Origin of the sequence: Shewanella frigidimarina (assembly GCF_003797125.1) — a bacterium.
Lineage (GTDB): Bacteria > Pseudomonadota > Gammaproteobacteria > Enterobacterales > Shewanellaceae > Shewanella > Shewanella frigidimarina.
This window is the reverse complement of the sequence record NZ_RKKE01000005.1, coordinates 57672-115342: the sequence shown is the minus strand read 5'-3', so window position 1 is coordinate 115342 and position 57671 is coordinate 57672. Positions and strand designations below refer to the sequence as shown.

48 protein-coding genes and 1 riboswitch (2 of these 49 cut by a window edge) are annotated in these 57671 nt (G+C 42.0%); of the genes, 25 read left to right on the top strand and 23 right to left on the bottom strand.

Annotation, left to right across the window (positions count from 1 at the left end):
• The 5 genes from EGC86_RS15455 to EGC86_RS15435 form a co-directional block, all read right to left on the bottom strand.
• Positions 1-556: the 5' portion of a DUF47 domain-containing protein gene (locus EGC86_RS15455; protein WP_011639293.1), read on the bottom strand. The gene continues 113 nt to the left of window position 1, outside the view; 556 of the gene's 669 nt are visible here — the first part of the coding sequence; it begins with the start codon at positions 554-556; the stop codon falls past the left edge of the window.
• Positions 557-637: 81 nt separating this feature from the next.
• Positions 638-1465, bottom strand: a complete 828-nt coding sequence (locus tag EGC86_RS15450) for a hypothetical protein (RefSeq protein WP_102036906.1) — start codon at positions 1463-1465, stop codon at positions 638-640.
• A 12-nt stretch (positions 1466-1477) separates the two neighbouring features.
• Positions 1478-2824: an OprO/OprP family phosphate-selective porin gene (locus EGC86_RS15445; protein ID WP_123778136.1), complete on the bottom strand. Its 1347-nt coding sequence runs from the start codon at positions 2822-2824 to the stop codon at positions 1478-1480.
• Between the two features lie 761 nt (positions 2825-3585).
• Positions 3586-4056 (bottom strand): CYTH domain-containing protein, encoded by a 471-nt coding sequence (locus EGC86_RS15440; RefSeq protein WP_011639290.1) that lies wholly within the window; start codon positions 4054-4056, stop codon positions 3586-3588.
• A 57-nt stretch (positions 4057-4113) separates the two neighbouring features.
• Entirely contained in the window at positions 4114-4749 is a 636-nt protein-coding gene (locus EGC86_RS15435; protein WP_123778135.1) for a hypothetical protein, read from the bottom strand.
• A gap of 326 nt (positions 4750-5075) precedes the next feature.
• Here EGC86_RS15435 and EGC86_RS15430 point away from each other — a divergent pair, with 326 nt between their 5' ends.
• Complete coding sequence (locus tag EGC86_RS15430) at positions 5076-6677, top strand: SLC13 family permease (protein ID WP_102036425.1); 1602 nt, start codon at positions 5076-5078, stop codon at positions 6675-6677.
• Positions 6678-6714: 37 nt separating this feature from the next.
• Complete coding sequence (locus EGC86_RS15425) at positions 6715-7749, top strand: helix-turn-helix domain-containing protein (RefSeq protein WP_123778134.1); 1035 nt, start codon at positions 6715-6717, stop codon at positions 7747-7749.
• Between the two features lie 219 nt (positions 7750-7968).
• Here EGC86_RS15425 and gorA read toward each other — a convergent pair whose 3' ends face one another.
• The 3 genes from gorA to EGC86_RS15410 form a co-directional block, all read right to left on the bottom strand.
• Entirely contained in the window at positions 7969-9324 is a 1356-nt protein-coding gene (gene gorA, locus EGC86_RS15420; RefSeq protein ID WP_123778133.1) for a glutathione-disulfide reductase, read from the bottom strand.
• A 77-nt stretch (positions 9325-9401) separates the two neighbouring features.
• The gene (locus tag EGC86_RS15415; protein ID WP_123778132.1) at positions 9402-9932 is read right to left on the bottom strand and encodes a hypothetical protein; all 531 of its coding nucleotides are present in this window, start codon (positions 9930-9932) and stop codon (positions 9402-9404) included.
• Positions 9933-10010: 78 nt separating this feature from the next.
• Positions 10011-10694, bottom strand: coding sequence for a hypothetical protein (locus EGC86_RS15410; RefSeq protein WP_245423170.1), 684 nt, complete (start codon positions 10692-10694; stop codon positions 10011-10013).
• A 448-nt stretch (positions 10695-11142) separates the two neighbouring features.
• Between EGC86_RS15410 and prlC the strand changes: the two genes are divergently transcribed.
• Positions 11143-13182: an oligopeptidase A gene (prlC, locus tag EGC86_RS15405; protein WP_123778131.1), complete on the top strand. Its 2040-nt coding sequence runs from the start codon at positions 11143-11145 to the stop codon at positions 13180-13182.
• Between the two features lie 137 nt (positions 13183-13319).
• Here the strand turns inward: prlC and EGC86_RS15400 are convergent, their stop codons facing one another.
• Both EGC86_RS15400 and EGC86_RS15395 read right to left on the bottom strand, forming a co-directional pair.
• Positions 13320-13697: a carboxymuconolactone decarboxylase family protein gene (locus EGC86_RS15400; RefSeq protein WP_059746944.1), complete on the bottom strand. Its 378-nt coding sequence runs from the start codon at positions 13695-13697 to the stop codon at positions 13320-13322.
• Positions 13698-13755: 58 nt separating this feature from the next.
• Complete coding sequence (locus tag EGC86_RS15395; RefSeq protein WP_123778130.1) at positions 13756-14112, bottom strand: MerR family transcriptional regulator; 357 nt, start codon at positions 14110-14112, stop codon at positions 13756-13758.
• Between the two features lie 341 nt (positions 14113-14453).
• On the opposite strand from EGC86_RS15395, the gene EGC86_RS15390 reads away from it, so the two are divergent.
• The 3 genes from EGC86_RS15390 to EGC86_RS15380 are packed head-to-tail and all read left to right on the top strand — an operon-like array spanning position 14454 to position 16117.
• The gene (locus tag EGC86_RS15390; RefSeq protein ID WP_245423169.1) at positions 14454-15029 is read left to right on the top strand and encodes a DUF2975 domain-containing protein; all 576 of its coding nucleotides are present in this window, start codon (positions 14454-14456) and stop codon (positions 15027-15029) included.
• Positions 15029-15238 carry a helix-turn-helix domain-containing protein gene (locus tag EGC86_RS15385; protein ID WP_011639279.1) on the top strand — a complete coding sequence of 70 codons (210 nt, stop codon included), beginning with the start codon at positions 15029-15031 and terminating at the stop codon, positions 15236-15238. The genes EGC86_RS15390 and EGC86_RS15385 overlap by 1 nt, the downstream gene beginning before the upstream one ends.
• Before the next feature lie 15 nt (positions 15239-15253).
• Complete coding sequence (locus EGC86_RS15380; RefSeq protein ID WP_123778128.1) at positions 15254-16117, top strand: alpha/beta hydrolase; 864 nt, start codon at positions 15254-15256, stop codon at positions 16115-16117.
• Between the two features lie 63 nt (positions 16118-16180).
• Here the strand turns inward: EGC86_RS15380 and EGC86_RS15375 are convergent, their stop codons facing one another.
• The 3 genes from EGC86_RS15375 to ribB all read right to left on the bottom strand — a co-directional run bounded on the left by EGC86_RS15375 (position 16181) and on the right by ribB (position 17994).
• Entirely contained in the window at positions 16181-16567 is a 387-nt protein-coding gene (locus tag EGC86_RS15375; RefSeq protein WP_123778127.1) for a VOC family protein, read from the bottom strand.
• A gap of 143 nt (positions 16568-16710) precedes the next feature.
• On the bottom strand, positions 16711-17139 hold the full coding sequence (locus EGC86_RS15370; RefSeq protein WP_123778126.1) for a GNAT family N-acetyltransferase: 429 nt from the start codon (positions 17137-17139) through the stop codon (positions 16711-16713).
• 198 nt (positions 17140-17337) lie between these two features.
• Positions 17338-17994, bottom strand: a complete 657-nt coding sequence (ribB, locus tag EGC86_RS15365) for a 3,4-dihydroxy-2-butanone-4-phosphate synthase (RefSeq protein ID WP_011639277.1) — start codon at positions 17992-17994, stop codon at positions 17338-17340.
• 94 nt (positions 17995-18088) lie between these two features.
• Positions 18089-18258: riboswitch (FMN riboswitch) on the bottom strand.
• A 276-nt stretch (positions 18259-18534) separates the two neighbouring features.
• Here ribB and EGC86_RS15360 point away from each other — a divergent pair.
• Positions 18535-19065, top strand: coding sequence for a thioesterase family protein (locus EGC86_RS15360; RefSeq protein ID WP_123778125.1), 531 nt, complete (start codon positions 18535-18537; stop codon positions 19063-19065).
• Positions 19066-19162: 97 nt separating this feature from the next.
• Positions 19163-19849, top strand: coding sequence for a DNA-3-methyladenine glycosylase I (locus tag EGC86_RS15355; RefSeq protein WP_123778124.1), 687 nt, complete (start codon positions 19163-19165; stop codon positions 19847-19849).
• Positions 19850-19866: 17 nt separating this feature from the next.
• Here the strand turns inward: EGC86_RS15355 and EGC86_RS15350 are convergent, their stop codons facing one another.
• Positions 19867-20484 carry a TetR/AcrR family transcriptional regulator gene (locus EGC86_RS15350; protein ID WP_123778123.1) on the bottom strand — a complete coding sequence of 206 codons (618 nt, stop codon included), beginning with the start codon at positions 20482-20484 and terminating at the stop codon, positions 19867-19869.
• Between the two features lie 96 nt (positions 20485-20580).
• Between EGC86_RS15350 and EGC86_RS15345 the strand changes: the two genes are divergently transcribed.
• The 6 genes from EGC86_RS15345 to EGC86_RS15320 all read left to right on the top strand — a co-directional run bounded on the left by EGC86_RS15345 (position 20581) and on the right by EGC86_RS15320 (position 29737).
• Positions 20581-21690: an MBL fold metallo-hydrolase gene (locus EGC86_RS15345; RefSeq protein ID WP_123778122.1), complete on the top strand. Its 1110-nt coding sequence runs from the start codon at positions 20581-20583 to the stop codon at positions 21688-21690.
• Between the two features lie 328 nt (positions 21691-22018).
• A complete protein-coding gene (locus EGC86_RS15340) occupies positions 22019-23167 on the top strand; it encodes an efflux RND transporter periplasmic adaptor subunit (RefSeq protein ID WP_011639272.1) in 1149 nt (382 codons plus the stop codon).
• Positions 23168-23176: 9 nt separating this feature from the next.
• Positions 23177-26332 carry an efflux RND transporter permease subunit gene (locus EGC86_RS15335; RefSeq protein WP_123778121.1) on the top strand — a complete coding sequence of 1052 codons (3156 nt, stop codon included), beginning with the start codon at positions 23177-23179 and terminating at the stop codon, positions 26330-26332.
• A 418-nt stretch (positions 26333-26750) separates the two neighbouring features.
• Positions 26751-27290, top strand: a complete 540-nt coding sequence (locus EGC86_RS15330) for a hypothetical protein (RefSeq protein WP_011639270.1) — start codon at positions 26751-26753, stop codon at positions 27288-27290.
• A gap of 313 nt (positions 27291-27603) precedes the next feature.
• Entirely contained in the window at positions 27604-28284 is a 681-nt protein-coding gene (locus tag EGC86_RS21090; RefSeq protein WP_374702264.1) for a lytic transglycosylase domain-containing protein, read from the top strand.
• Positions 28285-28375: 91 nt separating this feature from the next.
• Positions 28376-29737 (top strand): M28 family peptidase, encoded by a 1362-nt coding sequence (locus tag EGC86_RS15320; RefSeq protein ID WP_425376047.1) that lies wholly within the window; start codon positions 28376-28378, stop codon positions 29735-29737.
• A gap of 354 nt (positions 29738-30091) precedes the next feature.
• On the opposite strand, the gene EGC86_RS15315 is transcribed toward EGC86_RS15320, so the two are convergent.
• Positions 30092-30937, bottom strand: a complete 846-nt coding sequence (locus EGC86_RS15315; RefSeq protein ID WP_123778119.1) for a 23S rRNA (adenine(2030)-N(6))-methyltransferase RlmJ — start codon at positions 30935-30937, stop codon at positions 30092-30094.
• A gap of 130 nt (positions 30938-31067) precedes the next feature.
• On the opposite strand from EGC86_RS15315, the gene EGC86_RS15310 reads away from it, so the two are divergent.
• The 3 genes from EGC86_RS15310 to EGC86_RS15300 all read left to right on the top strand — a co-directional run bounded on the left by EGC86_RS15310 (position 31068) and on the right by EGC86_RS15300 (position 33476).
• Positions 31068-31844 (top strand): class I SAM-dependent methyltransferase, encoded by a 777-nt coding sequence (locus tag EGC86_RS15310; protein ID WP_165872438.1) that lies wholly within the window; start codon positions 31068-31070, stop codon positions 31842-31844.
• An 11-nt stretch (positions 31845-31855) separates the two neighbouring features.
• On the top strand, positions 31856-32764 hold the full coding sequence (gene yddG / locus EGC86_RS15305) for an aromatic amino acid DMT transporter YddG (protein WP_123778118.1): 909 nt from the start codon (positions 31856-31858) through the stop codon (positions 32762-32764).
• Between the two features lie 163 nt (positions 32765-32927).
• A complete protein-coding gene (locus EGC86_RS15300; protein WP_123778117.1) occupies positions 32928-33476 on the top strand; it encodes an HPP family protein in 549 nt (182 codons plus the stop codon).
• A gap of 182 nt (positions 33477-33658) precedes the next feature.
• On the opposite strand, the gene EGC86_RS15295 is transcribed toward EGC86_RS15300, so the two are convergent.
• Positions 33659-34867 carry an MFS transporter gene (locus EGC86_RS15295; protein WP_011639263.1) on the bottom strand — a complete coding sequence of 403 codons (1209 nt, stop codon included), beginning with the start codon at positions 34865-34867 and terminating at the stop codon, positions 33659-33661.
• Positions 34868-34970: 103 nt separating this feature from the next.
• Here EGC86_RS15295 and EGC86_RS15290 point away from each other — a divergent pair, with 103 nt between their 5' ends.
• Both EGC86_RS15290 and EGC86_RS15285 read left to right on the top strand, forming a co-directional pair.
• Positions 34971-35759, top strand: coding sequence for an AraC family transcriptional regulator (locus tag EGC86_RS15290; protein ID WP_102035829.1), 789 nt, complete (start codon positions 34971-34973; stop codon positions 35757-35759).
• Between the two features lie 327 nt (positions 35760-36086).
• Positions 36087-37490: a methyl-accepting chemotaxis protein gene (locus EGC86_RS15285; RefSeq protein WP_011639261.1), complete on the top strand. Its 1404-nt coding sequence runs from the start codon at positions 36087-36089 to the stop codon at positions 37488-37490.
• 224 nt (positions 37491-37714) lie between these two features.
• On the opposite strand, the gene EGC86_RS15280 is transcribed toward EGC86_RS15285, so the two are convergent.
• The 3 genes from EGC86_RS15280 to EGC86_RS15270 form a co-directional block, all read right to left on the bottom strand.
• Entirely contained in the window at positions 37715-39850 is a 2136-nt protein-coding gene (locus EGC86_RS15280) for a TonB-dependent receptor family protein (protein ID WP_123778116.1), read from the bottom strand.
• Between the two features lie 782 nt (positions 39851-40632).
• Positions 40633-41538, bottom strand: a complete 906-nt coding sequence (locus EGC86_RS15275; protein WP_165872432.1) for a lipase chaperone family protein — start codon at positions 41536-41538, stop codon at positions 40633-40635.
• Between the two features lie 98 nt (positions 41539-41636).
• Positions 41637-42608: an esterase/lipase family protein gene (locus EGC86_RS15270; RefSeq protein ID WP_011639258.1), complete on the bottom strand. Its 972-nt coding sequence runs from the start codon at positions 42606-42608 to the stop codon at positions 41637-41639.
• A 552-nt stretch (positions 42609-43160) separates the two neighbouring features.
• On the opposite strand from EGC86_RS15270, the gene EGC86_RS15265 reads away from it, so the two are divergent.
• Together EGC86_RS15265 and mdoH are read left to right on the top strand one after the other, a co-directional pair.
• The gene (locus EGC86_RS15265) at positions 43161-44840 is read left to right on the top strand and encodes a glucan biosynthesis protein G (protein WP_123778114.1); all 1680 of its coding nucleotides are present in this window, start codon (positions 43161-43163) and stop codon (positions 44838-44840) included.
• An 11-nt stretch (positions 44841-44851) separates the two neighbouring features.
• Positions 44852-47035, top strand: coding sequence for a glucans biosynthesis glucosyltransferase MdoH (mdoH, locus tag EGC86_RS15260; protein WP_165872437.1), 2184 nt, complete (start codon positions 44852-44854; stop codon positions 47033-47035).
• Positions 47036-47118: 83 nt separating this feature from the next.
• Here the strand turns inward: mdoH and EGC86_RS15255 are convergent, their stop codons facing one another.
• A complete protein-coding gene (locus EGC86_RS15255; RefSeq protein WP_165872431.1) occupies positions 47119-47937 on the bottom strand; it encodes a hypothetical protein in 819 nt (272 codons plus the stop codon).
• Between the two features lie 456 nt (positions 47938-48393).
• Between EGC86_RS15255 and EGC86_RS15250 the strand changes: the two genes are divergently transcribed.
• A complete protein-coding gene (locus EGC86_RS15250) occupies positions 48394-49824 on the top strand; it encodes an MFS transporter (protein ID WP_165872430.1) in 1431 nt (476 codons plus the stop codon).
• 79 nt (positions 49825-49903) lie between these two features.
• Here EGC86_RS15250 and EGC86_RS15245 read toward each other — a convergent pair whose 3' ends face one another.
• Positions 49904-50641 (bottom strand): sulfotransferase family protein, encoded by a 738-nt coding sequence (locus EGC86_RS15245; protein ID WP_123778111.1) that lies wholly within the window; start codon positions 50639-50641, stop codon positions 49904-49906.
• 233 nt (positions 50642-50874) lie between these two features.
• On the opposite strand from EGC86_RS15245, the gene EGC86_RS15240 reads away from it, so the two are divergent.
• The 3 genes from EGC86_RS15240 to EGC86_RS15230 all read left to right on the top strand — a co-directional run bounded on the left by EGC86_RS15240 (position 50875) and on the right by EGC86_RS15230 (position 55478).
• Positions 50875-51981 (top strand): Fic family protein, encoded by a 1107-nt coding sequence (locus tag EGC86_RS15240; RefSeq protein ID WP_123778110.1) that lies wholly within the window; start codon positions 50875-50877, stop codon positions 51979-51981.
• 115 nt (positions 51982-52096) lie between these two features.
• Positions 52097-55252 carry a DUF3427 domain-containing protein gene (locus EGC86_RS15235; protein ID WP_123778224.1) on the top strand — a complete coding sequence of 1052 codons (3156 nt, stop codon included), beginning with the start codon at positions 52097-52099 and terminating at the stop codon, positions 55250-55252.
• Between the two features lie 37 nt (positions 55253-55289).
• A complete protein-coding gene (locus tag EGC86_RS15230; RefSeq protein ID WP_123778109.1) occupies positions 55290-55478 on the top strand; it encodes a hypothetical protein in 189 nt (62 codons plus the stop codon).
• Positions 55479-55564: 86 nt separating this feature from the next.
• Here the strand turns inward: EGC86_RS15230 and EGC86_RS15225 are convergent, their stop codons facing one another.
• Both EGC86_RS15225 and EGC86_RS15220 read right to left on the bottom strand, forming a co-directional pair.
• On the bottom strand, positions 55565-56881 hold the full coding sequence (locus EGC86_RS15225; RefSeq protein WP_123778108.1) for an anaerobic C4-dicarboxylate transporter: 1317 nt from the start codon (positions 56879-56881) through the stop codon (positions 55565-55567).
• A gap of 212 nt (positions 56882-57093) precedes the next feature.
• Positions 57094-57671, bottom strand: partial view of a winged helix-turn-helix domain-containing protein gene (locus EGC86_RS15220; RefSeq protein ID WP_123778107.1) — the 3' portion only. The gene runs 631 nt beyond the window's last position; only the last 578 of its 1209 coding nucleotides appear in the window; the start codon falls outside the window, past its right edge; the stop codon is at positions 57094-57096.

Sequence of the window (57671 nt, the reverse complement as noted above, 5' to 3'; positions counted from 1 at the left end):
GGTCTAAGTCAGTGTCAAATAGGTTTATTTTTGTTTTGGTACAGAGCCGGTCGGCTTCGCTTTCAAAAGCGATAACCTTTGTGTGGTATTCCTGTACCCGTTGTAAATCGGTAAAAAAACTGCGAGCACATAACACGGTGTGATCGATAGTTTCACCTACCGCCTTCAATAACCTGAACAAATCTTCTTCAATTTCTGGCGGAATAATCGGTTGCTCAATTTTTAGGTGTAACCCTATGATGTCTTGCTTATTGATAAGCCGATCGGCAAGGTTTATTAATGAAGCCACATCAGAGCGTAAGTCTGGGATCAGGGTTTTAAGATAGAGAATCTGCTCGATTTCTCTTTTCAATAAATCAGCTTGATGCTCAATTGACTGCAGTTCATTTAGCGTATGCTCAAATTCAGGGCTTCTAGGGCCATATGCGAAGTAACTTTTCCACATTTGCACTGATTTATGATGTGACAATGTGACTTGGTCAAAAAATAAATAGACCTTAGTTTCAGTCGAGCGACTTTGCGAGAGAAGTGTGGTGATTCGAGAAAAACCAAACATTGGCATCTCCTTAACAGTATGGGAAGGAAGCCGAAACGTAGGTCAAATGAACGGATTCGTTATTTGACCTACAGAGGAACGCTATTGATTAAATGCTTCTGTAATGGTGAAAGTAGAGTTAGTTTTAGACCCCTGATGGCTAGAATCAAACCCAACAGCTTTAACTTGTTGATTAATGTATTGATATGCTTCATCCAGTCGCGCTTTATCACCATCGCTACCTTTAAATGAAAACTCAGCGAAAGTTATCCGAGGTTTACGGTAGTAAGGGGTCCAAATTTGGAACTCCATTTCAACATCGTTAAAACGCTTATCTTTAACAAATCCGTCCCAACCATGAGTTCGCATCACCACGGTTTGAATCAAATCTTGCTTATGTTGATTGTATATATCACTGACAATGTCCCACATCGCTTGATTGCGTTTTATGATGTCAAATACCGTAGCGATATTAACGTGCTGTATGTCTATGTCATTGGGAGAATAGGGCAGATCGTAACTGACGCTATAAGCTGCATTACCCTCGGTATAGTCGACTTCAGCCTTTTTGTAACCACTCAGTTCGCCGAACGCTTGAGGGTTATCGGCACGTAATTTTATGGTGATTTTGCTTTTACGTGGTGTAGTCACATTTTCTCTAACTCGAATATTAATGTGTTTAGCATTAAAATCACGATTAGGCGTATCAATAAATGTGACCAGTTTTATGCTTAATTCCTCTTCGAGAGTGATAAAACTAAATGCATTTGTAAAATCAGGCGTCAGTTGATCTGCAGCATAAGGTAATGTGCTAGCCACTCCAGTATTGACGTGGTATTCCAAAGACGTAAATTGGTTCGGTGAAAGTGCATAAGCACCGCTATGGAGGCATAAACTAACTAAGCCGATAACAAGTAAATGAGTCTTCATTTTCACTATCTCCTAAAAAGCAAACTGCACACGAGCTTGGATGATATTTCCATCTTGGTCGTATCGCGTTACACCATCAATGTCGACATAAGCTTCTTTATAATCTGCTTTGGTATGGACATAGTTAAGTTGAGTTTTTAGGTTATTTTCTAAATACCAATTTACACCCAGGATGTAATCTGTTTTTTTGCCGCCGATAATATCTGAGTCAGTATCATCAAAGTTTGCGTGGTCATACCTAACTGCAAGTTCCCAAGCTCCATAACCTCCAGCAGAAATGGCACTTGCAGGGCTGACTGCTTTAAAGGTGCCTTTTTTGTTACTGTATTGCCAGCTTTCACCAGTTAAGGTGTATACGGCTTGAGCATAATAGCTATCGACAGTAATTGTTGGCTCATCGACTTGGTCAGCTTTTGCGATCATGTACTCGGCTTGCAATAGTAGATTATTACGTTGATAAGCCGCTTCAATACCATAATGTTGGGTTGAGTCTGCATCAAATTTACCCGTGTCGATAATTCGACCTGCTGGCTTGCTGCTTGGGCGAGCACGGTAACGTGTTTCTAATACTTCATCATTGTTTAAGGTGTAAAGCGCACTAGCGCCTAAATGTAATAGATGGACATTATTATTAATGGGGGCTGCGGTGAATCTTGCATTGAAAATATCTTGTTGGAAATTTTTGTCGTCATCGTCGAATCCGGCATTCATGCCATAGCCAATTTTGAAATTATAATTGTTGGCAATATAACCCCACTCAATACCGATGCCACGCTCTGGAGAGAATGTATCCGTTGATGCTCGCTCTAAAAACGCCAAGTTTTTTGAGCTTCCGGTCGCTTCTAATCCAAAGCCAAATTTTTGAAAACCAATGGTTAACTCATTATTGTCCCAGCCTCTATAGCTCACATTGGCATCTTTTATTTCAACGTCCGATTCACCGTCAAAATCAAATTCGAGGGAATATTTCCATACATTTGAAAAATAACCTTCAATACCAAACCGGATACGACGTAAGCTAGCATCGTTAAATTTATCTTCATAAGTGAATTTGTTACCCGTGTACAGTTCATCAGCACTGACATAATCAGCTTGAAAACGACCGGTAAATTCAAGGGTTGAACTGCCATCTTTAGATATCAATTCTGGGGTTGGACTGCTTTTTGAAAACTTAATCCGATCGACTTTATTTGCTGCATCTTTTGCTTCAATTAGTTCTCTTTCAAGGGCATCTAATCGCCGCTCTAGTTCGATAATTTTGTCAGAATCAGCTGCAATTGCACTTGAGGGAAAACATAAAAATGCAACTGAAATTGCCAGCGCAACACTGGAGATAGAGAATACTGTTTTGGTAGTCATAATAGTCATCCTTTGAATATTTATTATTATTTAACGAAGTGTTAAATCCACTCAATCTAGTTGTTTAAGAATATGACTATTATTGTGATCAAAATATGATCATCATCAACTAATCTTGACTAAATCTTACAATTTGTTTCTTTTTTGTTTGTTTGTCGTTTCTGGTTGGTGAACAAGAATTTTTGTAGAAAAAAATAGAAATGCAACTTAATGGTATTATCAGTAAAAGATAAGCAGGCAGGAACAATGTATTCCAATTTAATTAACTGATTTAATTGTTTTTAATGTCTATTTTAGCTTGTCGAGTAGATTATCGAGCAGATTGTGCTTAAATGTGGTTGTGGTCATATTGTAATCGAATAATTGACACGTTATGTATATCGATAAATTGATTTTTAGTGCATTTTTAAAACAATATTGACAAGGGTTTGATGGGTTAAGTAATGCTTTTGTTTTACTTTGTGTCTGTTTATATAAGAACTTAATTTTTTAAAGATGGATTTTAAATAAATGAATGTTGCATTAAAACGGCGAGGTATTATGATTTATCCCATTCATTTTTATGATGAGATAAATTAAAGATGTCATTAACAATCTGTTTTATAGGCTATTGAATCAATGGGGTATTTTATTTTGTTGTTGATGTGACTAGCTAATGCCGTCGTTTGATGTTGTTATCATGGTGAGCAAATAGATTGAGGGAAATGAAGCATGCTTTACCTGCGCAGGCTTCAAATTATCCGTTCAAATTATCCGTTCAATTACCAAGAGGTAAAAGGCTGCTTCATTAGCATTGAGTTGTAATAGCGTCTGTCACCCGTGACTTCTTTACCTAACCAGCTGGGCTTGTGTACTTTTTGTGCTTCATCAGTAAGCTCTACCTCTGCAACCACCAAACCTTGATTTTGCTGGTAAAACTCATCAACTTCGAAAGTGTGATTCTCAAACTCGACTAAGTAGCGTGTTTTATCAATAACACCAGGCTCACAAATTTTGAGTAGATCCTGTGCTTCAGCGACTGAGATTTCACTTTCCCATTCATAGCGGGAAGCCCCAGACTCATTACCAATGCCTTTAATGGTTAAAAAACCTTTATCACCTTTCACTCTAACTCGGACAGTCCGTTCAGGCACACTCGATAAATAGCCCTGAATAATACGGACCGAACCAACGGCCTGCGATTTAAATAAATCGCTTTTGACTAAATATTTACGTTCGATTTCTTGAGCCATGATGCAAATCCTTAATATTTATCCAACCAACTTGAGTTACCGTCGGACTCATTAATGTTAGTTAGCGAGAGGTAAGTTTTTCATCCCAATAACGCGTTTTATCGCTTGTAAGTAATTGATATTTTCAACTCCTGTCAGCTTTAAATCACTTATGGTTTTTTGTATATCTTCTATTTGAGTTGATTCGCTGTTGATACTGACAATTCGAGCGCCATTAACGAGCACGTTCGCTAACTCACAAATTGTATCATTAACCATATAGGCGTAGCGCTGTTTATGAATGTTGACTGCCTGTAAGTCTGGGTGGTTTTCGATAACAGCGAGGAAGTCTTCTAAACAATAGCTGTCTTGGGTTAATGCGGGTAAATCAACCATAAACGCGGGGAATATTTCTTCAATCAGTCGTGTTTTACTCAATGGAAATACCGCTTTAAGTTTTGGGTCCCATTGTTCTAAGCCGTTGACCGTTTGCACATAGGATTTTATATCCATCTTACCGTCGCGAATTTTGGTATTGTTCAAATCATTGGTGCTGGAGATGATATAAATTTCGTCACTTTCTCGGCACCAAAGCTTTTCTGGTACGGGTACCGATAAGCGCACCATACGATAGGATGCTTCGGTAAAGTGTTGCCCGAAAGTTCGAAATTCAAAACGAGGTTTAGATATTTCACCGATGGTTAATTCAGACATGAGTCAGTCCTTTTATGCTGTCGTAGTGTTCGGATGAAGCTCAACCGTCACAATACTCCCAAGAGATGATAAAGAAACAGATCCAGATCAATGTTGTTATTGATAAGTTTCAATCTAATCTTACATGAGTCGTATTGTGTGATAATTATTTTTGTCATTAACTTATGATTTTAATAGAAATATTTAAATCATAATTTAAGTCGTTCGTTCTATGTGAATATTTAATTAAAACTAGTTTGTACTTTCGTTGATCTAGATCGAATTTCATTGCTACTTTTACGGGTAATGTTTATTCAGCAGTCGCATTGCATCGAAAGGTAAACAAAATGACCAAGGAAACTCCTTCAGCGACAGACCCACTGGATATGAATCAATATCGAATGGAAAAGCTGCCAATTCGAAATAAAAGTACCGTTGAACAATGGTTAGCTCGTATAGGGATTTGGATTGCACTTGCCGTGTTTGTATTTTTACTCACCGCCGACCCTATGCCGTTTTTAGTTAACATTGATAGCACTATGCTAAGCAAAACTGCGGCAGAACATTTTGACCAAGCCGGAGAAGTGTTGTTTAGCTGGCATGGTCAGGCAATGTTTGCGATTTTCTGTGCGGCTATTATTCTCTGGATAACAGAGCCTATACCGAATTATTTAACGTCATTGATGGTGATTATTGCGTTAGTGCTAACGGGAGTATTACCCGAAAAGGTAGCATATGCGCAATTAGGTCATCCGATAATGTGGCTCAATATTTTATCGTTTATCTTGGCTTCTATGTTGGCGACTACAGGCGTAGCTAAGCGTTTTGCGTTATGGTTTATCTGTCGTTTTGGGACAAGTGCAACCCCCATTTTTTACAGCTTTATGCTAATCAATTTGGTTTTGTCGGCCTTTATTTCTGCAACCACAGCAAAAGCCGCCATTCTCATGCCGATTTTTATGGTGATAGCCGCGGTGTATGGTGCTCGAGGTGGTGACAATAAAAATAATTTTGGCCGCAACTTAGTGCTGCAAAACCTACTGCAAATTAACTTATGTGCTGGCGCTTTTGTAACAGGCTCAGGGGCGAATTTATTGGCTGCGAGTCTAATCGCTGGTGCTATTGGTGGTAGTTTCTATTTTGCCGACTGGATGATTATTTCGATGCCCGTGGTAATTTGCATGATCATTATTGGTTGGTTTGTTGCGACAAAGATTTTTTTCCCATTATCCCCCGAAGAACGCTTACCGCAAATTGAGGGAGGAATGGACCGTTTACAGCAAGAGCTCAATAAAATGGGCCGAATATCATTTGTCGAAATTAAATCTATTGTGATTTTTGTGACTATTTTGATATTTTGGGCAACCGACAAATATCACGGTGTCAGTGCTACCGCGGTTGCATTTATTGGCGCCATTGTGGCTTTGCTTCCTCGGGTTGGTGTGGTGAACTGGAACCAGGTAGATGTGCCATGGCACTTATTACTTTTTTCTGCGGGGGCGTATACCTTGGGGGCTGGATTCAAACAAACTGATTTACCTAATCTGGCAGTAAATTTTAGCCTAGAGTATTTTGGTTTAGATGAAAATACACCCTTCAGCGTTTTCTATATAATGTTAACTGGTGCAATGTTGTTTAGCTCGGTGATATTTCAATCAAAAACGATGCGAACGATGTTGTTTATCCCCATCGCGATTGGGGTAGCCCAGCGTTTTGATTTTCCTATTATGAGTTTGGCATTACCTGTAGCACTCCAAATAGAGCATGTTTATGTTTTACCTTTTAATAGTAAGCCCGCTTTACTGCTGTATTCCACCGACCATTATAGTTTAAGTGACACGTTTAAATTTGGATTTACCATGCTCGTTATTGCTTGGGTGGTATGCATCGTATTGGGTGAAACGTGGTTTAGATGGTTAGGTTATACCCCAAATGGGGTGTTTTGGTAGCCTTCAAATCGTAAGACAATAGTATTGAGTACTAAATATGAGCGCAAAGAAAAATGAAATTCGAAGTAAATTGGCGCTACTGCAATTAGCAACGGAACTTGGCAGCATAAGCAAAGCATGCGGCATCATGGGTTACAGCCGTGACAGTTATTATCGCTTCAAAAAACAATATGAAACGGCTGGTGAACGTGGTTTAAAGAACTTATCTCGAAGAAAACCAGCATTAAAAAATAGAGTTTCCCAAGCTGTAGAAGACCAAGTTATTGAGATAGCACTTGATTACCCTAATTATGGTCAAGCAAAAGTCGCAGAGTTGTTGACAGCCCGAGGCTGCGCTATTTCTGCCAGTGGCGTTCGCACTATTTGGGTTAGGCATAACTTAGAAACCAAGAAAAATCGATTATTGGCTTTACATAGCAAGCTAAAACAAGACAATAATTTAGCGCCTTCAGATCAAGTGCGTATTGAAAAACTGTATCAACTCGATTCAAATGATCCCATCTTTGAGTGTCTTTACCCAGGTGATATTTGTGTGCAAGACACCTTTGATTTAGGGGTTATAAGCCCATTAGGCCAGTTATATCAACATACGTTTGTTGATGGTTATAGTCAGTTTGCGATAGCGGTGATTATGCCAGAACGTGATTCTGCTTCAGCCGCTGAGTTTCTTGAACAAACTGTTCTACCTTGGTATGCCACCGCCCAAGGGCTCAATATCAATACTATTTTAACCGACCGAGGCAGTGAGTTTTTTGGCAAAAAAAGCCAGCAGTTTAGCGATGTTTTATCTGCTCATAATATTAATCACATTCAAATGAGAGCGTACAATGGCCCTGTTGTAAATGGCCTTGCCGCTCGTTTTCAAGACCTGGCATCTCATGAGTTTTATGAGCCATTCTTGAAAGAAAACAAAGCCGGTTCGTTGTTAGATCTCAATCAACAATTGGCGAATTGGTTGTATGACTATAACCATAATCATGCCATATCTGGGCGTTATACATTAGGTAAAACCGCTGCAGAGGTACTGAAACTCACTAAGCACTTATCAGAAGCATCAAGCCAATATAATTAACATTGCAGATGGCAGTTTACAAACCTAAAGTAGAACGGTCGTCTAGAGTTGTTTGCTATAACCATAAAAGTGGTACACGGTTAGTTGTGGGGGGATTATCGGTATTACCGCCTTCAAAATGTGTTGATGGGTTTTGCTCAATGCTACGCCAGTAAATAACAGGCATAAAAAAACCGTAAACGCCTATTAAGTGCTTACGGTTTGATAAGTATTAAATACTTATCTCATGGTAACAAATTCTTCTGCACCCGTTGGGTGTATTGCTACTACGGCGTCAAAGTCTGCTTTGGTTGCGCCCATTTTCATTGCTACGCCAAAACCTTGCAGTATTTCATCCATGCCAAAACCAATGCCGTGAATACCGACAACCACTTCATTATCACCAGCACAAACAAGCTTCATTTTGCAGGCTTGGCGATGTGCTGTAACAGCTGAGTACATTGAGGTAAACGTTGAGGCGTAAACCTTAATATTGTCTTGGCCATACTTTTCAGCGGCTTCTGGCTCAGTTAGACCCATGGTGCCGATAGGTGGATGGCTAAATACCACTGTTGGAATTAAGCTGTAATCCATTTTAGCGTCTGGCATGTTGCCAAATAAACGCTCTGACAACAAACGACCCGCTTTAACGGCAACAGGGGTTAATTCAACACCGCCCGCCATAATGTCGCCAACACAATAAATACCTTTCGCGGTGGTATTTTGTTGCTCATCAGTAATGACATAGCCTTTAGCATCTAATTGCACATCGGTGTTTTCTAAGCCGATATTGCCTGTTGATGGTGAACGACCAATGGCCCAAATGAGGCAATCAATCGTTAAGCTTTGGTCATTTTCTAATAGTAACGTCAAACTACCATCGGCATTTTTGGTGACCGATTTAGGTACGCTGTGAGTGTGAAGCGTTGGGCCGTCGGTGGCCATAGCGTCAACTAATGCGTCGGTTAAAATAGGGTCAAAGTTACGCAGTGGCGCATGTTTACGTACTAATAAATGCGTTTCGCTGCCCAGTGCGTGTAATACACCCGCCACTTCAACAGCAATATAACCGGCACCCACAACCGCTACGCGCTTAGGTTGCGCACGTAATGCGAAGAAACCGTCAGAGTCGATACCGTGTTCAGCGCCAGGAATATTAGGAATTGTTGGTGCGCCGCCAGTGGCAACCACAATATGGTCGGCAGTGTAGTGCTCGCCATCAACTTCAATGGTGTTGTTATTGATAAAGCGACCATAGCCATTTAATAAAGTGACTTTATTGCTCGCAAAGCCACGGCCATAAGCATCATGAATACGGCCAATGTAGGCTTCACGATTGTCGACTAGCGTATTCCAATCGAATTTATTGACGGTAACATCAAAGCCATAGTCTTTGGCGTAGAGGTTCAGTGCTTCAGCGACATGAGCGCCATACCACATGACTTTTTTAGGAACACAGCCGACGTTAACGCAAGTGCCGCCAACGTGCTTTGCTTCAATAATTAATACTTTTGCGCCACGCATTGCTGCACGGTTTGCTGAGGCGATACCGCCACTGCCTGCGCCAAGCGCGATATAGTCAAAATGTTGAGCCATGATTATCTCCACTGCGGTTAATGCATCCATTGTAGGGGGGATTGTGTTTGCAATCTAGTCGTTCCCCCAATGCATTGTTAGCGTTTATGTTGGCATTCACCACGGTCAACGTTATTAGGACCGCTGGTTGCGCACTTAAGGCAGGCCCATTCTCTTTCTCTAATATCGATTTCATCTTGATAATGACTAAATTGACTGTTTTGGGTATGGCGTTGCTTCTTTTGTAACTGCTTTATGCGGCTATGCAACCAGCGACAGCTTGGATCGTTAGCGATTGTCGCACTCTTTAAGGTGGTGCGCTTTACAGTTGATGAGCGCGTGTTGTTTTTTTTGATGGGTGATTTTTTGTGTCTCGGTTTAAGGTAAATATCATCGGCTCGATATTCTAAAGCTGAGCTTTGCTCTGTGGGGATAACAATCACATTACCTTGATGATCGGTTGCGTACTGCGACGGGAGTGAGTTGGCATTGTCATTGGTTAACTGGGTGGGTTTATCGGGCTGTTTAATTATCAGTTTGGTGAGCTCGCTGGCAAGTAATGAGGTACTGAATAGCATCATCACCGAGGCGAATAAGACAAATAGTATATTGATAAGTCGAGTTAACATAAGCTTCCTTGCTTGAGTCTAGGGGGCGTCCTGTAGCCCCTTTAGTCTAGCCTTGGATTGCTAAAATGCTAGCAAAGCTTAAAAACTCAGTTTGAAATGCACCCCTGCATAGGTTTGATCTAAACTGCCCTGAATATCATCGGCACTGGCTTGTTGCTTAATATCTCCTTGAGCGATGCTGTGGCTAATGTGTGCAGATAATGCCATTGAATCATTCAACTTTTGTTCGGCTTCTAGTCCAAATTGGAAATGGTTAGCGCCGTTGTGTTCTTCACTGCTGTATTGATAATCAAATCCCTGAACAATGTAAGGTGTCAAAGTGAAGTGTTGATTGATTTCCCATGGGCTATGTATGCTCAGTTCAATGAAATAGCCGCCAGCTTCGGTTGCATAAGTGTAGTTAACAGCGGGTACAAACCAAGTTAATCCATTAACCGTTAACGCGCCGAAAAATTCATTATCGGAACAGCGCTCATCGCCATAAAATTCTAAGCGCTGGTAGCCTACTGTGGCATCAATATTATTAGCGAGATGTAAGGTGTATTCTAGCCCTAGGTTCCATTCCACATAATTCACTTGGTCTGCTCGCCCTACAATGGCATAAACAGCTAGGTCGTTTTGTTCAATATTTGCCACTGCCCATGCAATACCGCCATGCTCTAAATTATTACGACCTTGAGTGACATAATTATTTTCCCAAGCAACATCAACCCCTGCAGTCGGCTGGTATTCTGCCGTGGCGAACGCTGACGAGGATGTCATCAAGCACATCATCGTAGCCATTGCACAACAAAAGGCGCGGGCATAATGGTTGCGGTTTGATAGGCAAAAATCGAAGTTCATGTTTATTGAGCTCATATCGAAAAATGGGAAAGTGCTTTTAATCAAGCGAATGGTAGCCCTTTTAGTGGGAAAATAAATGATAATCAGTCTCGTTTGGGATCTGCCTGTCAATATTAGTTGTGTAAATTAAGTGTAAAATTAAATTGGGATCTTAGTCACTCTATTTGTTGATCAAATCAGTTAGGTGACTGAGCTTGTTATACGTTGAATCAACGATAATATGGTCAAACTTAGTGATGATAAGGCCTGTGTATCGCCTCGAAACTAAGGTTATATTTATCGGGATAAATTGTTTCTACGCTTGAAAATGGTAACAATTAGCCCAATATAGGCTAAATACTCACGCGACATATTTCGAGGAATCTTTATGAGCAATCCATTGCTAAGTAGCGCAGAATTACCAGAATTTTCAAAAATTAAACCTGAACACATTCAGCCTGCAGTTGAGCAAGCCATTGCCAAATGTCGTGAGACTATTGAAGTATTATTAGCAAAAAATAGCCAATACACTTGGGACAATCTCATTGAGCCTCTTGAAGACGTTGATGATGAGTTAAGTAAAATGTGGTCGCCTGTGTCGCACATGAACTCGGTGATCAGTAGTGATGAATTACGTGATGCTCACGATGCTTGTTTGCCGTTTTTGTCAGATTACGGCACCTATGTTGGCCAGCATCAAGGTTTGTACGAGGCGTATAAATCGATCCACGAATCGGCAGACTTTTCCCAGTTAACTCAAGCGCAAAAAATGGTGATAGAGCAGAGCTTACGTGACTTTGAATTGTCGGGGATCGGCTTGGATGACAGTCAAAAAGCCCGCTATGGCGAAATGGTTAAACGCTTATCTGAACTCACCAGCAACTTTTCTAATCAACTGTTAGATGCTACCGAAGCGTGGACTAAGCTTATTACCGACGAAGCAGACTTAGCGGGTTTACCTGAGTCAGCCATCGCCGCAGCTAAAGCTATGGCAGACGCCAAAGAGCAAAAAGGTTGGTTATTCACCTTAGATTTTCCGTCTTATTTGCCTGTGATGACCTATAGCGAAAACCGTGAGTTACGCGAAGAGTGTTACCGTGCATTTGTGACTCGCGCATCTGACCAGGGTCCTAATGCTGGTGAGTTTGATAACACCAATAACATGAATGAAATTGTGGCATTGCGTCATGAGTTAGCCAATTTACTCGGTTTTGCTAGCTACGCAGATAAATCGTTAGCCACCAAAATGGCAGAAAACCCAGCACAAGTATTGGGTTTTTTAAATGAATTAGGCGAACGGTCTAAAGACCAAGCGTCAACTGAATTAGCCGAACTACGTGCCTTTGCCAAAGATCATTACAACGTGACCGAAATGGCCTCGTGGGATTTGAGTTTTTACGCTGAAAAACTGCAGCAACACAAGTACGAAGTGTCGCAAGAAATATTGCGTCCGTATTTCCCAGAAGACAAAGTCTTGTCAGGCTTGTTCTATACCGTTAATCGCTTATTTGGTTTAACCATTAGCGAACAAAAAGGCGTAGACACTTGGCATAAAGATGTACGTTTTTTCCATATTCATGACGCCGATAAAGTACACCGTGGCAGCTTCTATCTCGATTTGTATGCTCGTAGCGGTAAACGTGGCGGCGCATGGATGGACGATTGTCGCGGTCGCCGGGTTACCTCTACAAGTTTGCAAAAGCCGGTGGCCTATTTAACCTGTAACTTTAATGGTCCTGTCGACGGCAAACCGGCGTTGTTTACCCATGACGAAGTCACCACAATGTTCCATGAGTTTGGCCACGGCATTCATCACATGTTAACCAAAGTGGATGTGGGCGGAGTGTCTGGTATTAATGGTGTACCTTGGGATGCGGTAGAGCTACCAAGTCAGTTTATGGAAAACTGGTGCTGGCAAGAAGAAGCATTAGCGGAAATTTCTGGCCACTATGAAACGGGCGAACCATTACCAAAAGTATTGTTAGATAAAATGCTAGCGGCGAAAAATTTCCAGTCGGGCATGATGATGGTGCGCCAACTTGAGTTTTCACTGTTCGATTTTAGAATGCACCACGAGTTTGACCCAGCTAAAGGCGTCGATATTCAAGGCATTTTAGACCAAGTGCGTAGCCAAATAGCAGTATTAACCCCGCCAAGCTTTAACCGTTTTCAACACGGTTTTGCCCACATTTTTGCGGGTGGTTATGCTGCAGGTTATTACAGCTATAAATGGGCTGAAGTATTATCGGCAGATGCGTTCTCGCGTTTTGAAGCTGAAGGTATTTTTAATGCTGAAACAGGTAAAAGCTTCTTAAATAACATTCTTGAAATGGGTGGCAGTGAAGAGCCAATGGAGCTATTTAAACGCTTTATGGGCCGTGAACCCAATACAGATGCTTTATTACGTCACAGTGGTATTGCGGTGTAGATTTAACCCTATTTCCCAATGACTTCAGCATAAAAAAGCATAAACCTCGTTTTATGCTTTTTTGTTATTTTTAGGGTTCATATACTCAGATAATTTTGAGAGATATTTGTTGCCTGTTAAGCCTTATTTGTCACAGGTCATGCCTTGCGTTCTTGAAGGACTTCTTTAAACGCGAACATGCCATTTAACGCTGCAGGAAAACCGGCATAAACAGACATTTGTAACAGCACTTCTTTTACTTCTTCTTCACTGCAACCAACATTTAAAGCGGCATTTAAATGAACTTTAAGCTGAGGCCTACAATTGCCCAAAGCGGTGAGTGCCGCAACAGTGGCTATTTCTCGCGACTTTACCTCTAAGGCGGGTCGGGTATAGATATCGCCAAACGGATATTCAATGGTAAATCGGGCTAAGTCAGGGCAGATATCTTGTAGGCTTTCGATAACATTATGACCTGCTTCTCCGTCAATTTTTGACAATTGTTCCAGACCTAAAGTGAATCTTGAGTTTGGCATTGATGTACTCCTATCGATAAGTAGAAGTCACACCTTACAAGTTAGAGTTAACTCTAAGTCAACTGACTTTATTGGCTTTATACAAACTAATTTTGTTTTCTAACGCCAGTAAATGATTTTTCTGAAGTTCAATGTGAGCCTGTAACTGGTCTTTGTGACACTCAAGTAGTTGTTGGCGGTCTAACACTGTACCTGGCCCTAATGATCGCAATTGGGCATATTGCTGAATTTTGGTTAAAGTCATCCCAGTGTCTTTAAGGCGTTTGACAAAATTAATCCATTCTAAGTCTTTGGCTGTGTAGACTCGATGGCCACTGCTATTTCGTTGAATATTGTTGAGTAAACCGACTTTTTCATAATAACGCAGCGTATATGAAGATAATCCGGCTAATGTCGAAAATGCTTTCATATTCATCACTTTACTCCAGAGTCAATGGTTTTTGTTTCTATTAAACCTTTATAATACAATCAGTTATTAATAATACTCTCATGTGTTATAGATGTAAAACAAAGCTATCGAGTAAAAGTTGTTGAGCATTATCAACAAAATTATGTCATCTATCTCGAGTTGATAGCACAGGCACTTTAATCATTTATTACGATAGCCATTTATTGTGATTCAAACGGATGATTTGGGATTGTCACCAATAGGTATATTAGATTTAATATCTTAATAGTATCGTTTATCGATAACTTATTGCTGTTAAAGGGCTTGCGTGTTAACTTTATTCTAACATTAACCAGCTTAGAATGATCATGGATAGAATTGTCTCGTTAAGTAAATGGATTAAATTGCTGATTGTATTTTTAGCTTTATTACAAGTCACTAGTTATAGCGGCACTATGGTGTTCGGAGAATTCCAAGCGGGTGAATATGTGTTAACCATTGATTGGTGGGGTTGGTTTAGTAGTTATCTAGCTGTCGACTTTGGTACACCTTGGCAAGCTCTCGCTCAAAGCCTTTATGATGCGGGATTTCATCCTGGAATCATTCTGGGCAGTGTTGAAATTCTACCTTACCTGTTTATTTACTCTTTTCTCTACCAACTTTTTGGTCTGTATCAGCAAGGTCATGTGTTTACTCCAAGTAACTTCCGCTGCTTGAGTCGTATTGCCTTGGTATTTTTAGTCTGGATTTTACTCAGCCTTTTTTACCCCATGATCATCGCATTTACATTGCACTTTAGCGGTACATCTAGTGCGGTACCTGTTTATTTTAGTCTTGGCAGCCAAGAGTTAAAGTATGCACTTTTCGGGATGATTTTTTACTGTGTAGCATGGGTCATGAAGCATGCAACGGAGCTTCAAGAAGAGGTGGAGTTGACAATTTAATGGCCATAATTATTGAGCTGGATGTGATGCTGGCAAGGCGGAAAATGAAGTCCACTGAATTGGCAGAATTGATAGGCATAACCCCTCAAAATTTGTCAGTGCTTAGAAGTGGCCGTGCAAAAGCTATTCGATTTTCGACACTAGACGCTATTTGCCAGCATTTACAATGCTCGCCAGGTGACATTTTAGTCCACAAGGACGATGAGTAAATTAAGGAAAATAATATGCAAAATTGGCTTAAACAAATAACCACAGGTGCAATGATAGGAACCACAGTGCTGGTTACTTCAGCATGTACTATGCGCCTAAGTGAAAGCACTTTTATTGCCAGCGATGAAGTCCCCGCAGCGTTTACTGCAGAGTTTACTCAACAATTACAGCAGGCGATGCCTAATCATTTGATTACCCCACTTAGCTTAGAGGCAAGTGATCACGTTAAGTTAAATGGTTTTTATATTGATAACCCCAATAGCCTTACAACCTTGGTCTTTTATCAAGGCAACGGCATGAAAATCGAACCACATGGCCTGTCGGTCCTTACCACATTATCGACGCTTAATACCGACATTTTAGTGATGGATCGTCGTGGATTAGGGGCAAGTGAAGGCCAACCAAGCATTAACAATATTATTGCAGATGCACAGCAACAACTGGATTATTTGCATCAGCAATATCAGCCTGAAAAAGTGATATTGCACGGTTACTCACTAGGCAGTTTTATTGCCGCTGATTTAGCAAAAAATAATAAAATAGATGCACTGATTTTACACGGTTCAGCAACTAATGCCGACGACTGGGTTGATGAAAAAACACCTTGGTATATGGCACCGTTTATGATTTTGGAAATGCCAGAAGATTTTCGTAAAACAGATAATAAGCAAGTGGTCGCGCAATATTATCAAGGGCCATTATTAGTCATTGCGGCAGAAGAAGATGAAGAGGTCCCGCCTGAACTGTCTGAAAAACTGTTTGTAGCTAGCCAGTCAGCCAATAAGCAGTTAATTATGGTGCCCAACGTTGGCCATCAAGGCATGTTGGACGATGTCAATACCATGAGTCAGTATCAAACGTTTATTACTGCATTGTGATTTAGTTTGTCTCCAAGTTAATTTCACATGGATGTGAACAGATTCGTTAAGCCACAATAGTTGCTATTGACCTAAAGGCGGCTGCCATAATTCGACTTTGTTTCCTTCTGGATCAATAACCCACGCAAACTTGCCGTATTCAGATTCATCTATTTTATCGAGCACATTACAGCCTTCTGCTTTGAGGGCGGCGACGACAGCGTGAAGGTCTTCAACACGGTAGTTGATCATAAATGGGGCTTGGCTTGGAGCAAATTGGTCGCTTTTATCTGAACTTACCGCCCAGATAGTGGTTCCACCAGTTGGCTTGTCATTTGAGTCGGTCCAAGAAAAAGCAGTGCCGCCCCATTCTTGAACGTCAATGCCGAGATGACGCTTATACCAAGCCTGCAATGCAGGTGCCTCTTTTGCTTTAAAAAATATGCCGCCGATACCTGTGACTCGATTCATGTGAACCTCCATATATCATGTTTAAAACCATGTTCTGCTATAGGGCTAGCGTCCTAATATTGGTTGCTGAGTAATATGTTAACGTTACAAATATGCTTTTTTTAAAGTGTTATAACCAATTTTTTATGTGGGTTGGAATGAGTCTATGAGCTGCTAATTTGCATAAAATATTCGTGCTGATCTTCACCGGTAATTTCAAACCCTAACCTTTTGTATAGTTGCAACCCAGGGTTCTGTTTTAATACCGTTAACTCAATTAATTTTGGCTTCGAGTCTGTGATAATTTGTTGTAATATTTTTTGACCAAATCCTTGCCTTTGAAACAATGGATGGATTTGGATCTGCATGATTTCGACTGTAGCTTCACTGACTCGATATTTTAACGTCCCGATTAACTCGTTGGCATACATGACCAGATAAGAGCATTCATAAGCATCGTTTAATCTATATTCATGTTGCGCATCAGACAAGAACTGCCCAGACTTTTCTAAATGCTCAACCATGGTTAATTTACGTAAATCGAGTAGGTAGGTTTTGTCTTTTTCGGTGGCGGGAATAAATTCACATCTCATTTATACCTCGTTGCGCATCGGTTATGACGTTTGACTGGTAATTGACATTACTATAAGCCAAATAGAACTTAATCTATATTTAAGATATTTTTTTATAACTTATTAGATGTAAAAAAAGAGGCGCCATTTAATAATGCGCCTCTTATTTTTATCTGATAGTGCGTCACTCTTGTGACAGCCTATTAATAACTTTATTAATTACGCCAGCTTTAAATCATACTGGTTACGGTACATCACCATGTCTTCGATGGTGAGTACAGGCATGTTGTGCTTAAGGCCGAAGGCGATAATTTCTGGTGTTTTGGCCATGCTGCCATCTTCGTTAGCCAGTTCGCATAATACGCCAGCTGGCATTAAGCCTGCCATTTGCATTAAGTCGACAGTCCCTTCGGTATGACCTCGGCGAGACATTACTCCTCCAGCGCGAGCACGCAATGGGAATACGTGTCCTGGATGGGCCAAATCTGATGCTTTGGCATCGCGGTTTGCGGCTGTTTTAATGGTGGTCACGCGATCTTGTGCGGAAACGCCAGTGGTAACACCATGCTTTGCTTCAATAGAGATGGTAAACGCAGTTTGGTTGGCGCTGTTGTTATTAATAACCATTGGCGGCAATTGTAACTTGTTGGCGTGTTCGTCGGTTAAGCATAAACACACAATGCCGCTGCATTCGCGGATCATTAATGCCATTTGGGCTGTGGTTAAGTGCTCGACAGAATAAATAATGTCGCCTTCATTTTCACGATCTTCATCATCGAGTAGTAATACGCCTCGGCCTTCTCTAAGCGCTGCTAATGCGTTTTCTACACGGGTGATTGGTTCGCCAAATTCGGCAAGTAGTGATAACTGATTCATGGTTGTACTCCTAAAATGACCAGAATCAGGGCTTGTAAAGAGGGATATAAATCCAAAACAAATTGCATCAACAAGCCGAGGCTAATTGATGTATCTCTATTCTCTCTCATCCGGACTGTAACCGTCGGCTCTGGACTGTTAGGCATTACTCATGAGTAAAACCTAAGTCACCAGATCTGCTGACCTCGACGAATCGAGCGCTCGCGGGCTCACTTTTTCAAGTTTACCGCCGGTGGGGAATTGCGCCCCGCCCTGAGAATTATAAACAATGTTGTTTGCGCTGATTTGGCTGTAATCGACTCAACGACTACGGCGTTATTGGCAGTAAGTTACGTGAAACTCAGTTAACTCACTGCCAATTTAATCAAAACGCCTCGCTATGTTAATCAGTTAAGCCGCAGATGAAAAGGGGGATAAGTCTCAAAAAGAGTAACAAATAAAGTGTAATGCCAATTTTGTGCTACCAAATGATGTTAAAGCCGCTTGCTCGCTGGTATGACCTTTGTTAGCCTGTCGCGCTTACATTAGGAGTAACCGTGCATGAATCTGTATTTTCGTATTATTTTGTTGTTTTTATGGCGAATAGGTCATTGTAAAAGTATTGGTTTTTTAGGCACTAGCCGAATTGATTACCGTGCTTTACCGTTAGATTGCGATATCAATATGCATTTAACTAACTCGCGTTATCCTGCTTTTATGGATTTAGCGCGCACCTATTTGATTGCCGAAATGGGTTTGATGAAACAGTTTCTAAAAAATAAATGGTTACCGATAGTGAATGCGGCAGAGTTTACTTATATCCGCGATATTAAGCCGTTTGAGAAGTTTACCATTGAAATAAAAATCGTTGGTTGGGATGAAAAATACTTTTATATTGAGCATCGTATGCTTACCGCTCGTGGTTTACATTGCATCGCGCATGTCCGTGGTGTGTTTGTATGTCGAGGTAAACAAGTGCCTATTGAAACCTTAATTGCTGCTGCCGGTTACACAGGTGACACACCTGAAATACCTGCTGAAGTGGTTAAATGGAAACAATTTTTACAACTAAAAAAAGAACGTAATACATAACGTTAGTTGTTTTTGGTATCGATGGTAATTTTTAAAGATCAATAAGCCTTAATCTGCCGTATTGGCAGGTTATTGGTTGGGTTAAAGGAGCTACGCGGTGGCATTAGAAAAGTTCAGTGATATTTGGGCGCGAGCTTGTGAGCGTAAAGGCGGATCAGCGGCAGTTAAGTCATTGCTGCCTGACAGTCTCGATGCCGATGAAATCAGCGAATATACTGATGCGCAGTTATTGTCTGTTATGAGTAAACGCGTGTTTCAAAGCGGCTTTGTGTGGCGAGTGGTTGACAATAAATGGCCTGCTTATGAAAAAGCCTTTTTTGACTTTGAGCCAATGAAAGTGCTGATGCTGTCACCCGATCAAATTCAACAACGGGCAACCGACCCAGCACTTATTCGGCATCAAAAGAAAACCCAAGCAATTGTTGATAATGCTTATATGATCCAGCAGATTAATGCTGAACACGGCAGTTTTGCGGAATTTATTGCGAATTGGCCAAGTGATGATATTACTGGTTTGTGGCAAGTGCTTAAAAAGCGCGGCACTCGTTTAGGTGGCAATACCGGGCCTTATTTTTTACGTGCGATAGGTAAAGACACGTTTTTGCTAAGCCAAGATGTGCAGTCATATTTAACTGCTTATAACGTCGTTGATGCTGGCTTTACATCGCAAACCGCTTTACGCCAAACCCAAGCTGCTTTTAATCATTGGCAACAAGAGTCTGGCATGAGTTTAGCGCATATCAGCCGTGTTATTTCGTTCGGGGTGGGCGATAACCGCGTGTAGCGTGGGAAATAATTTACTTATGCCTGATAACGGCATAAAAACATGGTTACTATGCTGGCGGCAATATCATCTTTTTGTTGATCGTTTAATGGCTCTTCGACTTGAAATATTAATGGCCAAAAACATTGGCCTTTAATCAAGCTTTGTACTTCTGCCTGGGCCTGTTCAACATTCGTCACTGTTAAGCGTCCGTCCAGTGTTGCTGCTTTTATCCAGCGTAAAATAGCCGTTTCTTCTTTAATAACCTTTTGCAATTCTTCCTGCATTTCAGTGGTATAAAACAGATGGCCAATCACCATTCGTGAAACTTCAATGTGCTCTTCTGATTGAATGTAATCCATATCAAAACGCACCAACTGCTGCAGCTGTTCTGCCAAAGGTTGATGTGAGCTATATACCACAGAGGGTTGAGATAATGCTTGTTGCCATAAATCAGTCATCAAGGTCATCACCAAGGCTTCTTTGGTGGCAAAGTGGTTATACACTGTTCGCTTAGACACTCCAGCTACTTCGGCTAATTTATCCATACTGGTTGCCGCAACCCCTAATTCTTTATAGGTTGTTCTGGCTGCTTCAATAATCGCGGCACGTTTAATCTGGCTGCGTGTTTGCTTTTCTGTATTCATTGGTTTCATCTAAGCGATCTTATTATAATATTTTACACTGAGTAGTTTACTTTTCAACAAAGGATTATTAAACTACACCGTGTAGTTTACTTTTGGAAGCAATAGATGAAAATATTAATGAGTCTTTTAGTCGTGCTTGGTGCACTGATTGTCATTATTTTGATCAGTAAATATTGGTTTGCATCGCGTGGACATAAAGCACAAATATTCAGCAATACCGAAAAAGTCTATCAAGCCGGTATTAGCAGCTTATGGCCAATTGCCAAAGCTTATGGGTCGGCAAAGCGTCAAGCACCCATTCCCCAAGGTGTGATTCCATTAGAAGTATTGACCCCAGAGATATTGGCTCAATCAACGGAAGACACCGTTTATCGTTTAGGCCATTCAACGTTATTGATGCGTCTTGATGGCGAATATTTATTGATTGATCCGGTATTTAGCGAGCGAGCATCACCGGTGCAATGGGCTGGGCCAAAACGTTTTCATCAATCGCCAATCAGTATTGCTGATTTACCGGCAATAAAAGCGGTGATTATTAGCCATGATCATTACGATCACCTTGATAGAGCAGCCATAGAGCAATTGGCTGCCAAGGTGCAACATTTTGTGACCCCACTTAAAGTGGGTGAGTACTTAACCACTTGGGGCGTAGATGCCATTCAAGTGACTGAACTGGAATGGTGGCAGTCTGTTGAATTAAATGGCTTGAGCATTACCGCTACGCCAGCACAACATTTTTCTGGCCGGGGCTTGCTTGATCGTAACCAAACCTTATGGGCTAGTTGGGTGATTCAAGGCTTACAACATAAGGTGTTTTTTAGCGGAGACAGTGGCTATTTTAATGGCTTTAAAGAAATTGGTGAGCGTTATGGACCATTTGATCTCAGCATGATTGAAACTGGGGCCTATAATGAATTGTGGAGTGATATCCATATGTTGCCAGAGCAAAGCCTACAGGCACATATTGATGTTCAAGCAAAGGCAATGATGCCAATACACAATGGCACCTTCGATTTAGCATTGCATGATTGGTTTGAGCCTTTTGAACGTATCAACCAGTTAGCGAAACAGCAAAATGTCACCTTGCTTACGCCAAAGTTTGGTCAAGCGGTGATGTTAGCCAATCCACAAGCTAGCGAGTTATGGTGGCGTGCCATTATGCTTGAACCACAAAATACAGATGAATTAAATCAAGTTGTCATCAACAGCAATTAAGTTAATGTATTAACAGTGAACATAGACATGGATAGTTTAAGCATTAATTGACTTTACCAACATGTTACCAAATAGTGTATTTAATGCCTTAAAAGGTAATCTTTGTTTGATTACCCGTGTAACGATTACAGTTTGATAACATATTCAATATATATAACTGAAACTTATTATTTATTTACAATTTATTCGCATTAGGTTTGTTGTTTGAATTTTATACCTATGCGATAAAGTACACAGAAAATTTAACAGGTTAATTTTTAGCTATTTTTAAATGAAATTCCTCAAGACCGAGGTGTCATATTGAAAATAAATTGGAGTAGGAGCACTCATGCACAAAGCATTGAAAGTCGCCGCAGTTATTTCTGCTGCATTATGGATTACCGCTTGTGGTCAAGGGGATGAAAATGCCCAGTCACAGCAACCGCGACCACCTACACCCGTTGGCGTGATGACCGTTGAAGCAATTTCGCAAGCAATTAAGGTTGAATTACCTGGTCGCAGTCGTGCCTTTTTAGAAGCCGAAGTACGTCCACAAGTGTCAGGTATTATCACTAAGCGTGCCTTTACCGAAGGCACCGAAGTTAAACAAGGTCAATCTCTATATCAAATTGATGCAGCCACTTATAAAGCGGCATTAGTGAGTGCAGAAGCCGATCTTGCTAGCGCAAATGCTGGTTTAGCCTCAGCAAAAGCCAAGGCGGCGCGTTATGCCAAATTAGTCAAAACCAATGCAGTTAGTAAGCAAGATTTTGACGAGACGGAAGCGTTATTTAAAGAAGCGCAAGCTTCAGTAACGGTAGCGAAAGCCGCCATTAATACTGCGACCATCAACACCGAATATACTGAAGTTAAAGCACCGATTTCTGGTCGTATTGGTAAGTCATCTGTTACTGCTGGCGCGTTAGTTACCGCTAATCAAAGTAATACCTTAGCGACAATTCAACAGCTCGATCCAATTAATATCGACATCGTTCAGTCAAGTGCACAATTATTGCGTTTAAAAGCCAATTTACGTTCAGGCCAGTTACTGAAAAGTGACAATGCTAAAGTGACCTTATTGCTTGAAGACGGCAGCACATATGATCAGCAAGGTACATTACAATTTGCTGAAGTTAATGTAGATGAAACTACCGGTTCCGTGACGTTACGTGCCGAGTTCCCTAATCCTGACGGTATATTATTACCTGGTATGTATGTGCGTGCGCTATTAAATGCTGGCCAAGACCCACAGGCTATTTTAGTGCCTCAACGTGCTATTACCCGTAATAGCAAAGGCCAAGCGGTTGCAATGATAGTAAACCAAGACAGTAATGTTGAAATGCGCGTGGTACAAACCGCTGAAGTGATTGGTCATCAATGGCGCATTGTCGATGGTTTGTCTGTTGGCGATAAATTAATTGTCGAAGGATTACAAAAAATCCGCCCTGGTGCACCAGTATCTGCACAGGTGTTAACGGCTGATCAACCACAAAAGTAGGGAATAATTATGGCTCGCTTTTTTATTGATCGCCCTATTTTTGCGTGGGTGATTGCATTATTAATTATGCTTGCTGGTGTGTTAGCCATTAAAGGCTTACCCATTGCGCAGTATCCAAGTATTGCCCCGCCAACCGTAGTGATCAGTGCTTTCTATCCTGGTGCTTCTGCCAAAACCATGGAAGACACAGTCACTCAGGTGATTGAGCAGCGCATGACTGGGCTTGATCACTTACGCTATATTTCATCGACCAGTGACAGTTTTGGTAATGCCACTATCACCTTAACATTCAATGCTGAGGCTGATCCTGATATTGCTCAAGTGCAAGTTCAGAATAAGCTGCAAGCGGCTACGCCATTATTACCTTCTGAGGTTCAGCAGCAAGGTGTCAAAGTTAACAAATCTAGCTCTGGATTTTTAATGGTGCTTGGCTTTGTGTCTGCAGATGGTTCAATGGGCAAAAGCGATATATCTGATTATGTTGCTGCCAACGTTCAAGACCCAATGAGCCGTGTACCTGGCGTGGGTGAGATCACGTTATTTGGTGCGCAGTATGCAATGCGCATTTGGTTAGACCCGTTTAAGTTAACTCAATACAAATTAACCAGTATTGATATCGTTGCGGCAATACGTGAGCAAAATGCCCAAATATCAGCAGGGCAATTAGGTGGTGCTCCGTCGGTTGCTGGTCAAGAACTTAACGCGACCGTATCAGCACAGAGCCGCTTGCAAACCCCAGAGCAATTTAAGCAAATTATTGTTAAATCTGACTCATCAGGTGCTAACGTTTATTTAGGCGATGTTGCTAGAGTTGAGTTAGGTGCAGAAAGCTACGCGGTTGACTCATATTACAATGGTAAGCCAGCGTCGGGCCTTGCATTCAAGCTGGCTACAGGCGCGAATGCGTTAGATACGGCAGAAGGCATTAAAGCCAAAGTTAATGAGATGAAAGAGTTTTTCCCTCAGGGACTTGAAGTCGTTTATCCCTATGATACAACGCCATTCGTAGAGCAATCGATTGAAGGTGTTGTGCACACATTGATTGAAGCCATTGTATTGGTCTTCTTGATTATGTATCTGTTCCTTCAAAACTTCAGAGCAACGCTTATTCCTACCATTGCGGTACCAGTAGTATTGCTAGGTACTTTTGCGGTGCTATCCGCTGCTGGTTTCACCATCAACACTTTAACCATGTTTGCCATGGTATTGGCCATTGGTTTGCTGGTGGACGATGCAATTGTGGTGGTGGAAAACGTCGAACGCGTGATGTCGGAAGAAGGCTTAAGTCCGCTGGAAGCGACCCGTAAATCGATGGATCAAATTACCAGTGCCTTAGTGGGTATTGGTTTGACCCTGTCAGCTGTATTTGTACCAATGGCATTTATGTCTGGGTCGACTGGTGTTATTTATCGTCAGTTCTCGATCACCATTGTATCGGCGATGGCCTTGTCGGTGTTTGTGGCAATTGTACTTACGCCAGCATTATGCGCCACCATGCTAAAGCCAGTTAAAAAAGGTCATACTTACGCTGATACCGGTTTCTTCGGTTGGTTTAACCGCAAGTTTGATGCAATGACCTCTCGTTATGAATCAAGTGTGGGAAGTATTTTAAAGCGCTCATTCCGCGTCATGTTGATCTACGTTGGCTTGGTTATCGCAGTGGCTTGGATTTTCTTACGCATGCCAACCGCATTTTTACCCGACGAAGACCAAGGTATCTTGTTCACTCAAGCTATTTTGCCAACCAACTCAACCCAAGAAAGCACGGTTAAGGTATTAAAAGATGTATCCGACTATTACCTTACCGAAGAAAAAGACCTGGTAAATTCAGTGTTTACTGTTGCGGGCTTTAGTTTTGCGGGTTCTGGTCAAAACATGGGTATTGCGTTTGTGAGCCTAAAAGATTGGTCCACACGTGAAGCGCCTGGTGAAGATGTTAAGTCGTTAGCGGGTCGAGCCATGGGCCGTTTTATGCAAATTAAAGAGGCGTTAGTGTTTGCTTTTGTGCCGCCATCAGTGATTGAACTGGGTACCGCAAATGGTTTTGACGTCTACTTAAAAGACTTAAATGGTCAAGGGCATGACAAGTTAATTGAGGCGCGTAATCAATTATTAGGCATGGCTGCGCAAAACCCTAACCTTGTTGGGGTGCGTCCAAATGGTCAAGAAGATGCGCCCATCTATAAAATTAATGTTAATCACGCCAAATTACGTGCATTAGACATCGATATTAATAGTGTGAACAGTGTCTTGGGTACCGCCTGGGGTGGGTCGTATGTGAATGACTTTATCGACCGTGGCCGAGTTAAAAAGGTTTATATTCAGGGTGAGGCTAAATACCGTATGCAACCTGGCGACTTAGACTCTTGGTATGTGCGCAACAATAATGGTGAAATGGTGCCGTTTTCGGCCTTTGCATCAGGTTCCTGGGAGTTTGGTTCACCACAATTACAGCGTTTTAACGGTGTACCTGCGGTTAACATTCAGGGCGCTACCGCCCCGGGCTACAGTACCGGTGCTGCGATGGATGCACTTGAAAAAATGGCTGAGAAGCTTCCACCTGGCTATGGCTTAGAGTGGAATGGTTTGTCGTACGAAGAGCGTTTATCGGGTAACCAAGCGCCTAGCTTATATGCCTTATCTATTTTAATCGTATTTTTAGTGTTAGCTGCATTGTATGAAAGCTGGTCGGTACCATTATCGGTCATTTTAGTTGTTCCACTCGGGATTATTGGTGCCTTACTGGCAATGAGTGCTCGTGGTCTGCCTAATGACGTATTTTTCCAAGTAGGCTTGCTAACCACGGTGGGCTTGGCGACTAAAAATGCCATTCTAATTGTCGAGTTTGCTAAGGAATACTACGAGAAAGGTTCTGGCTTAATTGAGGCAACCTTGCATGCTGTTAGAGTACGTTTACGCCCAATTCTAATGACCTCTTTAGCATTTGGTCTAGGTGTTGTGCCATTAGCGATTAGCTCAGGAGTAGGCTCTGGTAGCCAAAATGCCATCGGTACTGCGGTATTGGGCGGTATGATGACCTCCACTTTCTTAGGTATCTTCTTTGTGCCGTTATTCTTTGTGGTGGTTGAACGCATTTTCAGTAAGCGTGAAAAACCCACTGAAGAGGAAAATGAAAAAGTTGATAATGATAGAAAAGATATTTAATTTTTTACATTATTGATTGTTAAAAGCCCAGTTTTGCTGGGCTTTTTTGTGACTATTGTTTCTCTATTGATGCAGCTGCTAATAAATAGCGTTAATGGTGTTAAGTCAGCATTATTAAACGATATTTTGATTATTTGAGCAGGGAAAACTTTAAATGTGTTTAAAAAACACTCTTGTGAAAATGCTTTTAGGTAGTTGATAAAGTTAAAGATTAAAATTTAAACTGTACAGTATTCAACCGTGCTAGTACTGTTGTTTGTGTTATAGTTAAGATCTGAATCAAAACAGCTTATTAACATCTATTGGTGTTTGGCTTACTCTTTTGTGGTTTCTTTTTAGCAAAGGTATCGCCGATAAAGATGAACTTTTGATTAAATAATGATTATGATAGTGAATAACAATAATAAAGGATGTCACCATGCAGGTGCTTTTTATAAGCTTCACTTTAGCCGCTATTCTGGCTTATCTTTGGTATGCCAGTTTACTCAAAAAACGCACTTCAGCCATTGAAGCGCTAAAAGTGATCGACTCAAAAATTGATAAAAGACTGACATTGTTTACCGAGCTATGTCAGGAAAAACCATCTTATCCACGCCCTTTAACAGATGACCAACAAGCCCAGTTGGAGCTACTAAAACAGTTACAGCCCGAACATGATTGGGAACAACCGATTGAAGAGTCAAATATGGCTGGTGGCTCGTTGTCTGTATCGATAGCCGCTTGGCAACAGATTGATCAAGGTTTAGAAGCATTATTAGCTACGGTGAATAAAGACAAACTGTGTGCCGATCAGCTCGCCGAATATATACAGCTAGAGCTCGACTTTGTCCACGCGGAAGACTTTTACCGTAAAGCCGTAGACGAGTTAAACAGTGGGGTTAAAATTTTTCCCGGTTCGGCAGTAGCAAAGTTCGCCCGTATCGCGCCGATGCCGATATTCGATCAAGTGCAGGAATAGTCAAATGACATGGCGTAATCGGCAGACGCTATTAGGTATCGCTACGTTGTTGGCTTGTATTTGTGTACCTATACAAGCCAAGCAAGTGGTTTATCCTGCCGTGGAAGACGTTGAAAAGCCGCAAATTAAAGCTAAGTATATTCCTCAGCAAGCCGCAGCAAAAAAGCAGTTATCGTTACAGCAATCTCAAACTACCACCGCTGAAAATCACCCAGCGCCAACGATAGAAACATATAACGTGTTGAGTCGCCGCAACACTAAGCCTGCCGATGAGCAATCAATTAATGATCAGCTGTCGTTGAATGCTGGCTATGTGGGCGATAAACAAAAACCGCGTACGTTAACCAATAATTATTCGTTAACAAAAACGGGCTCAGTATCGAGTAAGCCTCGCGTTAAGGCCAGTTACTCCGAAAATGGTATTGTCAGTGATTTAGGCGTGGAAAAGCGTAAAGTGTTTCAATACAAGCAAACCAACGGGGTGATGGTGTTTAGCGATCAACAACCGCTGGATGCAGACTACCAAGTATTATTGTATGAATGTTTTGCATGCCGGGTCGATTCGGTTATTGATTGGTATAAAATCCCATTATTTACCTCACATTTTGCAACCGATGTGGCTTTAGCCGCGCGGCAGTATCAGCTTGATCCAGCACTTATTCGAGCTGTGATCCATGCAGAATCAGCGTTTAAAATTGGCGCATTATCAAAAGCCGGTGCCAAAGGCTTAATGCAATTAATGCCAGGTACCGCTAGCGATATGGACGTTGATGATCCTTTTAATGCTCAACAGAATATTCGTGGTGGCAGTCGTTATCTTGCGCAATTATTAAGCAAATTTGACGGCGACATTGACCTTGCTTGTGCGGCATACAATGCTGGTCCAACAACGGTGATGCAATACCGCGGTATACCGCCCTATCCTGAAACACAAGCTTATGTGAAGCGCGTAAAAATATTATTAAAACGCTACCAAAAAGCATTAGCCAGTTAACTTAAGGTATTTATTAATGAACCATTTAATTCATAAAGTACAACCTAAGCGGGTCAAACTCAGTCGTAACAACGGTTATTGTTTAGCGGGCATGGCTGGGTTGTTGATATTGGGCGCTGTAACCGTGCCTGCATTTGCTGCCGACAAATCATCGTTTGTAGCCCCATCACAAGAAGATGTGCGTTTATACGACATCGCTACCGCACCGCAAGCTAAGCGGATTGAACAAGATATTCGCACCTTAGTCGGTTTTGGTACTCGGCACACTTTGTCTGATACCACATCTGACACTCAAGGTATCGGTGCTGCTAGACGTTGGATTGAGGCTGAGTTTAATCGTATATCAAAAGAATGTGGTGGCTGTTTAGAAGTGGTGACAGTGGGCGACACTGTTCAAGGTAAACGAATCGAAAATCCAACCGAAGTAGTTAACGTTATCGCGATTCAGCGCGGTAAAACGGATCCTAAGCGTGTAGTGATGATGAGCGGCGACATTGATTCACGTGTTAGTGATGTGTTGGATGCTACCTCAATTTCTCCTGGTGCTAACGACAATGCATCCGGTGTGGCAGGGGCGTTAGAAGCAGCGCGAGTATTATCAAAATACCAATTTAACGGCACTATTGTTTATGCTGCATTGTCGGGCGAAGAACAAGGTTTGTATGGCGGCAATATTTTAGCCGATTACGCTAAAGCACAAGGGTGGCAAGTACAAGCTGTATTGAATAACGACATGATAGGCAATATTGCTGGTATCAATGGGGTGGTCAATAACAGTAGTGTGCGGGTGTTTTCTGAAGGCGTACGTTTTGCCGAAACCGCAGATGAAGCCAAAGAACGCTATTTTAGTGGCGGCGAAAATGATTCTGCTTCACGCAATTTAGCCCGTAAAATTAAATCACTAGCCGACCAGTACATGACTAATTTAGAGGTGATGCTGGTGTATCGACTCGATCGTTTTGGTCGTGGTGGGCATCATTTACCGTTTAATCAGGCTGGTTTGCCTGCCGTGCGGATTATGGAAACCAACGAGAACTATAATCGCCAACATCAAGATATTCGCGTTGAAAACGGCATTGCGTATGGCGATGTGATTGAAGGAGTGGATTTTGACTTTACCGCCAAACTGACTGCGCTTAATGCGTTAAGTTTAGCGTCACAAGCATGGGCCCCAGCGCCACCAACTAAGGTGACCATTGCAGGGCAAGTATCACCAAGTACCACATTAAGTTGGGCCAGTACTGACGACAACACGGTTGTCGGTTATCGCGTATATTGGCGCTCAACAACGGTAGCTGAATGGACTCATAGCCGCTATGTCGGCAAGGTTAATCAGTTCACGTTAGATAATATGGTTATCGACAATTATTTGTTTGGTGTCGCGAGTGTTGCCGCGAATGGTAATGTTAGCCCAGTGGTATTCCCTGGTTCGGCAGGCGCGTTTTTTAAGTAATGCTCAGTCATACGTCAATAAATAACATCAAGGTCGTGGCGCTTCGCCCACACCTGACCAAGAAGGGGAAAACTGCTTCCCCCTCTTGGATCTCCCCCACAGCTCCGACAAAGTGTTGATCCTCATAGCATAATAAAAATCGCCTAACGGCTCAGATGGTACATCCATGTACCCTGAGCCTGTGCCATCATCCATGATGTCACTACGGCATTTTCATCACACTATTTCGGACACTTCGGACGGAGAACCATTGAGCCTGCAGGTTAATTCCATTTGAAATTTGTGTATTATTTCAATAAAGATAGTTAGGATCTGATACGACAATAAACTCACATCTTTTGCGGGTAGAAAGTCTTACTCGCCTACTTCCCACTTTACGCTAATGCTTCCGTCGGCACCGCCTAGTAAAGGCGCTAAATAATCGAGTGTTTCTTTGGCGAGTTCATCCAATTGCCAAGGTGGGTTAATTACCCATAAACCCGCAGCTGTCATACCAAACTCGTCACTGTCGGCGCTAATGCCTTGCTCAATACGCAGTTGTTTCTTAATGCCACTATTTTTGAGCAGCGTTAACATAGCTTCTGTTTGCTCACGTTTAACCACCGGATACCATAAAAGAAATGTCCCGGTAGCAAAGCGTTTGTGGGCTTTAATGATGGCTTGAGCAACATCTTGATAGTCAGTTTTCATTTCATAGCTTGGGTCAATTAATATCACCCCACGACGTTCTAATGGCGGTACAGCGGCAATTAATCCCTGTAAACCATCACCTTTAATGACTTTGACTTGTCTGTCTTCCACAAAATAATCTGCTAATAACTCATGGTCAGTACCATGCAGTTCGTGTAACACCATACGATCTTGCGGACGAAGCTCAACATCTACAATAGCCGGTGAGCCAGGGTACACGGTTAACTCGCCATCAAACTCAGCGTTAAAGTGCTGCACAGTTTCAACATAGTTGGCCAATGCAGTGGGTAAATTAGCGTGGTCCCATAGTTTGGCAACACCCTCTAAATACTCGCCGGTTTTTTGGGCGAACTCATCGGTTAATGAGTAGGCACCTGCACCTGCATGAGTATCGATATACACATAAGGTTTATCTTTTTTCTGCATCGCTTTTAATACTTGAATAAGCATTGAGTGCTTAAGTACATCGGCATAATTGCCTGCATGATAACCGTGGCGATAACTGAGCATGGGCATTTCCATTTACTAAATGAGACAGCAAAAACTGTGTAATAGCGACATTATAAGTTTTCTAGCGCGCGAGGTATAGGTGTTCACTGGTGATGGCTTTTGGCATAATGGCGTAGTTTCTTACATTGGCATGGTAATCATCTTGTTGCAGACCCCGATCTTCTTTAATCAGCAGTATCCTTCATTAGTCGACATCGCCCAGCGCTGGCAGTTGGTGTGGGACAAAGACGCCGCTTTTGAATTGCGTTTCGATCAAAACTGCTTGAGTTTGCATAAACGAGATGAGCCTAAGCTTGACGGCATTAGCGTTGACTTTGTGTCTGGTGCTGTAGCGCATCGCCGTAAGTTTGGTGGTGGCCGAGGTCAATCGATTGCCAAAGCTGTCGGACTAAAGCAAGGCGTAACACCCACCGTAGTTGATGGCACCGCAGGGCTTGGCCGAGATGCTTTTGTACTGGCAAGCCTAGGTTGTAAAGTGATTATGGTTGAGCGTCATCCTGTAGTTGCAGCATTACTTGAAGATGGTTTACGCCGCGCTTATGAAGACGCCGAAATAGGCGAGTGGATGCGCGATTTGATGAGCTTATTTCACGGTTCAAGTATCAGCGCGTTAGCCGACGCAGCTCAATCATCGGGCACTGAAATTGATGTGGTGTATTTAGACCCAATGTACCCACACCGTGAAAAATCAGCTCTGGTTAAAAAAGAAATGCGCGTGTTCCAAACTTTGGTTGGCGCAGACTTAGATGCCGATGGACTGTTAGCCCCTTCAATGGCGTTAGCCACCAAACGAGTAGTGGTAAAGCGTCCTGATTACGCAGAAGACTTGAATGGTGTTAAACCGAGTATGGTGTTAGCGCAGAAAAAAAATCGTTTTGATGTATATGTAAAATCCGCGATGAAATAACGGTGGGTTTGGTGTCTTATATTCGCGACAATAAGTATACGTTTTATGGCGTTATTGCCATTTTGCTGTGGAGTACCGTCACGGCATTAATCCGTGATTTATCCGAATTATTTAGTCCCATTGCTGGCGCTGCAATGATGTATACCGTCAGTGCGCTATTTCTAATGTCGGTTATGGGAATACCCAAAATAAAAGATTACCCTAAGCGATATTTATTTATCGGAGGTGGGTTATTTGTCACTTATGAAATCTGTCTGGCATTATCTTTAGGCATGGCCAATAGCCGACTGCAAGCAATGGAAATGTCGATTATTAACTACTTATGGCCTGCGCTGACGATATTGTTAAGTGTCATGATGAGTCGTAACAAAGTGAATATTTTGGTTTACCCAAGTATTTTATTGGCATTTACAGGTGTTGCTTGGTGTATTGCTGGCGACCAGGGTATTTCACCTAGTCTGTTGTTAACTAATATTTCGGACAACCCATTAACCTATTCTATGGCCTTTTCTGCGGCATTTATTTGGGCAATTTATTGCGTAGTCACTCAAAAAATCAGTAACGGAAAAAATGCGATTGCACTGTTTTTTAGCGCGACTGCGGTAACGTTGTGGATACAATATTTTTTGAGTAACGAACCCCGCTTACACTTCACCTTACCATCAACGTTTACATTATTGTTTGCTGGCATGGTAATCGGCACCGGTTATGCTTTGTGGAACCAGGCCATTATTGGTGGAAATATTATATTGTTAGGCACGTTGTCATATTTTACCCCTGTGTTTTCGACCATGTTTGCTTCTGTTTATTTGTCTATTTCACTTACGGGATCATTTTGGCAGGGTGTAGCATTGGTCACGTTAGGTTCCCTCATTTGTTTTTTAGTCACTAGAACCAAAAAACCGTCTTTATCTCATTAATATTCACATCATTAGATCATCACGAGATCACTAAAGTAGCATTACCTTATTTCCAAGAGGATTTTGGTTGGGTGTAATTGCAATTGTGTTTCTTTAGCGCTAATTTGCTGCTCGCGAATGACATCGTCAACAATGTATTAGGCTATTTACTCGGATTAACATAATGAGATTCTATTTTACTCGCATGCGATCAAAGGACATTTGTCCTCCTAGGCAACCGCTAAAGAAAATTGTTTGGTCATGGATTGGCGCATTTTGTGGTATTTACTTAGTTGCTGGTTTAGCGTTTTATACGGCCGCTAATCCTATGGGCAGTATGTTTGTAATAGGGTCTTTTGGTGCGTCAGCTGTGTTGGTTTACGGTGCTCCGTTAGCGGAGTTTTCTCAGCCCCGTAATTTAATTGGTGGCAGCGTAATATCAGCGTTAATAGGTGTTGCGGTTTATCAAGTCTTTACTGATTATATAGTGCTAGCCTGCGCTTTGGCTGTATCGCTATCTATTGCGTTAATGTACTTGACCAGAACCCTACATCCGCCCGCTGGTGCTACAGCGTTGATTGCCGTGATTGGTGGGGAAAACGTTCATCAGCTCGGTTTTTTCTATGCCTTAATGCCCGTGTTTTTAGGTACGGTATTACTCTTGATCGTTGCGTTGGTAGTGAATAATCTTTCCACAGATCCTAAGCGTCACTATCCTGTTTATTGGGTGTAAGCATCCGGTGTGATAGGTACTATGTCGTGACCGCAACTCGTTTATCTCAATGACTTATTTTTGAGTGACCTACCATATTTACGGCTTGATTTTATGTTGCTCAATATCGTTTTCTCAAATGAGGTTTGCTTCATTAGGATGGTGATATTAAATGCATAACTCAGTCATCAGGCCGTGTATGTTTAGTTAACCGACTTATGTAACGTGGTATTTCTGCCACCGCCTAAGCCGCATAATGCACATAACAATGCTGCAATAACGCATAACCATAATGGTCCAGTCCAACTGCTTGTTGTAGTGTGTATTGCTCCGGCTAACATAGGGCCCACTGCCGCTAATAAATAGCCCACACATTGTGACATACCAGAAAGCGATGCGGCTTGGTGCTGGTCGTCAGTGCGTAAACTAATAAACGATAGCCCTAAAATAAAACAAGCCCCAGAGCAAAACCCCAACATTATTGTCCATGCAAATGCAAAGTGTGGTACGTAGAGTAGCCCTAATGCACTGATTGCGCTGAGTACTCCAAGTAAAAAGCTCAATGCACTTTGATCTTTTAATTTAGCCAATAATGGAATTAACACTAAACCTGGCAGCGCTGTCGCAATTTGAAATGCGCCATGATAAGCACCAGCTTGTGTGGCCGAGTGACCCGTGTCAGTCAATATGTTGGGCAGCCAAGTAATAATGATATAAGTTAAAAAAGAGTTTAAGCCCAGTAATAAGGTTATTTGCCATGCAAGTGCATAACGCCACACACTTTTTGACGAAGAAGATAATGGTGCAATACGAGCCGGCTTAGTGTGTTTACCTAATTGCGCCATCCACACAATTATCCCCGCGACCGTTAACATAGCCGCCGAACCAAGCGCTAATTGCCAGCCTAAACCATTGAATTGGCTTAACGGAAATACCAACGCTGAGAACCCGCCAGAAGCCACTCCCATTGTTAGCACGTAAGCCGAGGTCATTAAGGCTACTTTGGTGGCGAAATCACGTTTTATTAGGCTGGGTAATAACACGTTTGCAATCGCAATGCCGATGCCAATAATTGCCGTACCAATAAAAAGCATGGTGGATGAGTCGATAAATCGGGTGCCGATACCCAGCAATATCAAAATAAGTGCTGCAAACAGTGTGTGTTCTAACCCTTGTTTGCGGGCAAATGTCGCCGCCATGGGTGACACAATCGCAAAGGCGATAAGCGGTAATGTTGTTATAAACCCTGCTTGTGAGCCACTTAGTCCAAAGTGATTAATAATTTGGTCTAGTACAGGAGCAATGCCGGTAAAAGGCGCGCGTAAATTAGCCGCAATAAGCAAAATGCCTATTACGAGTAATGCACCAGAAAATCGAGACTGCGGTTTAGTATTGTCGGTTTGTAACGTCATTAGCTGCTTTAGATTTCACTTAATAATGGTTGCTAGTATAAAGATTTGCCGAACGATATAATTTAGAGATAGTGACAATAAATAACTGAAAACTGACAAAACTATGTTTGATGCAATTGGTTGGGATGAAATCAAAAATTTTGAGTATATGAAGCAATCCATTATTGCCAAAATAGAGCATGCCTGTGCCAGCCACGAAATTCCGCTGCATACTCACCCAAAAGGTCAGTTAATCTTAGCTTTGCATGGTTATGTGACTTGCGAGGTATCGGCAAAAATGTGGATGGTACCAACCCATAGCGCTATTTGGATCCCTGCGCACAAAGTCCACAGTAACCGCGCATCAGATAACGCCAAGTTGTGCCATTTATTTATCGATAGCAATATGGACGGCATGCCACAAAATACTTGTACATTAGCGATTTCGCCATTAGTGAAAGAGCTGATGTGTGAACTTGCTAGTCGCGATCAGCATTATCGCGCAAACAGTAAAACGGCACGATTAGCTCAGGTATTACACGACCAATTAATTGATATGCCGATCCAACATTTAGATTTTGTTTTGTCTAAAAATATGGTTATTCAAGCGATGAGCCAGCAATTGATCAGTCAGCCTCACGATAGAAAAACACTGCCGCAATGGGCAGAACAATTTGCCTTAACAGAGCGCACGTTAGCGCGGTTGATTAAGAAAGAAACCGGAATGACTTTTGGCAAATGGCGTACACAGCTGCATATTATTACTTCACTGCAAGCACTGTCAGATAAGCAAAGTGTGCAACAGGTGTCCGAGTTATTAGGCTATGAGTCGGTGAGTGCATTTATTACCATGTTTAAAAAAGTCATGAAAACATCACCGATGAAATACATGAACGAGTTAAATGCTTACTGATAATAAGTTTACACAAGTTAGCTAAATCGGTGCTTAGTTACAATTACTCCTTAACTAACAGCTGAGTCATGCGACAACTTCAGGTGATTTTTTGAGGAAGGTTACCAGTTTGTGGTGGTTAAGTTACAATAAGTGTCTTTTCTGACATTTTTTGCGTGATCTAGGTGCCAATTTTGTTATTTAGAAACACCTGCTAACGACAGTCATATATTATTTCTGATAATTGACCGAATGACGTGTTCTCTTATATCAATAATTACCTGCTGAATAAGTTAGGTATTGCGCCACACTCGGTAATAACTGATCATTTTTATTGGAGATATCATCGTGAAACAAGTTGCCTTCCGTTGGATAGATAAGTATTTAATTAGCGTAAAGTTACATGAAAATTTTCTTGTTCTTTTTTTTACTGCTGTGCTCGCCGTTGTCGTCATGGGCATTTGTTTTGCTGACGCGGCGTCTTCACAAAGAACAATAGAAGCACAAAAACAAGTTGATGTGATTGCCCAATTGGCATCGGCGACTCAGATATCTGCATCTGATCTGGCGCCCTTACTGCAAAATACAGCGATTAATATTGGCCTTAATACTGATATTTCGGCTCAGGTTTCAGGGCAAGACTATTCATTAAGTTATGTTGATGATACTAATTTTCTGACTGGGTTAGGTTTATGGCACATCACTGCCATTAGCTTGAGTTTATTGTTGATGTTTGTTTGCTCTTATTATGTAAATACCTTCATCGGTGGCAGTCTATTCGATATTTATGGAGCATTGAAAAGGTTGGCCGAAGGGGATCTTGCATCTCGTATTGGTTATGCGCCTGCGCGTAATGAATTTAATTTGATTGCAAGAACCGTTGATAGGGTCACTGAACGTGAACATCTGTTGGTGAAAACCACTCAAGAAGCAGTTGCTTTGATCCAACAAATTAGTGCTCAGTTACGTGTGCGTAGTGATGAAAATACTCAGTTGGCCAGCGTGCAGCAAGACCGCATTGATTCGTTAGCCAGTGCAACGGAAGAAATGGCAGTGTCGATTCGAGAAGTAGCTAGCCATGCTCAAGAATCATCAACGCAAATATCGCGAGCAACGGAGAAAACCACACAAGGCCAAGCTCAGATCAAAAAAACCTTGGTTGAGATTAATCAATTAGCAGGGGAAGTACGTGGTACCTCAGTTGCTGTTGCAGAACTTGATTCTAGCGCGACTGAAATTGGTGAGGTTATTGCAACGATTAATGCCATTTCTGACCAAACCAACTTGCTAGCCCTTAATGCTGCTATTGAAGCGGCAAGAGCAGGCGAACAGGGACGTGGATTCTCAGTGGTTGCAGATGAAGTAAGAACCTTAGCGGGTAGAACTCAAGCTGCGACCGTTGAAATTCAAAAAATTATTGAAACGCTGCAAACCAATAGCCGTGGTGTGATGAACGTGATGGCGAAAACGGTAAAAGAAGCTGAATCAAGCGAACAGTTAATGACAAGTGCAAGTCAAAATATTAGTGAAATCGCAGAGCAAAACCAGCATATTTCAGATAGAAGTTTGGAAATTGCAGCCGCTGCCGAGGAACAAGGCGCTGTGGCTGATAATATTGCCAGTGATGTTGATTCTGTCAGAAGTAGCTCTATTCAAGTGATGGAGTTAGTGAATATGACAGCAAAAGAAATCGAGAGTTTGAGCCGTCAGGCGGATGTGCTGGAAGGTTTGATGAAGGATTTGATTATTTAAGGTTTATTGGGCGGGGTTATTTAGATTGGCTACATGTTTGTGTTGCTGATCGTAGGGCCACCTAACTCTTTTCGGTGGCCACTCCGTTTCTACAAGCAATACGAACATCAATACGATAACTAGTAGAATAAAGCCTCAGCATTAATGCTGAGGCTTTATTGTTTGCAACAGGTTGATTATTATTCAGTTAAAACTGAAAACATCTATCTTAGAAACAATGCCGATTAGAAGGTGTAACCGACATCTAAGCTAAGTGAACGGCCTGATGCTGGCACTCGTCCTGCTGGAGACACATCTAAGCCTCTAAAGTAGTACTCGTTATCAAATAGGTTGTTGACCGACAATCCCACCTTTAAGCCGTGATTATCTTGTTTGAAAAACTCAGTAGCAATATTGAAATTAACCACGGTATACGCAGGCACTTCACCCGATGTGCCTGATACATCTTCTTCAACGCTATTAGCAAGGTCAGCGAATGACTTGCTGTAATAGAACGCCATTAATCCTAAATCGACATCTTTAATGCTATATAAAGCTCTGGCAGAAAGTTGATGCTTAGACACATAAGCCAATTCGTTACCTGCAAACTCGCCATCAAGTTGTTCGGTATCTAAATAGTTGTAAGCGCCGGTTAGAACCAGATCTGGCAGCGACATAGGTGAGTAAGTGCCTTCTAGCTCAATACCTTGGTTGCGAGTTTGGCCAATATTGACGAACATACTGACGTTTCTGTCGTATTCGACTTTATTTTCAAAATCGATACGATAAGCGGCAATACTTAAGTTACTGCGCTCTGTTGGGGTAAAACGTACCCCAGCTTCATAGTTCCAAGATAGCTCTGATTCAAGGGTTTGATCTTTAGGCCATAATTGCGAAATTTGTGGTGTTCTCAATGAACGTTGAGCATTGGTATACCCAAACCAGTTTGAACTGAACTCATAACCCAAGGTGATGCCGGGAAGCCACTCGGTCACGTGATTATCTTGGCTATAGTCTTGTCCAACATTGGTGAAGGTCATGCGGACATCTTCATATCTTATGCCAGGAGTAACCGACAGTGTGTCGTCAAAGAATCCCACTTTATTACTCACATAATAGGCCATGGCATTGGTATCCATTTGCCAGTCACGCGGACGAGTTGCCGTTTGAGTCGACTTGTCTATGTGGTTGAGTTGGTAGCTAATGTCTTCATTAATATAACGAGCACCTGCGATAATGTGCTGACTAATATCGCCATCAATAAGCAGGCTTGCCGTTGGCTCAATGCCAAACACAGTAAAGTCTCGCGGAGAGTTACGCAGATGAGTAGCATCCTGGGTGGTATCGCTCCAGCTTGTGCCTAAATTGCCATCGGTGTCTTTGCTTGAATCATAAAAATCCCACTGAAAATTACGTGAACTTTTATTACCAAATACTCTGAGATCAATCTCACCATAATCGATAATTTTAGAGTCGTCGAGAACATGGCTATATTTCAATGACACTCGTTTAGTATCGGCACTAAACTCATCATTAGGGCGTAGGGATTGCTCGCGATCGGCTTCATAAGCGGGAGTATTTAATGCACCCGGTAGCTCAGAAAAAGCATCGTAATATTGCAGCGTGGCATCTAAGCTGTTTTGCTCATCGATATTCCACAGGGTCTTTAACATTAGGTTTTTAATGTCAGTGTCGGAGTGTTCACGAAACGACTCCCCTTTGGTGATGTTGCCATCAAAACGCATTGAAAAATCTTCATTAACCGCGCCGCCAGTGCTGATGTTGGTATCAAATAATGTATTACTGTCGCCAAAGAAGGTCATGCGCTCATTAACGCTGGTTTCCCAGTCGGTTGGGATTGGCTTTGAAATAAGGTTGATTACGCCGCCAACGTTGTTAGGGCCATACTGAATCGATGCTCCGCCACGTGCTACATCGATTCTATCTATCATGAATAACGTGGCAGGGAATAATGACTGGCCAGTGTGCCCATATGGCGCAAGCGTCATTGGGATCCCATCGAGTAAGACTTGGGCGTAACCACTGCGGCTGCTGTCTAAGCCTCGTACTGATATGTTAGGTAAAACCCCAGTTCCAGTTTCGTCTTTAATTTTAATCCCAGGAACTTGTTGTAATGCAGTGTCGATTGATCTGGCTGCAGTACGCTCTATTTGATCTGAAGTAATGATTGAGCGGTTACCGGTATACGTTTTTAAATCAGCAACTTCAGAATTGCCCAATAAGCTCCCTGTCACCACAATGATTTCAGGTTTGGCTTCGGTCTGATTTTTGTCGTCAGCAACTGCCGTCGAGCTAGCAAAAATTGCTGCAATGGCCATTGCTATGGTGGTTAAAGTGAATCTGGATTTGTCAGTTAACATGCATATTCCCTATGTTTCGTTTGGTCTGTTCTAAAGTGATAAGTTGACGATAAACGTTTCAAAGACCATTCCTCGATCTTCAGCAATCTCAATTTTCAGTAATCAAGGATGCTTTGGCGTAAACAAGTGTGTTGTTTACGCGTGTTATTGATGGCGCAATTTGGAGTATTTATTGATGGGAGGAGAAAGGGCTGAGTTTACGATTCCGAAACTAGCCTGTTGGTGACTTGATTCTAAGTTCAATGAGCGAGAGGTAAACATAATGATCAAAGCATATTTTGGTATCGATTTTGATAATTATTCTCATTTGTGAGGTGGCCGTCAAGGTACGTACCAGTGCTTATGGTGTTGTTACTGTAAAGCTCTCTGCTCTAATAAAATGTTTAAGATATGTTTCTTAATTTAATCAATGCGATGAGGTGTTTTTGATTCATTACTTTTATGAATGTAAACTTTCAGTAAATAGCCAGTAAGTGTGAGCTTGCCGTACTAAATGTCATTGATAGCTGGGTAATTCACTCAGACTCGTTTCCATTAAAATAGAGGATGTTCTTATCGACCTGTTTTTTAGTAAAATTTTGTATTTAAAGATTTTTCTCTCAAGCAAGTGATGTTACTGAGGCTCTGATGCTATTCGAGTGCGGTGAGTGATAGACACTGTGTAATTGTCGAGTATTGGGATATCAGTTATGACACCAAGATTGGATTTCGTCAGTCACTCATTTGTCGAGTTGAGGCGTTTATTATCCCGAGTAGAGTTTATTTATCAATTGGATAGCAGATTAAGGCTTGATTAACTCAGGATGATTAAGAAACACCGTTAAGCGTTTTTGTTCATTGAGGGTAAATTGCTGTTGTTGATATTGTGCTAAAGCCTGTTGCTGTTCCGTGTCTGACAAATTGGCGATTTGTTGTTGGTATTCTTGGTATAAGGTAATTTTATGTTGCCAATTTAGATTGGTATTTTGAGTTGCCTGTACTCGTTCAATCACTTCTTGGCTCATCTCTGCGTTTATTCCTGTGATTAGGTTAGGGGGAGATGCTTCGCCATGTTTTGGTGTTCCCTCTAAATAAGCGCTGATATCATTGGCCATCAATGTTGGCGTGATGGCTTGGCGTTCTTCTTCATCTAGTTGGCTGATTTGATGAGCGAGTAACTCCGTTTTTTGTTCTATGGTTAAACTACTTTCTTGTCGAATTCTCAGTCGCTCAAATGCTTGTCGATCATACTTGTTGTCTTTGGCAAAAAAAGCGTCTATTTCGAGTTCCGAAAAATAGCTTTGCTGCAATAGATGAGCCTGTTCGATAAAATCAAACGTCATGGTTAAATCAATATCACCGTCTATTGCTGGACTGGCGTCTTTTAGAGAAGATATCGCGATTTTATAGTCACGGTAGCGCTGAAACAATGCTGCAAGTTTAGCGTGCGCATCGGCACTAAGGTCAAGTTTACTGGCCAATGTAGACAATAGGTTTTCTAGCGAGGTTGCTTTATCTTGATGCTGCAAAATGATGTCGTCAAAATCCCAGCGTAGCGCTTGAGATAATAGCAGTGGCTGTCCCAATTTCTCCGTGCCGATAGGCTCATTTATCTCTGTCGTTTCTGGTGTGAATAATGATGAGTTATGCTGAACGGTAGGTAATTTATCATAGGCCAATAGCTCTGCTTGGTATTGGTGTTTATTCATCAATGAAGCTGTGAATAACACGATAAAAAGGGTGAGCAAAAGTATGCCCACCCATAATCGCGGATTTTGAGATAGTGAAAATCCACTTTTCATCTTGTTTATAAACCTAATTGCTGTAAACGATTGAGATGTTGGCGATATAGGGTTTCTGGATTCGTTTCAAACCAACTAACTAGACCCAACGTTTGGTTTACTTCATCTAAGTGGTTCATTTTATAGTTGTCTTTAATCACTTTACCTAGATGAGAACTACAGCCTGATACAAGGCCATCGTTAGGTTCACCAAAAACTAGGCTGGTTAAACTTAGTGGGTAATCCGATGGATCAACAACATGAGTTAATGGGCTGGTACCCGACCAGGAGAAATAATACACGCCATTATTTGCTAGTTGTTGGCCCTGACCACAATATTGGCTCGGAATACCTTCAGGATAAGCTTGGTTAAATGCAATAGATCCTTGGGTGGTTAGGGATGTCATCGCTGCGATGCTATCCGACGGTAGGCCGTTATTACCTGAGATGCCAGAAATAATACCTGCTAACAAGTTAATTCCTTGTTGTGCAAGGTATTCTGTATTGGAGTTTACGGGAATTATCCCACGAGCTAAATCGGCAACACGACTGCCCCAGTTAACACCACCAATTGATGTTGCCGAAGCCACCATTTCTGGGCTAACACTTGCGACATAGCGAATCGTTGGACCACCATGGCTATGGCCAATTAAGTTAACTTTTTCTGCCCCTGTTTGTGCTAGTACTGCTTGAACAAAAGTACGCAACTGCTCCCCTCTGACTTCGCTTGAATTAGCGGGTGACACGCTAGCAACAAAAACTTGAGCGCCTTGTTGACGTAAGGTTTGCGGTATTCTGTAAAAATAATCTACACCCCAAATATCATCAAAACCAAATAAACCGTGAACGAGTACCACAGGGTATTTTGTTCCTTGGGCATAGGCTTGTTGTGGCGAAAGTGACAATAGCGTAATACCTGCTAAAAATAATGCGCTAAGTGTTGCGGATTTAACCTGAGATACCTTTTTTAATATTTTTAACATACTGGTTTTCATCATTTATCCTCCCCAAAGGTGCAATGATGTATTGCATAGAATGTTTAAGTCTTCTTGGATCCCGATTCTATTTAATGCTTGATCGAGTAAATTAGTATTAACGTATGTTTAACAACTTAACAAGGGTTAAAAATTGTACATTTATGTTAAGAGACACAGATTTTTGCTGTTTAAAACAACTCTATTGGTTGCTTCTTATGTATCATCTTCATTATTGATGTTTTTAATACGACAGAATGGTTGGGTTATTTTTTTTGATAATGAGAAATAAACATGTAATGAGTATGCAGACATTTTTGAGGGGGCAATATTCGATGGTCGTAAAATCAAACGAACAACACGGTCGTTTTTCATTCTCCTTGTGTGCTATTTGGATATATCAATAGATTAAAATGTTATAGGTGCTGGTGGATTTTATTGATGAATACTTGTGCAAAATTTTGGCGTTCTGATATCGTTCGCGAAATAGAGCATAGGGTTGTGTACCAAGACATTTTGCCGCAATAACCGCTCTGAAACTCGCATATTAACGCTGTATTTTTTAGGTAGCCTATTATGGTTAGCTTACTGAGTTGTGGAACTTCGGTCTCCTCTCACACTGTAAAAAAAGCGCTAACGCATTTGTCGTTAGCCATGGCCGCAGGGCTTTGTTTTAATCTTGCTGCACAAGAACCCACACCACCCATTATTACCCCCACATCGCCTAGCGTAACCATACCGCTGCAAACTTATGCAGATGAACAAGCGATAGTGAAATCAGCTAATAACCTGAACACAGAAACCAAAGTGCGTTTTGCTAAAACGGCTAACTTTGACTCTGATTCTGTGGTTAAAATTGCGCGTAAATTAGCGCAAAAACCGTATGTGGAACTTAAAGACCCATTACCGCCAGGGTTGGCTAAAATATCTTACGATGAATACCGCGATATTCGCTTTAAGCCAGAAGCTTCTATTTGGAAAGCTGAAGGTTTGCCATACCAAATGCAGCTCTTTCATCGAGGTTTTTATTTCCAAGACTTGATTGAAATTGCCCTCGTTGAAGGTAAGCAAGCCAACCATTTAGCCTACAACTCGGAGTTTTTTACTGCAGGTGATGTGTTGAGTCAGCGTTTGCCGACCCAAGATATTGGCTATTCTGGTCTACGCATCCATTATCCACTCAATAACCCTGCATATTTTGACGAGCTTATGGTATTCCAAGGGGCGAGTTATTTCCGCGCTTTGGGTAAAGGCAGCGATTACGGCTTGTCTTCAAGAGGATTAGCATTAAATACCGCTGAACCGGAAGGCGAAGAGTTTCCAATATTTAGGGCATTTTGGGTAGAACGCCCAAACACCGACAGTAACTTAATCGTGGTGCATGCCTTGCTAGACAGCCCAAGTGTGGCAGGGGCATATCGATTTTCTGTAAGACCTGGCGAAAACACCCATATCGATGTGGAAGCGACGCTATTTCCACGCGTGGATTTAGTTAAAGTCGGTTTAGCGCCTAGCACCAGTATGTTTTTACATTCAATGAATGGTCGTCAAAACACCGATGACTTTAGACCAGAAGTACATGATTCTGACGCGCTATTGATCTTAAATGGTCGCGGTGAGCGTTTATGGCGTCCGCTGGCTAATCCAAAGCAATTGCAAGTCAGTGCCTTTATGGACAACTCGCCACAAGGGTTTGGCTTAATTCAACGTGAACGTAGTTTTGATGCGTACCAAGATCTCGAAGCCCACTACGAGCGTCGCCCAAGTTTATGGGTAGAACCGGTCGGAAATTGGGGCGCGGGTGAGGTGGTGTTAACCGAAATTCCAACAGACTCTGAAATTCATGACAACATCGTTAGTTACTGGAAGCCTAAACAACCTATCGCAGCCGGTAGCGAGTTTCATTTTACTTATCGGTTAATTTGGGGCAGCGAGCCCGAAGTTGATGATGGCACTGTTATTGTGGCCCGTACCGCCAGTGGCCGCGCTGAAATCGCTAAAGCCACACCGAGACGTTTGTTTGTTATCGACTATCAAGTTAAAGAAGGCAATAACGATGAAATTCCGGTCGCCAAAGTGCAGAGTTCAGCAGGCGTCGTGACCAATGTGGTGGTGTCTCGTCAGCCTAAAACCAATGGTTATCGTTTGGCATTTGAAATGGATCCACAAGATGCTGAATTGATCGAGCTACGTGCTGAGCTTAAGTTTACTGGCCCACGTGATGTCGAAACTTGGCTTTATCGTTGGACGCTTTAAGCATGAACATGATGCAGCCAGATGCTGACATTAGCACTGTCGACCCTACGTTGGTCGGTGGTGCAGCCATGCCGCTAGAACGACCAAGCCCAATGGAAGCGCAAAGTTTACGTGCGTTGTCCGATGGTATGCCACGCAAGAGCATTATCGCCGATGGCGTAAAGTCAGACGGATTACGTCGTCTGTTAGTGGTTGGCAGCGCGTTTATAATGTCGGTGATGGCAATTTACGAGATGGTGTCGGTATTTAATGTCGGCGGCGTAACGCCACTTGAATACATCGTTTTAGTGTTATTTGCGGTTAACTTTTGTTGGATTGCATTGGCATTTAGTGGCGGCATTGCCGGCTTTATTATGCTACTTAAAAAGCCTGTGATAGAAACGGCCGAACGTATAAAATTGCATACCCGCACCGCGATATTAATGCCGACTTATAACGAGTCACCCGATCGCGTTTTTGCTGCAGTTGAAGTGATGGCGATGGCATTGGTTGCATCCGGCGAAAGCCATGCGTTTGACTGGTTTATATTAAGCGACACTACTGACCCCGATATTGCGTTGGCAGAAGAACAGGCATTTTTAATATTGCGCCATCAAGTGAGCAAAGATGCGCGGGTGTATTACCGCCGTCGACGTAAAAATGATGCCCGTAAAGCCGGTAATGTGGCTGACTTTTGTAAACGCTGGGGCGCCCGATACGATCACTTATTGGTGCTAGACGCCGACAGCTTAATGGAAACCCATACTATCGTCAGTTTGGCGAGACGGATGCAGGCAGATCCTGACGCTGGGCTTATCCAAACCATTCCGTATTTAATTAATGGCAATACCTTAATGGCGCGACTACAGCAATTTGCTGCGCGAATTTATGGTCCGGTAATTGGTACAGGTTTATCTTGGTGGACCCACAAAGAAGGTAACTTTTGGGGCCACAATGCCATTATCCGCACCCAAGCTTTTATGAGCGCCGCAGGGTTACCCAACCTTGCAGGTAGACCGCCATTTGGTGGCCATATTATGAGCCACGACTTTGTCGAAGCAGCCTTGATTCGACGTGCTGGTTGGGGCGTGGTTATTGCTGCAGACCTTCCAGGGTCTTATGAAGAATGCCCTCCGTCTATTGTCGATTTAGCGGTGCGCGATCGTCGTTGGTGCCAAGGCAATTTACAACACTCACGGGTGTTGTTTAGTAAAGGATTACATTGGGTTAGCCGCTTACACTTACTCACTGGGATAATGGCTTATTTATCATCGCCATTTTGGTTAATGCTGATTTTGTCGGGCTTAATGCTGGCATTACAAGCACACTTTATTCGCCCAGAGTATTTTACCGATCAATTCTCTTTGTTTCCCACCTGGCCAGTAATGGACTCAGACCGCGCACTACGGTTGTTTTATATCACCATGGGCATATTGTTTGGTCCTAAAATCCTTGGGATCATATTGTTACTGAAAAATAGCATCATGAGCAAACAGTTGGGTGGCAGAGGTAAAGCCATGATTAGCGTGGTAGTTGAAGTTATATTGTCGGCACTGATTGCGCCAATAATGATGCTTATCCACTGCGGTGCTGTGATGTCTATTTTAGCTGGACGCGACAGCGGTTGGGCGCCACAACGCCGTGACGACGGCAGCTTACCTTGGCTAACACTGATTTATCGTCATCGTTGGCACATGTTAATTGGTGCGTTATTAGGTTACGCCGCAGTGCTTGATTCGCTTACCTTATTGGCGTGGATGAGCCCCGCGTTAATTGGTTTATGGCTTGCTGTACCGCTTTCTGCCATGACAGGCTCAGAGCGATTTGGCTTATGGGTCAAGCGCCTGAAAATATTGGCAACACCGGAAGAGGTATGTGCGCCGAAGCTTAGCCTAGATTCACAACAACGCCGCAGCGAATACGTTAACGCGATTGTACAACCGTGGACCTTATCAAGGCTACTAAAAGACCCAGAGCTAATGGATTTACATTTAGCCATTATTGACAAAAAGCCACATCGTTTGCCTGGTTCAGCGGTTGAATCACTCGAAGCCATTACCCGAGTTAAAGTGCAGGAAGCACAGTGCCAACACAACATTGTAAAGCTGTTTACCCGTCAAGAATTGGCATATTTACTGGGCAACCCTTTATTGCTAAAACAGTTACAAAAACTGCCTGAGCAATATGTTACCGAAGGTATCGTGTCCTTCTGTTAGGTGGGTTTAATTTGTTGTAGATGTGCAAAAGCCCTGTCGGTTTATATTGACAGGGCTTTTGTGTTTAAGGAGTTAGGCCGCAATTAGGCTTGTAGTGATGAACACCCAAGGTAATCATTCAGTGTTGCATTAAACAACGTGGCCTTTATCTCAGCTGATAAGTCTGTATTTTGAGGAACACCGTCTTTAGGTAAGTGCTGCAACATATACTGCGCTGTATAGTCTGGTGCGCCAATCGTCTTCACCCATTCACACGTTTGTTGTTTTTGTTCTGAGGCAAGATACTCTGCCAGTTTCTGTTCAAAGTTTTGTTGCTCAAGTGCTGATAAGGTCCAAATAGAATCTTTTTTTATCAAATCGACGACAGCGTGTGACGGCTTGTGCGTAACACGTAAAGAATCAAAATAGGCATAAGCACCCGCTAAAAAGTAACCGTTGATTGCTGAGTTGTAGTCTTGAGATTTTATACACGCGGCAACCGAATGTAATAGCACTAAAGGCGTCGTTTGATTTGTCAGTTGCTCTTTGGCTAAGCAGCTAATATCGCCTGTCGGTTTAGCATAATCAGGGATGACGACTGCGACTTCAGGTTCTACTGGCGAAGGCGTGCATGCCGGAATAAGCCTTTCATCTAATACTCTAATTTCCCAGTCATCTTTATTACCCGGGCCGTGCTGTGCGGTGACTACATAACGCATGCATTCTTTTGCTAACAGCGGATACACTAACGTTGAAGTGGCTTTTCTACTGCGTAGAGGGCCTGTGGTGCTCAAATGTACGGTGTGATAACCCGGCTTAATATTCTTAGTGAGTTTGCCTGATTGAAACGCACCATCAATGGCGATAATTTCAACATTGTAATTGTCAGCATCTGAGATCTTACTCTGACTTCCATCGATCATGGCGTACGGTGTAGATTGACATCCAGCTAGAATCAAACAGCTTATAATTAAGGGTAATTTCATTGTATTAGGCTTTTTGTGGAAAGAATAAACACATCAACACGTTAAGGTGTCACTAATTGTTAATGGCGTTGTAATGGAAGGATAAAACACAATGGGTGTGATTAAGCAGAACAGCAAAGCGTTAAAGTAAGCTTTAAGCTGTAAAGCACTTTCCATAGCGCTCATTATTTGACTAATGTAAAATTTTTGTTTCATTTTAGTCAAGGTAATTATTAATTTATGCGATGTGCCATTTTAACGAAATCAATTTACTATTCGGCGACACAGTGGCTCTTGAGTATTTATGCTGATCATTAAAATAGATGTTTATATGAACGTTATAGATTGTGAGCGGGATATTTATCAGCCATAATTTTGTTCTGTATTTTATCAAGGACATGCATTAAGACCTTTATGTCTTCAGAGCATTCAACATCGAGCAATAATCCTTGTTCGCGCAGTCGTGACAGACTGTCGTGGCTTCGATGTACCCTACGCCGTAGCCAACAAGAGGCGGTTGCATCGTCAACCATGACCGCCACCAGTGATAACTTTTTTAATGCTTATGCCATATTCTTAGGGGCTAGTTTAGGCCAAATGGGTTGGGTAACTGGCTTACCTCAGTTGTTTGGCTCACTGGCGCAACTGTTGTCAGTATGGCTGGCGAGTCATTTTAGTCGTCGGCAATTTATTGTGGCATGTGCAGGGTTACAAGCATTGGTAGTGTTGGGTATGGGCGCGCTAGCAGCGTTTAGACCAGATAATGCGGTGTGGTTATTTATTGGTTTAGCGGTGTTGTATCAAGGGTTTATTAATCTAATTCAGCCACATTGGCGTGCCTGGATGGGCATGATTGTACCGCAACGCCGACGAGGAGCCTTTTTTGCTTCACGTACTCGATTAACCATGATGGCATCGCTGAGTGTGTTCTTTGTCGGCGGCGGTATTTTAACCTTAACCGACTCAATGCAAATGGCGTGGTTGGGTTTTAGCTTATTGTTTTCTATTGCGGCAATGGGCCGGTTTACTTCAGCCTGGTTGCTACTGCAAATGCACGACCCCGAGCCTAGAATCGCCAAAGTGTCTGGGGTGTTTAAGCAAACATTTGGTAATTTTCGTGAAGCCTGGAAAGACAAAACCTTCCGCCATTACAGTTTATTTGTCGCGGGTATGCAGTGCATGGTCGCCATTTCGGCACCGTTTTTTGCGGTATACATGTTGGAAGATCTGCATTTCACCTATTTTGAATTTGTGCTTTCGAGCGTCGCTTCAATTGTTACGCAGTTTATTACCTTGCGATTTTGGGGCCGATTTAGCGATCTGTACGGCAATAGATTAGTGATGATCATTACCAGCTGTTTAATTCCTGGTTTGCCGTTATTGTGGCTATTTTCTGATAACTATCTTTATATATTGGCTATTCAAGCCTTTTCCGGTTTAGCCTGGAGCGGCTTTACCTTAAGTACCGCCAATTATCTTTATGATATTCGACCTTTTCGCAGTGACTTTGCTATTTATGCCGCATTACAGGCAGCATTGAGTGCCGGTTTTGTGTTTGTCGGCGCGATGGTGGGCGGTGTAATTGCCTCGTATGCAGCAGATTTTCTCATCTGGACAGGTTTAAACGCTTGGTTAACCAACCCCATATTTTTGGTGTTTATGATATCGACCATCATGCGATCGCTGGTGGCATTGTGGTTTATTCCGCGCTCAGTTGAACCCAAAGCACGCCCAAGGCCGCAATTACTGACACTTATTTTCCGCATCCGTGGTTTTAATGCCATATCGGGTGTGAGTTTAGATTGGTTAACCGTTGCTAAGAAAAAGCGTAATAAAGATAAGTAACCGCTACGTGATATATGAACGGTTAAAAGCTGCTGCGCGAGTAGTGCTGTATTAACTGGCTCATTCTAAATTTAAATCGTTAAAGTCGGTAATCAAAAAACTTACGTTTATCAGGGCCAGAAGCATTAGCGCTAATTTTATTTGGGTGTTTATATTCATCCCAGCTGGCCACATTGCGGCCCATGTTTAATTGTGGAAAGTTTAATTGTGGAAAGTTCAGTTGCGGGAGTTCGGCCGTATCAGGCTCAGCTAAATCAATAAACTGCAGCAACGTAGCAAAGCTACCAGCAACGCTGATATCAATGGTTATAAAGTCATTTCGCCCTGCAAAATAGCTCAACACTTGCTGCTGGTGACGCTGATAACAGGCCGTTAAATGTGCTTCATCAAACACATCCTCAACCTGCCATATATCAAAGCAATGATTAAAGCTGCGCTTCATTACTGGATGAAAGCGGCCCTTATCTTTATCTAAATGTACTAGCATTCTGCCCAGTAACATTTGCATCGACGGCAACCACTTATCTAACGGCCTATCTAAATAGACAAACTTAGCGTTGGGAAATAACTTATCTAATTGCTGATAATCACTAAAACACGGCGCATCAGACACAGCATCGGCCAACATAAACGCCTGCTTAGTAAAGGCTTGGTGGGCAACCGTTAACCCTTGCTCAAGCAAGGCCACACTCACACTGGTTGTGCCGGTACGCGGCAAACCGATAATAAATACTTTATTATCCTGCTTACTCGTCATAGTGGGTTTGGGCATATCGGCTTGTGCTGATGTCGATAGTTCAGTCTGCTTGGATGTCATTAATTACAGTCGCATTGAGTGATAAAAATTGAAGGTTATTGAATCAGTAAATGATTATACCGAAATGCCAGCCAAGGTGTTATTGCGCTTGCTAGTCGGATCCATGAGGCAATTAACCATCCTATTCGCCTCATATGGTGAGGCGAATAAATTGCTATTTGCCTCATATGGTGAGTAGAATAGGTTGGTGTTTGCATCAAAGCAGTATTTAAGTCAGCTAAACAGAGGTTAATATGTGGATTTGGCAACAACAAGAATGGCCTGATTTTGTATGGGACCATATCCGTATTAATCCTTTATTGCGTAAAATTCAATTTAACCAAGGTTTGTTACTGGGTAAGATAGGCACTGAATCTGTTAGTCAATGGACACTCGATACTATGATCGCCAACATCGTTCATTCAAGTGCGATAGAAGGCGAAACGCTCAACGCATTGTCTGTACGTTCATCTTTGGCCAATAAACTTGGGGTGAGCGAAGAAAACCCTTATCCCACTACTGCACAAACCGATGGTTTAGCTGATATCACCTTAGATGCGCTACAAAACTGGCAACAGCCACTTAGGCTAACGCGTATTTTAGATTGGCATGCTCTGTTGTTTCCGAGTAACCAAGCCGTGTTTAATCCTGTTATTGGCGGTAAGTTACGCGGCGATGAGCCTATGCAGGTGGTATCGGGGCGTTTAGACAAACCGACGATCCATTTTGAAGTGCCTCCTCGAGATACGCTAGACCAAAGTTTAACGCAGTTTATTGAGTGGTTTAATCAATCACGAAAACAGGCAGACCTTGATCCGCTAGTACGAGCAGCCATCACTCATTTGTGGTTTGTCACCTTGCATCCGCTTGATGATGGTAATGGACGTATCACCCGTTTGCTCACCGATTTAGCATTAGCGCAAGCTGAACATCGTTCGATTCATTTTTATGCTATGTCAGTTAGCATACTTGAGCGACGTAAAGCTTATTACGCGATATTAGAGTCTACCCAACAGGGATCCCTTGATATTACACCTTGGCTACTATGGTTTTTAGACACTTTAAATGATGCTGTTCAACACACGCTCAATAGCATTGAGCAAACTACTGCTAAAACCCAATTTTGGCGTCGAGTGGACCAACGCTTACTCACCCCAACATTAACAACAGAACAAGTTAAGGTACTTAACCGGCTGCTTGATGGTGATTTTAGTGATGGGATCAGCAGTAGCCAATATCAAAAAGTGGCTAAAGTCAGCCGCGCCACTGCCACCCGACATTTGGCTCAACTAGTTGAACAACAATGTTTGGTCAAAACCGGCGCGGGCGGTAGAAGCACAAGGTATGTGTTGGTGCGCTAATTTAATCGTTGTTCTGTAAGCATTTTATTGATAAATAATATTATTCTTAGTCGTAATATGCACTTATTGCTATGGTATATTCTTAGTGTTTTCACTTTCAAAAGGCCTATCTGACATGGAACAAGTTGGTATTTATGAAAAGCTTATTACTCAACTGATAGATAAAAGCATCAATCGTGATGTGTTCTATTTAGGTGAGCGGCCAATAGAAAGCGCTGAGGCCAGTGTTTGGCTATCGAGATTTTTGACCAAGATAATGGAGAGTGCCATTGGTGCTATCCCTAGCGGAGACAATCAACTCACAGAGCAAATCGGCTTGGCAAATAAGTTAGTGCTTTGGTTGAAAGATCATGTTCAAGATGATCAATTGATTAATGAAAACTTACTCGATAGTAAAGGCCGTATATTAACAGCGCTATTTGATAAAAAAAATCCCATATCGACGGACTTTCCTGCGTTTACTAAAGCCATTTATCCGCTAACAGGATTAAGCCAAAGCGAACTTTTTTGTGGTAGTAATGCCGGAATTTCTTTAGACACTGAACTAAAGCGTGAGATCCGCTCAGCAGATAAAATTTATTGGTTAGTGTCTTTTATTAAGTGGGCAGGCATTCGGATTTTTAAAAATGAGATTGAAGAATTCACTCGAAGTGGCAAGACCCTGCGGGTCATCACGACATCTTATATGGGAGCGACGGATGCTAAAGCGGTCGAGTTTTTAGCGAGCTTACCTAACACCGAAGTTAAATTGAGTTACAACACCAAGCGCGAGCGCCTGCATGCGAAATCTTATTTATTTTTGCGCAATACAGGATTTCATACCGGTTATATTGGGTCATCGAATTTATCGCATTCTGCGTTGACGAGTGGCCTTGAATGGAATTTAAAAATAACCACCCAAGAAATTCCTCACATAATCGATAAATCCCTCAACACCTTTGAGTCATATTGGCAATCCAATGAATTTGAATTATTTGATGGCGATATTGAATCTAAAAACAAGCTTCATGAAGCATTACGTGAGGCTAAAGGGAGTTATAGCGAAAGCAGCACTTTTCATTTTGATATAAAACCCTTTGCACATCAGCGAGAGATCCTTGAGCAGTTAAATGTTGAGCGGAGTATTCATCAGCGGTATAAAAATCTAATAGTTGCGGCAACGGGCACTGGTAAAACGCTTATTTCTGCCTTTGATTTTGCCCGTTTTTATAAACAGCATCCAGAAGCTAATTTCTTATTCGTGGCTCATCGACAAGAAATTCTTAAGCAAGCGTTGTCTGCATATCGTGGTGTATTGAAGAATAATCAGTTTGGTGAATTGTGGGTTGCTGAGCATAAGCCTCATAGCTACCAGCACTTGTTTGCTTCGATACAAAGCTTGAATCTGCAATTATCAAGCTTACCGCTCACCGCTGATTTTTATGATTATATTGTGATAGATGAAGTGCATCATATTGCTGCTAGCAGTTATCGAGGATTGTTAACGCATTTCTCACCCCAAATTTTATTAGGGTTAACCGCCACACCTGAGCGACATGATGGGCAAAATATTCTCGATGATTTTTGTGGGGTAATCGCTGCAGAAATTCGTTTACCCGAAGCAATCACTCAGCGCTATTTGTGCCCTTTTCAGTATTTTGCTATTGATGATGAGACCGACCTTCGTAAAGTTAAATGGCATCAAGGGCGATATGATATCGCAGAGCTAAGCAATCTTTATACTCATAATGAGCAGCGAGTCATGCGCATTATTAGCAGCCTGAATGATACAGTCACTGACATTCATCAAATAAAAGCCTTGGCGTTTTGTGTCAGTAAACAGCATGCCGAATACATGGCGAGTAAGTTTACCCTAGCCGGTATTAGTGCGGATGTACTCACCAGTGATAATAGTCACGAGAGGCAACAAAAACGACAGAGTTTAATTAGCGGTCATGTGAACATTTTATGCGTGGTGGATATTTTTAATGAAGGTGTCGATATTCCAGACGTTGATACATTATTGTTTTTACGTCCAACCGAAAGCTTAACGATCTTTTTGCAGCAGCTAGGACGAGGATTGCGTCTAACCGATGATAAACAGTGCTGTACAGTATTGGATTTTGTGGGTAATTCTCGTGATGAATATGACTTTTCACAAAAGTTTCGCGCGCTGGTTGGTAAAACGAATCAATCGATTAAAGATGAGATAACCAATGATTTTCCTCACTTGCCATTAGGCTGTCGGATCGAGCTAGAAGAACAGACTCAGGCAATGATTTTACGAAATATTAGCCGTGCAACCATGAATGCTAGCAGGCTGCGACAGCTCATTAACAATTTTGGGCACCAAAGTACGCTTACCTTAAGCTTGGTTAATTTTTTACGCTTTAATCCAAATGTTAATTTAGAAGACATTTATAAGCTAAAAATGAGTTGGTTAGAATTGGTTGGTAGTGCAAATAACAATCAAATTAATGAACCAAATTTAAACGTAATTCTAGCTAAAGCCTACTATCGAACGATAAATTATCATTTGTTCGCTTGCAGTTCCATTTCATATTTGCAGTTTTTAAAGCAGCTAATTATCGATAACTTCAGTTTCGATGATATGGATGCGACCCAGTGCCAATTTGCATTAATGTGCCACTATAATTTTTGGGATAAGTCAGGAACCGAGCTAGGTTTTACTAGCCTTAAGCAAAGTTTAGCTGCGTTGAGACATACTCAATTACAAGCAGAACTGCTTGATGTTATATCGTTACTTATAGATCGAATTCATCATAGCGAACTTGAAATGCATATCCCCTCAATACCTACCTTAAAAGTGCATTCAAGATATACCAGGGAACAAATACTCGCCGCCAGTGGTGCAAGTTCTTTTGACAGAAAATCAACCGCAAGGGAAGGCGTTTTAGTCCTTAACGATCTTAACGTTGAATTACTGTTTGTGACCTTGAAAAAGTCAGTCAAACAATTTTCACCAACCACCATGTTCCATGACTACGCAATTAATGAATCGCTATTCCATTGGCAATCTCAAAATAGTGCGAGACCCGAATATGGCAGAGGTTTAAGCTATATCGAGCATGAAAAAATGGGCCGTAAATTGATTTTGTTTGTGCGCGAGCAAGCAAAAGATGAAAATGGCCGCACCATGGGTTTTGTCAATTTTGGTCTTGTGAAATATGTTAAACACTCAGGTTCACAACCGATGAATATAACCTGGAAGTTAATGACGCCTATGCCAGATGCAATGTGGCATGAAGCCGCGAAATTAGCGGTAGGATAAGCCAGCCATATCGGCAGTTGTAACTGTTGAAAACAGGATGTTTTCTCCAAGTCACATGGATGGATTTTTGCGTGTTGCAGAGGACGATATGGTGGGCGGATTACCCCATGAACCTGTCGATAACTCATCAGATAATTTTAGTTTTTTAGGTCTTCGTTCTTCGGTCTTTGGGTTCTCAATGATTAAAAACAAAAATGGCAGCCACGTTGGCTGCCATTCTTATTGATGCTAGTGACTTATTTGGGTCAATTCACTAGCGGTTTATCACTTTAGTTCTTAGCTTAAAGCTCAAAGCCAAATTACAAGCTGAGGCTAGTTAATTGCCATAGATATAAAGTAACCCACAAATGTTGCGGTTACTACGCCAATAAAGCCTGGAATAATAAAGCTGTGGTTAAGTACATATTTACCAATATGAGTTGTGCCAGTTCTATCAAAACTAATCGCCGCTAAATCGCTTGGGTAGAATGGGAAGAAGAAGTAGGCATAACACGCTGGTAGTACACCGATTAATACTGGTGCTGGGATGCCGAGTGAATACCCCAGTGGCAGCATTATAGTTAATACCGCTGCTTGGCTTTTTAAGAAGATAGACGACACAAACATCGCAATAGCAAATGTCCATGGATACACGCTGACAATGTCGCTTACCGCACTCACTAAATAGGTTTTATGGTGCTCAATAATGGTGTCACTCATCCATGCAATACCAAAAATGATAATGACCGCAGTCATACCGGCGGTAAACACGTTACTGGTGACAATTTTTTTCGGTGAAATATTGGTGGCGAGTAAAATCACCCCACCAACTGACAGCATCATAAACTGAATCGCTACCGACATTTTTACGCCAGCAGGCAGTATTTGCTTACTAAACATCGCCACCATAATAACGGCAAATATACCGAGTAAAAATACTGTTAAGCCTTTCTTTGCGGTCGATTCTGCTTGGGGTGTTTGCACCTCATCTGCTTTTGGGTCGGTTAATGCTTCACGAAACTCATCATCTGTTAAACGTGCCTGAAACTCTTCATCTTTATCTAAATCTTTACCGCGCTTTAAGCTCCAAGTACACGCGACTAGTAAGCCTGTTAGTGTAGCGGGAATGGTCACCATGAGTACATCAAGTAAGTTGATATCTAGATTATTATCAACGGCAGTGGCAAGCACAACTGCGGCAGCTGCGGCAATTGGGCTGGCTGTAATACCCATTTGTGATGCTACAGTTGCCATGGCTAATGGACGTTCTGGGCGGATGCCTTTTTTGTACGCCACATCGTAAATTACAGGAAGAAGGGGATAAACAGAATGACCAGTACCAACCAGAACGGTTAATGAATAGGTACATAGTGGGCCTAAAAAGACGATGTGCTCTGGATGTTTACGTAATAGTTTTTCAGCAAACTTTACCAACAGCTTTAAACCGCCTGTGGCCTCTAACGTCGCCGAAGCCGCCACTACGGCTAGAATAATTAACATTACACTAATAGGTGGCGCACCTGGTGCAACGCCAAATACAAATGCGAGTACCGATACACCTAACCCGCCCAATAAACCAAAGGCGATACCGCCATGGCGAATACCAACAAATATCACCGCTAATAACAGCAGCATGTGTATATAAAACATCGTGTTTTCTCCCCGCTTAGGTTTTTATGTAGGTTGTTATTATTTTTAGCCTTTTGAAGGTATCCCACTACATCTTTGGGGTTAGTGACGTAACTCAAGCTATTGAATTAGGTGTGGTAATAAATGTTTAAAACGTGAACAACATTACATACCTCTGCGTAAATAGTGTTGCGTCACTTTTGTAGGGGAGGGAGGAACCACAAAGTATGCAGTTAACTACGCTGTTGACTTGCTTTGAGTAACATTTTAGCAATCGTTTTATCGTTACATTGTATTAGCTGCCAACACTGGCAGTTGTTGAATGTGCAGTAGTGATTAATGGCCTCGATTAACGCAGAAACAAAATGCGCCTTATCATTTAATTCATCATGTTGGTTCGTCAATGTGCTCGTTTCAATGTGCAGGTTTTGCAGTAACAAACATTGGTTTTTACGGTCGGCTTTTACATCTACGCGGCCAACAAAACCGTCACGCCATAGAATGGGCAGTGAATAATAGCCGAATTGGCGTTTAGCCTCAGGCACATACACTTCTATTTGATAATCAAACCCAAACCATTGCCTAAGCTTTTGGCGTTGAATGACTAAATTATCAAACGGATTAAGTAGCCAGACTTTATTGGGAATAGCAGTGGGTAAGGTGAACGTAGGTTGGTAGAAGTAAACGTGTTGTGTATTGGCGCTGGGGTCGGTAAAGCTGGCTATATCACCTTGTTCGCACAGTTGCGCTAATGTTTGGCTGAGTAGAGGTTTGAGGCCTTTGCGTAAATATTGTATTTGCTGCAAATTAC

Coding starts and splice junctions, on each gene's coding strand:
- EGC86_RS15320 (WP_425376047.1), top strand. CDS start 28,376: ATGGCTGGGTTGTTGATATTGGGCGCTGTAACCGTGCCTGCATTTGCT.
- EGC86_RS15265 (WP_123778114.1), top strand. CDS start 43,161: ATGGTTAGCTTACTGAGTTGTGGAACTTCGGTCTCCTCTCACACTGTA.
- ribB (WP_011639277.1), bottom strand. CDS start 17,994: ATGAATCAGTTATCACTACTTGCCGAATTTGGCGAACCAATCACCCGT.
- EGC86_RS15395 (WP_123778130.1), bottom strand. CDS start 14,112: ATGAATATGAAAGCATTTTCGACATTAGCCGGATTATCTTCATATACG.
- EGC86_RS15345 (WP_123778122.1), top strand. CDS start 20,581: ATGAAAATATTAATGAGTCTTTTAGTCGTGCTTGGTGCACTGATTGTC.
- EGC86_RS15300 (WP_123778117.1), top strand. CDS start 32,928: ATGAGATTCTATTTTACTCGCATGCGATCAAAGGACATTTGTCCTCCT.
- EGC86_RS15375 (WP_123778127.1), bottom strand. CDS start 16,567: ATGAATCGAGTCACAGGTATCGGCGGCATATTTTTTAAAGCAAAAGAG.
- EGC86_RS15385 (WP_011639279.1), top strand. CDS start 15,029: ATGGCCATAATTATTGAGCTGGATGTGATGCTGGCAAGGCGGAAAATG.
- prlC (WP_123778131.1), top strand. CDS start 11,143: ATGAGCAATCCATTGCTAAGTAGCGCAGAATTACCAGAATTTTCAAAA.
- EGC86_RS15280 (WP_123778116.1), bottom strand. CDS start 39,850: ATGTTAACTGACAAATCCAGATTCACTTTAACCACCATAGCAATGGCC.
- EGC86_RS15445 (WP_123778136.1), bottom strand. CDS start 2,824: ATGACTACCAAAACAGTATTCTCTATCTCCAGTGTTGCGCTGGCAATT.
- EGC86_RS15380 (WP_123778128.1), top strand. CDS start 15,254: ATGCAAAATTGGCTTAAACAAATAACCACAGGTGCAATGATAGGAACC.
- EGC86_RS15350 (WP_123778123.1), bottom strand. CDS start 20,484: ATGAAACCAATGAATACAGAAAAGCAAACACGCAGCCAGATTAAACGT.
- EGC86_RS15340 (WP_011639272.1), top strand. CDS start 22,019: ATGCACAAAGCATTGAAAGTCGCCGCAGTTATTTCTGCTGCATTATGG.
- EGC86_RS15330 (WP_011639270.1), top strand. CDS start 26,751: ATGCAGGTGCTTTTTATAAGCTTCACTTTAGCCGCTATTCTGGCTTAT.
- EGC86_RS15295 (WP_011639263.1), bottom strand. CDS start 34,867: ATGACGTTACAAACCGACAATACTAAACCGCAGTCTCGATTTTCTGGT.
- EGC86_RS15335 (WP_123778121.1), top strand. CDS start 23,177: ATGGCTCGCTTTTTTATTGATCGCCCTATTTTTGCGTGGGTGATTGCA.
- EGC86_RS15430 (WP_102036425.1), top strand. CDS start 5,076: ATGACCAAGGAAACTCCTTCAGCGACAGACCCACTGGATATGAATCAA.
- EGC86_RS15400 (WP_059746944.1), bottom strand. CDS start 13,697: ATGCCAAACTCAAGATTCACTTTAGGTCTGGAACAATTGTCAAAAATT.
- mdoH (WP_165872437.1), top strand. CDS start 44,852: ATGCAGCCAGATGCTGACATTAGCACTGTCGACCCTACGTTGGTCGGT.
- EGC86_RS15410 (WP_245423170.1), bottom strand. CDS start 10,694: ATGACATCCTCGTCAGCGTTCGCCACGGCAGAATACCAGCCGACTGCA.
- EGC86_RS15245 (WP_123778111.1), bottom strand. CDS start 50,641: ATGACATCCAAGCAGACTGAACTATCGACATCAGCACAAGCCGATATG.
- EGC86_RS15390 (WP_245423169.1), top strand. CDS start 14,454: ATGGATAGAATTGTCTCGTTAAGTAAATGGATTAAATTGCTGATTGTA.
- gorA (WP_123778133.1), bottom strand. CDS start 9,324: ATGGCTCAACATTTTGACTATATCGCGCTTGGCGCAGGCAGTGGCGGT.
- EGC86_RS15360 (WP_123778125.1), top strand. CDS start 18,535: ATGAATCTGTATTTTCGTATTATTTTGTTGTTTTTATGGCGAATAGGT.
- EGC86_RS15250 (WP_165872430.1), top strand. CDS start 48,394: ATGTCTTCAGAGCATTCAACATCGAGCAATAATCCTTGTTCGCGCAGT.
- EGC86_RS15415 (WP_123778132.1), bottom strand. CDS start 9,932: ATGTTAACTCGACTTATCAATATACTATTTGTCTTATTCGCCTCGGTG.
- EGC86_RS15440 (WP_011639290.1), bottom strand. CDS start 4,056: ATGGCTCAAGAAATCGAACGTAAATATTTAGTCAAAAGCGATTTATTT.
- EGC86_RS15315 (WP_123778119.1), bottom strand. CDS start 30,937: ATGCTCAGTTATCGCCACGGTTATCATGCAGGCAATTATGCCGATGTA.
- EGC86_RS15255 (WP_165872431.1), bottom strand. CDS start 47,937: ATGATCGATGGAAGTCAGAGTAAGATCTCAGATGCTGACAATTACAAT.
- EGC86_RS15290 (WP_102035829.1), top strand. CDS start 34,971: ATGTTTGATGCAATTGGTTGGGATGAAATCAAAAATTTTGAGTATATG.
- EGC86_RS15225 (WP_123778108.1), bottom strand. CDS start 56,881: ATGTTTTATATACACATGCTGCTGTTATTAGCGGTGATATTTGTTGGT.
- EGC86_RS15425 (WP_123778134.1), top strand. CDS start 6,715: ATGAGCGCAAAGAAAAATGAAATTCGAAGTAAATTGGCGCTACTGCAA.
- EGC86_RS15235 (WP_123778224.1), top strand. CDS start 52,097: ATGGAACAAGTTGGTATTTATGAAAAGCTTATTACTCAACTGATAGAT.
- EGC86_RS15240 (WP_123778110.1), top strand. CDS start 50,875: ATGTGGATTTGGCAACAACAAGAATGGCCTGATTTTGTATGGGACCAT.
- EGC86_RS15435 (WP_123778135.1), bottom strand. CDS start 4,749: ATGTCTGAATTAACCATCGGTGAAATATCTAAACCTCGTTTTGAATTT.
- EGC86_RS15450 (WP_102036906.1), bottom strand. CDS start 1,465: ATGAAGACTCATTTACTTGTTATCGGCTTAGTTAGTTTATGCCTCCAT.
- EGC86_RS15275 (WP_165872432.1), bottom strand. CDS start 41,538: ATGAATAAACACCAATACCAAGCAGAGCTATTGGCCTATGATAAATTA.
- EGC86_RS15230 (WP_123778109.1), top strand. CDS start 55,290: ATGTTTTCTCCAAGTCACATGGATGGATTTTTGCGTGTTGCAGAGGAC.
- EGC86_RS15270 (WP_011639258.1), bottom strand. CDS start 42,608: ATGATGAAAACCAGTATGTTAAAAATATTAAAAAAGGTATCTCAGGTT.
- EGC86_RS15310 (WP_165872438.1), top strand. CDS start 31,068: ATGGTAATCATCTTGTTGCAGACCCCGATCTTCTTTAATCAGCAGTAT.
- EGC86_RS15370 (WP_123778126.1), bottom strand. CDS start 17,139: ATGAGATGTGAATTTATTCCCGCCACCGAAAAAGACAAAACCTACCTA.